General features: G+C 51.2%; 41 protein-coding genes (1 of these 41 cut by a window edge). 19 read left to right on the top strand and 22 right to left on the bottom strand.

Going from position 1 to position 44,187, the window contains the following annotated elements; genetic code table 11:
• Positions 1 to 498 carry the 5' portion of a GlxA family transcriptional regulator gene (locus tag GJJ30_RS21905; protein ID WP_154177320.1) on the bottom strand. It extends 483 nt beyond the left edge of the window, so the window shows 498 of its 981 coding nt (coding positions 1–498); its start codon is at positions 496 to 498; the stop codon falls past the left edge of the window.
• Positions 499 to 628: 130 nt separating this feature from the next.
• Between GJJ30_RS21905 and GJJ30_RS21910 the strand changes: the two genes are divergently transcribed.
• From GJJ30_RS21910 to GJJ30_RS21935, 6 genes are all read left to right on the top strand, one after another.
• Positions 629 to 1,237, top strand: coding sequence for an alpha/beta fold hydrolase (locus tag GJJ30_RS21910; protein ID WP_154177321.1), 609 nt, complete (start codon positions 629 to 631; stop codon positions 1,235 to 1,237).
• A 69-nt stretch (positions 1,238 to 1,306) separates the two neighbouring features.
• Positions 1,307 to 1,741 carry a VOC family protein gene (locus GJJ30_RS21915; protein WP_154177322.1) on the top strand — a complete coding sequence of 145 codons (435 nt, stop codon included), beginning with the start codon at positions 1,307 to 1,309 and terminating at the stop codon, positions 1,739 to 1,741.
• A gap of 110 nt (positions 1,742 to 1,851) precedes the next feature.
• The gene (locus tag GJJ30_RS21920) at positions 1,852 to 2,436 is read left to right on the top strand and encodes a dihydrofolate reductase family protein (RefSeq protein WP_154177323.1); all 585 of its coding nucleotides are present in this window, start codon (positions 1,852 to 1,854) and stop codon (positions 2,434 to 2,436) included.
• A 38-nt stretch (positions 2,437 to 2,474) separates the two neighbouring features.
• The gene (locus tag GJJ30_RS21925; protein ID WP_154177324.1) at positions 2,475 to 2,711 is read left to right on the top strand and encodes a hypothetical protein; all 237 of its coding nucleotides are present in this window, start codon (positions 2,475 to 2,477) and stop codon (positions 2,709 to 2,711) included.
• Between the two features lie 60 nt (positions 2,712 to 2,771).
• Positions 2,772 to 4,940, top strand: coding sequence for an outer membrane protein assembly factor BamB family protein (locus tag GJJ30_RS21930; protein WP_154177325.1), 2,169 nt, complete (start codon positions 2,772 to 2,774; stop codon positions 4,938 to 4,940).
• Positions 4,941 to 5,071: 131 nt separating this feature from the next.
• Positions 5,072 to 5,401, top strand: a complete 330-nt coding sequence (locus GJJ30_RS21935) for a putative antibiotic biosynthesis monooxygenase (protein WP_154177326.1) — start codon at positions 5,072 to 5,074, stop codon at positions 5,399 to 5,401.
• Positions 5,402 to 5,453: 52 nt separating this feature from the next.
• Here GJJ30_RS21935 and GJJ30_RS21940 read toward each other — a convergent pair whose 3' ends face one another.
• Entirely contained in the window at positions 5,454 to 5,729 is a 276-nt protein-coding gene (locus GJJ30_RS21940; RefSeq protein ID WP_154177327.1) for a hypothetical protein, read from the bottom strand.
• A 130-nt stretch (positions 5,730 to 5,859) separates the two neighbouring features.
• On the opposite strand from GJJ30_RS21940, the gene GJJ30_RS21945 reads away from it, so the two are divergent.
• Positions 5,860 to 6,849, top strand: coding sequence for a sulfite exporter TauE/SafE family protein (locus GJJ30_RS21945; protein WP_154177328.1), 990 nt, complete (start codon positions 5,860 to 5,862; stop codon positions 6,847 to 6,849).
• 59 nt (positions 6,850 to 6,908) lie between these two features.
• Here GJJ30_RS21945 and GJJ30_RS21950 read toward each other — a convergent pair whose 3' ends face one another.
• Positions 6,909 to 8,120, bottom strand: coding sequence for an ABC transporter substrate-binding protein (locus GJJ30_RS21950; RefSeq protein WP_154177329.1), 1,212 nt, complete (start codon positions 8,118 to 8,120; stop codon positions 6,909 to 6,911).
• Between the two features lie 315 nt (positions 8,121 to 8,435).
• Here GJJ30_RS21950 and GJJ30_RS21955 point away from each other — a divergent pair, with 315 nt between their 5' ends.
• The gene (locus GJJ30_RS21955) at positions 8,436 to 9,122 is read left to right on the top strand and encodes an SGNH/GDSL hydrolase family protein (protein WP_154177330.1); all 687 of its coding nucleotides are present in this window, start codon (positions 8,436 to 8,438) and stop codon (positions 9,120 to 9,122) included.
• 202 nt (positions 9,123 to 9,324) lie between these two features.
• Here GJJ30_RS21955 and nspC read toward each other — a convergent pair whose 3' ends face one another.
• Both nspC and GJJ30_RS21965 read right to left on the bottom strand, forming a co-directional pair.
• The gene (gene nspC / locus GJJ30_RS21960) at positions 9,325 to 10,458 is read right to left on the bottom strand and encodes a carboxynorspermidine decarboxylase (RefSeq protein WP_154177331.1); all 1,134 of its coding nucleotides are present in this window, start codon (positions 10,456 to 10,458) and stop codon (positions 9,325 to 9,327) included.
• Between the two features lie 125 nt (positions 10,459 to 10,583).
• On the bottom strand, positions 10,584 to 11,405 hold the full coding sequence (locus tag GJJ30_RS21965) for an energy transducer TonB (protein WP_154177332.1): 822 nt from the start codon (positions 11,403 to 11,405) through the stop codon (positions 10,584 to 10,586).
• A 123-nt stretch (positions 11,406 to 11,528) separates the two neighbouring features.
• On the opposite strand from GJJ30_RS21965, the gene GJJ30_RS21970 reads away from it, so the two are divergent.
• Positions 11,529 to 12,932: a glucoamylase family protein gene (locus GJJ30_RS21970; protein WP_154177333.1), complete on the top strand. Its 1,404-nt coding sequence runs from the start codon at positions 11,529 to 11,531 to the stop codon at positions 12,930 to 12,932.
• A 61-nt stretch (positions 12,933 to 12,993) separates the two neighbouring features.
• Here GJJ30_RS21970 and GJJ30_RS21975 read toward each other — a convergent pair whose 3' ends face one another.
• Positions 12,994 to 14,202 carry a saccharopine dehydrogenase family protein gene (locus tag GJJ30_RS21975; protein ID WP_154177334.1) on the bottom strand — a complete coding sequence of 403 codons (1,209 nt, stop codon included), beginning with the start codon at positions 14,200 to 14,202 and terminating at the stop codon, positions 12,994 to 12,996.
• Between the two features lie 277 nt (positions 14,203 to 14,479).
• On the opposite strand from GJJ30_RS21975, the gene GJJ30_RS21980 reads away from it, so the two are divergent.
• A complete protein-coding gene (locus GJJ30_RS21980) occupies positions 14,480 to 14,911 on the top strand; it encodes a WapI family immunity protein (protein WP_154177335.1) in 432 nt (143 codons plus the stop codon).
• 176 nt (positions 14,912 to 15,087) lie between these two features.
• A complete protein-coding gene (locus GJJ30_RS21985; protein WP_154177336.1) occupies positions 15,088 to 15,687 on the top strand; it encodes a TetR/AcrR family transcriptional regulator in 600 nt (199 codons plus the stop codon).
• A gap of 120 nt (positions 15,688 to 15,807) precedes the next feature.
• On the opposite strand, the gene GJJ30_RS21990 is transcribed toward GJJ30_RS21985, so the two are convergent.
• Positions 15,808 to 17,106 (bottom strand): aminopeptidase P N-terminal domain-containing protein, encoded by a 1,299-nt coding sequence (locus GJJ30_RS21990; protein ID WP_154177337.1) that lies wholly within the window; start codon positions 17,104 to 17,106, stop codon positions 15,808 to 15,810.
• A gap of 117 nt (positions 17,107 to 17,223) precedes the next feature.
• Here GJJ30_RS21990 and GJJ30_RS21995 point away from each other — a divergent pair, with 117 nt between their 5' ends.
• Positions 17,224 to 18,729 carry a S8 family serine peptidase gene (locus tag GJJ30_RS21995; RefSeq protein WP_229313338.1) on the top strand — a complete coding sequence of 502 codons (1,506 nt, stop codon included), beginning with the start codon at positions 17,224 to 17,226 and terminating at the stop codon, positions 18,727 to 18,729.
• Between the two features lie 15 nt (positions 18,730 to 18,744).
• Here the strand turns inward: GJJ30_RS21995 and rfaD are convergent, their stop codons facing one another.
• Positions 18,745 to 19,710, bottom strand: coding sequence for an ADP-glyceromanno-heptose 6-epimerase (rfaD, locus tag GJJ30_RS22000; RefSeq protein ID WP_154177339.1), 966 nt, complete (start codon positions 19,708 to 19,710; stop codon positions 18,745 to 18,747).
• 307 nt (positions 19,711 to 20,017) lie between these two features.
• Between rfaD and GJJ30_RS22005 the strand changes: the two genes are divergently transcribed.
• The gene (locus GJJ30_RS22005) at positions 20,018 to 20,434 is read left to right on the top strand and encodes a 6-pyruvoyl trahydropterin synthase family protein (RefSeq protein ID WP_154177340.1); all 417 of its coding nucleotides are present in this window, start codon (positions 20,018 to 20,020) and stop codon (positions 20,432 to 20,434) included.
• A 3-nt stretch (positions 20,435 to 20,437) separates the two neighbouring features.
• On the top strand, positions 20,438 to 21,562 hold the full coding sequence (lpxB, locus tag GJJ30_RS22010) for a lipid-A-disaccharide synthase (protein ID WP_154177341.1): 1,125 nt from the start codon (positions 20,438 to 20,440) through the stop codon (positions 21,560 to 21,562).
• Here lpxB and GJJ30_RS22015 read toward each other — a convergent pair.
• The 5 genes from GJJ30_RS22015 to GJJ30_RS22035 all read right to left on the bottom strand — a co-directional run bounded on the left by GJJ30_RS22015 (position 21,555) and on the right by GJJ30_RS22035 (position 26,472).
• Positions 21,555 to 22,121, bottom strand: coding sequence for a 1-acyl-sn-glycerol-3-phosphate acyltransferase (locus tag GJJ30_RS22015; RefSeq protein WP_154177342.1), 567 nt, complete (start codon positions 22,119 to 22,121; stop codon positions 21,555 to 21,557). The genes lpxB and GJJ30_RS22015 overlap by 8 nt on opposite strands.
• 36 nt (positions 22,122 to 22,157) lie before the next feature.
• Entirely contained in the window at positions 22,158 to 23,303 is a 1,146-nt protein-coding gene (locus GJJ30_RS22020; protein WP_154177343.1) for a site-2 protease family protein, read from the bottom strand.
• Entirely contained in the window at positions 23,266 to 23,931 is a 666-nt protein-coding gene (locus GJJ30_RS22025) for an HAD family hydrolase (protein ID WP_154177344.1), read from the bottom strand. The genes GJJ30_RS22020 and GJJ30_RS22025 overlap by 38 nt, the downstream gene beginning before the upstream one ends.
• An 11-nt stretch (positions 23,932 to 23,942) precedes the next feature.
• Positions 23,943 to 24,896: an acetyl-CoA carboxylase carboxyltransferase subunit alpha gene (locus tag GJJ30_RS22030; protein ID WP_154177345.1), complete on the bottom strand. Its 954-nt coding sequence runs from the start codon at positions 24,894 to 24,896 to the stop codon at positions 23,943 to 23,945.
• Positions 24,897 to 25,035: 139 nt separating this feature from the next.
• Positions 25,036 to 26,472: an MBL fold metallo-hydrolase RNA specificity domain-containing protein gene (locus GJJ30_RS22035; RefSeq protein WP_154177346.1), complete on the bottom strand. Its 1,437-nt coding sequence runs from the start codon at positions 26,470 to 26,472 to the stop codon at positions 25,036 to 25,038.
• A gap of 364 nt (positions 26,473 to 26,836) precedes the next feature.
• Here GJJ30_RS22035 and dacB point away from each other — a divergent pair, with 364 nt between their 5' ends.
• Complete coding sequence (gene dacB / locus GJJ30_RS22040; RefSeq protein WP_229313318.1) at positions 26,837 to 28,252, top strand: D-alanyl-D-alanine carboxypeptidase/D-alanyl-D-alanine endopeptidase; 1,416 nt, start codon at positions 26,837 to 26,839, stop codon at positions 28,250 to 28,252.
• A gap of 12 nt (positions 28,253 to 28,264) precedes the next feature.
• Here the strand turns inward: dacB and GJJ30_RS22045 are convergent, their stop codons facing one another.
• The 4 genes from GJJ30_RS22045 to GJJ30_RS22060 all read right to left on the bottom strand — a co-directional run bounded on the left by GJJ30_RS22045 (position 28,265) and on the right by GJJ30_RS22060 (position 32,769).
• The gene (locus GJJ30_RS22045) at positions 28,265 to 28,693 is read right to left on the bottom strand and encodes a response regulator (RefSeq protein WP_310588358.1); all 429 of its coding nucleotides are present in this window, start codon (positions 28,691 to 28,693) and stop codon (positions 28,265 to 28,267) included.
• On the bottom strand, positions 28,674 to 30,164 hold the full coding sequence (locus GJJ30_RS22050) for a sensor histidine kinase (protein ID WP_154177349.1): 1,491 nt from the start codon (positions 30,162 to 30,164) through the stop codon (positions 28,674 to 28,676). The genes GJJ30_RS22045 and GJJ30_RS22050 overlap by 20 nt, the downstream gene beginning before the upstream one ends.
• 135 nt (positions 30,165 to 30,299) lie before the next feature.
• Entirely contained in the window at positions 30,300 to 30,839 is a 540-nt protein-coding gene (gene hslV / locus GJJ30_RS22055; RefSeq protein WP_154177350.1) for an ATP-dependent protease subunit HslV, read from the bottom strand.
• A gap of 235 nt (positions 30,840 to 31,074) precedes the next feature.
• Positions 31,075 to 32,769, bottom strand: coding sequence for a pyruvate dehydrogenase complex dihydrolipoamide acetyltransferase (locus GJJ30_RS22060; RefSeq protein ID WP_154177351.1), 1,695 nt, complete (start codon positions 32,767 to 32,769; stop codon positions 31,075 to 31,077).
• 163 nt (positions 32,770 to 32,932) lie between these two features.
• Between GJJ30_RS22060 and GJJ30_RS22065 the strand changes: the two genes are divergently transcribed.
• Positions 32,933 to 34,666, top strand: coding sequence for an FAD-dependent oxidoreductase (locus GJJ30_RS22065; RefSeq protein ID WP_154177352.1), 1,734 nt, complete (start codon positions 32,933 to 32,935; stop codon positions 34,664 to 34,666).
• A 230-nt stretch (positions 34,667 to 34,896) separates the two neighbouring features.
• Here GJJ30_RS22065 and GJJ30_RS22070 read toward each other — a convergent pair whose 3' ends face one another.
• Entirely contained in the window at positions 34,897 to 35,670 is a 774-nt protein-coding gene (locus GJJ30_RS22070) for an oxygenase MpaB family protein (protein WP_154177353.1), read from the bottom strand.
• A 412-nt stretch (positions 35,671 to 36,082) separates the two neighbouring features.
• Between GJJ30_RS22070 and GJJ30_RS22075 the strand changes: the two genes are divergently transcribed.
• Genes GJJ30_RS22075 through GJJ30_RS22085 form a run of 3 tightly spaced genes read left to right on the top strand, consistent with a single transcriptional unit; the run spans position 36,083 to position 39,958 of the window.
• Complete coding sequence (locus tag GJJ30_RS22075) at positions 36,083 to 37,126, top strand: ABC transporter transmembrane domain-containing protein (RefSeq protein WP_154177354.1); 1,044 nt, start codon at positions 36,083 to 36,085, stop codon at positions 37,124 to 37,126.
• Positions 37,127 to 37,169: 43 nt separating this feature from the next.
• Positions 37,170 to 38,531, top strand: a complete 1,362-nt coding sequence (locus GJJ30_RS22080; protein ID WP_154177355.1) for an HlyD family secretion protein — start codon at positions 37,170 to 37,172, stop codon at positions 38,529 to 38,531.
• Entirely contained in the window at positions 38,528 to 39,958 is a 1,431-nt protein-coding gene (locus tag GJJ30_RS22085) for a TolC family protein (protein WP_154177356.1), read from the top strand. Before GJJ30_RS22080 ends, GJJ30_RS22085 begins: the two co-directional genes overlap by 4 nt.
• A 28-nt stretch (positions 39,959 to 39,986) precedes the next feature.
• On the opposite strand, the gene GJJ30_RS32385 is transcribed toward GJJ30_RS22085, so the two are convergent.
• The 4 genes from GJJ30_RS32385 to GJJ30_RS22100 form a co-directional block, all read right to left on the bottom strand.
• Positions 39,987 to 40,460, bottom strand: coding sequence for an OmpA family protein (locus GJJ30_RS32385; RefSeq protein ID WP_229313320.1), 474 nt, complete (start codon positions 40,458 to 40,460; stop codon positions 39,987 to 39,989).
• A gap of 99 nt (positions 40,461 to 40,559) precedes the next feature.
• Entirely contained in the window at positions 40,560 to 40,739 is a 180-nt protein-coding gene (locus GJJ30_RS32390; RefSeq protein WP_229313322.1) for a hypothetical protein, read from the bottom strand.
• Positions 40,740 to 40,831: 92 nt separating this feature from the next.
• The gene (gene lepA / locus GJJ30_RS22095) at positions 40,832 to 42,619 is read right to left on the bottom strand and encodes a translation elongation factor 4 (RefSeq protein ID WP_310588360.1); all 1,788 of its coding nucleotides are present in this window, start codon (positions 42,617 to 42,619) and stop codon (positions 40,832 to 40,834) included.
• Positions 42,620 to 42,736: 117 nt separating this feature from the next.
• Complete coding sequence (locus GJJ30_RS22100) at positions 42,737 to 43,963, bottom strand: DUF819 family protein (protein ID WP_154177358.1); 1,227 nt, start codon at positions 43,961 to 43,963, stop codon at positions 42,737 to 42,739.
• Positions 43,964 to 44,187 lie beyond the last annotated feature (224 nt).

Consider the following 44,187-nt stretch of genomic DNA (forward strand, 5'->3'; position numbering starts at 1 on the left):
CGCCCCTCCACTCGAGTAGATGCCCATTTCGTCCGTAATGATGCGTTCCGTCACCAGATTCACGTCCGGGAACAGCTGCCGGAATTCGTTGGTAGCCATCCAGTGAGTGGCGCACTGCCGGCCTTTCAGCAAACCGGTCGAAGCCAGCAGGAAAGCGCCCAGACACAGACTGGCCACTTCCGATCCGCCTTTATACTGGTCGGTAATCCACGGAATAAAGTCCCGGTTTCGTTCCAGCGAAATCCGCAGATCACCGTCCAGCGCCGGAATAACGATCAGATCGGTTTTTTTAATTTCATCCAAAACCGCATCGGCATTTACCGTAAAAAGGCCCCCGCTCAGCGGAGTTTCTTTCGTCAGTCCAACCAGCTGCACCTTAAAAACCGGTGGTTCGCCTTTCATCACGTAAAACTGATTGACCTGCGTAAACAACTGCCGGGTGCCTTCCAGGCTACCTAAAATAGCCCCTTTGGGGACTAAGATCGATATATGCTTCATAGCGTCAAAAATAAAGAAACGGTTTGTCGTAATCAACCCCTTTTATTGCCGCGTTTACCCCCGCTGTTTGTCCGGTCATTCCCGTAGGTTTGTCGTGTTCATTTACTTATCAACCGGGCAAAGGAATCTGATGAAAAAGCAAGTCCTGTTCATTCACAGCGCGGGTCCGCAGCGGGGACATGCCGGAAGTGGCGACTTAGCGGCCTACCTGAAGAAGAGGCTGGGCCCGCGCTTCCGGGTGATCTGTCCTGAAATGCCGGACCCCGAAAATCCGTCGTACGAATCCTGGAAAGTGCAGCTCGACCACGAACTTCTGGCGGTTGAAAACCAGGTTATTCTGGTTGGCCATTCGCTCGGTGGCTCGGTTCTGCTGAAATATTTATTCGAAGAAAACCTGCAAAAAACGGTTGCCGGACTGTGCATCGTTGCGGCTCCGTTCTGGGGTAAAAAAGGCTGGAAAAGCAAAGAATTCGCCTTGCCGAATAAACCGTCGAAGCGTTCCTCACTCCCGCGGATTTTCCTTTTTCACGGCAGCGACGACGAGGTTGTACCCGTTGATCACCTCTCCTATTACGCCGAAGTGCTGCCGTTTGCTTCGGTCTGGCGGCTCGCTAACGTTGGCCATCTTTTCACCAACGGCAGTCCGGAACTGGTCGCTGCGATAAAAAAATTAGCCAAAACCGGTACCCTCCGGCGAGCCGTTGATTCGGGGAATAAATTACCGTTTCGCCAGGAGTAAAGGCATTATTAAACATCTCATTTTATTAAATAAAAACCACAAATCTTTCAACTTTAAACTACTCAGGCAATGGCAGTCATCAATCCCTACTTAAATTTCAATGGCAATACCGAAGAGGCTTTTAACTTTTACAAATCGGTATTTGGTGGTGAATTTATTATGGTGCAACGTTTTAAAGATACCCCACAAGGTGGGAATGTAGCGGAGGGAGAAGGTGACAAAATCATGCATATTTCGCTGCCGATTGGCAAATCAACCATTCTGATGGCCACGGATGCGCTCGAATCAATGGGGCACAAAGCTGAGCCCGGAACCAATTTCCAGCTCTCCATCGGTACGGAAAGTCAGGTAGAAGCGGACAACTTGTTCAACGGACTTTCGGCGGGAGGACAGGTAGAAGTTCCGATGTCGAAAATGTTCTGGGGCGCTTATTTCGGCATGTTCACGGATAAATTCGGCATTAAATGGATGGTCAGTTACGACGAAAACGCGCTGCCAGCCTGATGTAAACCGCTTCAATAACCAGACAGTAACAACAAATCAGTATCTGTGAAACACAGGCGTCCCGCAGCTTGGCGGGACGCCTGTTCAATGCCAACAACCCCTCAGGCGACATGAGAAAGGTAAAACTACAGGTGCAAATATCGATTGATGGCTTTGTAGCGACCTCAACCGGCGAACAGTACTGGATGGCCTGGAATTGGGACGACATTCTGAAGCAATACGTTTCGGATATCGCCAATTCCGTTGACACCATGCTGATCGGCCGGATCACGTATCAGGGAATGGCCAATTACTGGCCGTCGGCTGCCACAAACCCGGAAGCAACGGCAGACGAGCTGGAATTTGCCAGCAAAATGAACGAACTAACCAAGGTGGTTTTTTCGAATACTTTAACCACCGCCGATTGGTATAATTCACGCATTGCCACGGAACCAATCGAGGCCGAAATTGCTCGGTTGAAACGACAACCCGGAAAAGACATCATTATTTACGGCGGTGCCAGAATTGTTTCCTCCCTGATTAAATCTGGCATCATTGATGAGTATCATCTCTTCGTTAATCCCGTGGTGTTAGGTACCGGAATGCCCATCTGGAACCGCATCAGCGACCGAATGAATCTGAGACTGATCAATACCACCGCCAGCAGCACGGGCATTGTCATTTTATGCTATCAACCGGAGAAAAATATCTCCTGAATTTGAGCCTTTATTTATACCATCATAAAGCAGGTGTCATGGTAGAAGTTTTTAAAACTGACGTGCAAGATCAGCGCCAGGCGAAAAGGCTTATCGATCAGATACAAGAACTATTTTCGGATTACACCGCCAATTTTGATCTGGAAGATTGCGACAACATCCTGCGGGTTAAATCGGCCAGCGGTTTTGTCGAAGCGTGCTACGTCATCACGGTTTTGCGGGATTTTGGCTTTCACGCGGAAGTTTTACCGGACGACGACCTGGCATGTGCGTAATTTCTCGGGGCGATTGGTTATTATTACAACCCAAAGCACCATCCGACTACCATCTCTTTCATGCGTTCCGTTCACCTTCTGTTCCGGCGCTGGCTCAATCCTAAACGGAGCCTCCTCTTCACCACTTCGGCTTTCGTATTGCTAACGGGTTACCAGGCAAATGACGATAAAAACCGCAGCTGGAGCGTTTACAAAGCCGACGCCGAAAGCACCAGCTATTCCGCTCTTGATCAGATTTCCACCGGCAATGTCAGTCAGTTAAAACCGGCCTGGACTTTTCAGTACAACGACGCGCAGCCCGACGCGCGGGCAGGCAGCAGCGAATGCAATCCGATTATTATAGACGGTGTGCTTTACGCCACTTCGGCCCGGCACCGTGTTTACGCCGTCGACGCGTCAACGGGTGAGCAAAAGTGGTCGTTCGATCCCTTCGACGGCGGAACTGGCGGTGGCGTCAGCCGGGGGGTTACCTATTGGGAAGACGGAGCCGACAAACGGATTCTGGTAACCGGCGAAGACATTCTGTTTGCGCTGGACGCCAATACCGGAAAACCGATCCCGGGATTTGGCAAAAACGGGCGGGTTAGTATGAATGTCGGGCTGCGCGACGCCCCCGAAACCATCTCGGTGATTCCGACCTCACCCGGCATTGTTTACCGGGATCTGCTGATCATGGGAGCCGAGGTTTCCGAATTGTACGGCGCACAACCCGGTTACATTCGGGCCTACAACATCCGGAATGGAAAACTGGAGTGGACGTTTCACACCATTCCGCTGCCCGGCGAACCCGGCTACGAAACCTGGCCCAAAGATGCCTATAAATACGCCGGTGGCGTCAACGACTGGGCGGGCATGAGCGTCGACACCAAACGCGGAATGGTTTTTCTGGCGCTCGGTTCGCCCTCCTACGATTTTTATGGTGCCGACCGCAAAGGCTCGAATCTGTACGGAAACTGCGTCGTTGCGCTCGATGCCAAAACCGGTCAATACCGCTGGCATTTTCAAACCGTCCACCACGATTTGTGGGATTATGACCTGCCTGCTCCGCCGAACCTGGTGACGGTTGACCGCGACGGAAAGAAAACGGACGCCGTCGCTCAAGTAACCAAACACGGTTTTGTTTTTGTGTTCAACCGGGAAACCGGGGAGTCGTTATTTCCGATTGAAGAACGCAGCGTGCCGGTTTCTCACATTCCGGGGGAAGCCGCCTGGGCGACGCAGCCGTTTCCGCTGAAACCCAAACCGTTCGCCCGGCAGTTCATGACCGAAGCCGATCTGACTAACTATTCAACGGCGGGGCACGATTCGATTGTAAAGAAATTCCGGTCGATGCGGTATGAGGGTTTGTTTACTCCGCCGGATCTGAAAGGAACGCTAATGCTGCCCGGAACGCGCGGTGGTGCCGAATGGGGTGGTGCCGCTTACGACCCAAACACGAGCATTTTGTACGTCAAATCCAACGACTCGCCGGAAATCCAGTCGATGCAGAAGGTCGATCCCGAAAAAGAAGCCAAAGACAGGACGGTTTTTGCGCAGGGCCGAACGCTATATACAACGTATTGCGCGAGTTGTCACGGCAAAGATAAGAATGGTGATGAACCGAATTATCCCTCGCTGATTGGCCTCCGAAACCGGATGAGCCGGGAAGCGGCTTTGGCTAAAATTAAACAGGGCGGTGGAAAAATGCCGGCGTTTGCCAGCGTGGTCAAAGGTAAGGAAGAGGGCATTATTGCGTTTCTCTTCGATCGGGAAAAGGACTCCAATAAGGTGACGAAACTCGAAACTGGCCAGACCAAGAAAGGCGCGGACAAATACCTCAACCTGACGGCTTACGGCCATTTTCGGGATTCGCAGGGTCATCCGGCCATCAAACCGCCCTGGGGAACGCTGAACGCCATCAATCTGAATACCGGCGATTATGCCTGGCAGATTCCGCTGGGGAACGACCCGGAATTACAGGAAAAAGGCGCGCCCGAAACCGGTCTGGAAGGCTCAGGTGGACCGATTGTGACCGCCGGTGGACTGGTTTTCATCAGCGGCACCAAAGACCGGAAATTGAAAGCTTTCGACAAATCAACCGGAAAACTGCTCTGGGAAACCACGCTGCCCGGTATCGCCAATGCGACCGCCTGTACCTATTGGAGCGGCAACAAACAGTACGTCGCCGTATCGGTTGGGGGCACAAAAGAAAAACCGGCCGGTTCCCTCATGGCGTTTGCGTTGCCCTGACGGACTTGCCTTTTAAGGCATAGAAATTTTCAGTGATAAAAGTTTAAAATTTCAAGAATTAATCTTACTTTACACCGCATTCCATTGTACCTCGAATGCCCTTACATTCACATTTCTCGTACGGCCTGGCAATGAAAACAAATAAATGGAAATTATCCCTGCTGGTTTGGTCAGCCATGTTTCCGTTCAGTACATTAGCCACCTACGGTCTGTCGCAGTTTTCCTTCATGGCGCACTGGCCCCTGGTGGCAAGAACCTTCTGCCTGACCTGTTTGCTGGTACCGTATATGGTTTTCGTCGCCCTGCCATTCCTGAACCGGCGTTTTCGGAAGTGGCTCCAATCAAATCCGAGTGATCAGAACCAACGGATCCTGGCCGATCAGTCGCCAGATCGTTCATCCGAAACCAGTCAGGCCGAACCATCCTACCGGGGTTTAATGACAAACGGGACCGGTATTTGATTAAACACCAGCCCCGTTTAAACTCACCGGCCGAATACGTGGCGTCTTTCGATTATTTCCTCAATAATCCCAGAATAGTTTCCTGATTTGACAGAATGGCGTCCAGCGTTTCCTGGTTTTTGAGAATTGAATCCTGGTTTCCCAGTATTGAATTTTGGTTGCTCAGAATCGAATCCTGGTTTTTAATGATAGTGCTCTGGTTGGCCAGAATCGCATCCAGACTTTGCTGATTTTTGATGATCAACTCCTGATTTTTGAGAATGTTTTCCTGGTTGGACAGGATCGTTGCCTGATTGGCCAGCACCTGATCGTTGTTGTCGGTTGCCATAAGAAGAATCGTTTTATTTTGTATAATTGATGTATGATTGACCACCGGATTTAAGGCATCCGGCGGACAAGTATCAACGGCAAGTATTCCGAATTGTTTTTCTACTGATCAGATTATCAGTTTCCTACTAATGATAACACCACCGCCCACCCGTCGGATTCCGGTTTTATATTTTCTGTTCATGTTCTGCGTTCTGAGCACCTGGCTGTGGTACATCTCCTCGCTGGATGAGATCGGTTTTCTGGCCCGCCGGTGGGCGGCCGCACTGACCATGATTTTTGGCTCATTCATTGCCGGATCGAGTCCGGAAGGCAGCGCGGCCATTTCATACCCGGTTTTCACGCTGCTTCTGAAGATTCCCCCGCCGGTGGCGCGGAATTTCTCGTTCGCCATTCAGAGCATTGGCATGACGTCGGCCTCCCTGCTGATTCTGGGTCTGCGGGTCCGGGTCGACTGGAATTACATACGTTACGTAACCATAGGCGGAGTTTTCGGGTTGATTTTTGGAACATACTACGTGGTTCCCCTGATCTCGCCCGTGCTGGCCAAGCTGTTTTTTGTCTCACTTTGGCTGAGTTTCGGCATTACACTCTGGCGGGAAAACCGGAAACCATCCCGTTTCGTTTTCGACGCCATTCCCGATTTTCAGCGGAGCGATCAGGTACGTCTGGCCTTGTTTGGCGTAGTCGGCGGCATTATTTCGTCGATATTCGGGACTGGAATCAACATTTTCACGTTTTGCCTTGTGACGATTTATTACCGGCTCAACGAAAAAGTAGCCACCCCCTCGTCCGTCATTATCATGACCATTGAAACCCTGCTCGGCTTTTTTTTGCACGCCCAAATCCTGCGGGATTTCAGCCAGGAATCCTTCGAGTTGTGGCTGACCTGCATCCCGGTCGTTGTCTTTTTCGCGCCACTGGGAGCCTTTGTCATTACCAAACTTCCCCGAACCGTAATCGCCCGAATCCTGTACGTCATCCTGTTTGTTCAGTTTATCGGAGCGATGGTCGTTATTCGTCCCACCGCCACGCAGTGGCTGCTCAGTCTGACGACCCTGGGGGCAGGCCTGGGATTGTTTGCCTACATCGCCCGTCTTACCCGCCGACCAGCTGTCTGAAAAATGGAATTAGATTGTCGACCCGCCTTCGGGAGTTGTCGCAACAAGGCATCCGTTTGCTAATTGGATTTTCCGACCAGTTTCCACTGGTAGATTCCTCCGATTTTCTCAATGCCAAAATAGTCGAACGAGCCGGTCGCGCGGTCGCCGAACGTATCCAACGTGGTGGGGCCGGTGGCGCCGGTGTAGGCGTTGGCCTGCGTAGTAAACAAACTCTCCAGATTGTCCAGACTGGCCGGAACGCCGTTTCCGGCTTCCACGGTTTTGGCAATGACCCACATAGCATCGTACACCGCAATTCCGAACGCATCCGGGTCAATGCCGGTTTTTGTTTTAATCCGGGTAATCAATGGCTCCCAGGCGGATTTGTAGGCATCGGACAATCCGAAGGTCGGTGTAAAAAACTGGGTCGCAATCGCAAAGTCGGCGGCAGCGGGATCCGCGATCAAAGCGGCACTCAGGGCGACCCCGTCGGCGCCGTACCAGCGAACCGAACTCAAAACCGGGTCGACCGCAGCCTGTTTGAACAGGTTGACGCATTCGTCAAACGACGCCAGGTACACCGCCACTTTGGCAGCTCCGTAGGTCGTTGTTAAAGCCGTAATCTGAGTCTTGATGGCCGCGATCTGGCTTGAAAAATCTGTAACGGCGGTTCCGTACGGCGTCAGGGCCTGCACTTCGCCCCCGGCGGTGGTAAACGACGCCCCGGTAGCGGTTTGTAAACCTTTGTTACCGGCGTCATCGCGGGCAATCGTAATCAAACCGCGAATGCCCTGCGCGAAGATGGTTTTGGCGATGGCCGCTCCTTCGATTTTATCCGCCGGACAAAACCGGAAAACCGGGTCGTCGGCAATGGCCAGGCTTCCTGCCGTGCTTCCCTGGCTGATGACAAGGGCATTCCGGGATTTGGTCAGAGGCAAAATGGCCGCCAGTTCGGCGCTGGATTGGGGTCCGATAAAAAACCGGTGCCCGGCGTCGGCCGCCGTGGTGAAAAAACCGGTCGCCAGCGTGGCATCCAGCTTCGTATCGTAGGTTGTCATGCTCAGGCGATACGGGCTTCCTTTCTTTTCGAAATAGGCGTTGATGTCTTCTTCCGCAATTTCCATCGCGGCCGCCGTGGTGTTGCCCAGCGACGACCAGTTGCCCGTCAGTGACGATAGCCCGGCGATCTCAATGGTGGAAGGTTGTAAATGATCTTGAAGGGTGCAGCCGGAAAAGGAATAGCCCATAAAAAGGATTCCGGCAAGGCTCAGGTTTCGTAGGAATGTCATCGAATATTTTTTGCGAAAATATACGAATTATCTCATGTGAATGAATGACATTCCAGCAATATATTGTCCGACAAATACAATTTATCCGAATAGTGCCAGCGCGATCAATCTTTTTTATAGTATTACTAATCAGATTATACCAGTTGAACCGGTTCATTTTTGGCTGATATAATAAGAGGATTGAAAAACTGATAATACCTTTACTACTCAAATAAACCGTCGCTTATGAATACAATTTTACATTCAGTCAGCCGTTTTTTAAGCGATCCAAAACACAAAACTCACCGTTCCAGACCAACCCTGCTGAAAATACCTATGGCTTTCGCACAAAAATGCCTCTCCACTCTGGGAGTATTTTTAATCACCTTTACTTTTTCCGGTTGTAGCGTAATCGAGGAAGTATTTCCCAAGAAAGAATCCCATTCAAATTTTATTGCTGGCTGGGGTGATAGCCTTACCGAGGGAATTGGCGGAACCCCCTACCTGGTTGAACTGGAGAAACTTACCGGTTATCAAACCTTTAACGGCGGAAAAGCCGGTGAAACCAGCACGCAGGTTGCCAAGCGAATGCTGGCCGACAAAGAGAAATATTCTTATAACACCATCATCTGGGTGGGTCGAAATAATTACCTGGAGCCGGAGAAAATTAAAGCCGATATCGCGTCGATGGTTGCGGCACTGGGCCATAAACGCTACCTGGTTTTAGGGATTATCAACGGTCATTTCGGCGGCACCAACGAGCAGGTCTTTGGCGCCGGGCACGAAGCCATCACCAAACTGAACGGTGAATTATACGAGATTTACCGCGATCATTACATCAATATTCATACGTATCTGCTTTCCCAATACGATCCGTCTCTTTATACGGATATCGTCGACCATACGGATGATGTCATCCCGGGTTCGCTGCGGTCAGACGAATTGCACCTGAATACGAAAGGTTATCAGAAAGTGGCCGAGCGCATCAACCAGAGTTTCAAGGTTCTGACGAATCAGAAATAAGCGGTTTTTAAAACCGGTTGGTATCGCCAGTATCTGGTTTTTCCAACCGCTTTTTCGTTTTATCCCCTATAGATTGTTTTTAATTTCCCTTCTTTCGCGTTGCCCCCAACCCCTGAAGGGGGCTCAACCGAGTCGTTCAATCCCTCTTCAGGGGGTTGGGGGCAGACCAAAAATAGGGTCATTCTGAATGTTAGACAATCTCCTAGCTCAGCCGGTCTTTGAAGCTTTCGTAACCGTACGTTTTCACCAGTTGAAAGGTTTCATTTTCCTGCCAGATTCCGATGGAAGGCAGGTTTACACCGTTAAACGTGGTGGTTTTCACCATCGTATAATGAATCATGTCATCGAAAATAACCCGGTCACCGATTTGTAAAGGCTCGTCGAAACTGTAGTCACCCATGAAGTCGCCCGCCAGGCAGGTCATGCCGCCCAGACGGAACGTCGGTTTTCCGGCCACCGGTTCGTGATACGAATTCAGAATGCGCGGTTTATACGGCATTTCGAGCGTATCGGGCATATGGGCGGCAAAGGAAGTGTCGAGTATAGCTACCTTAATTCCCTGGCTATCAACAATATCCAGGACGTTCGAAAGGAGGACGCCCGTCTGCCAGCCAATGGCTGATCCTGGTTCCAGAATAACCTCCACATCATATTTCTGACGGAACGTTTGTAGCAGGCCAATCAGGTGTTCGTGATTGTATCCTTCACGCGTCATCAGGTGTCCCCCACCCATATTCACCCATTTGGCCTGATGGAGCAAATCGGCGAACCGGTTTTCCAGCGCTTCCAGCGTGCGTTCGAGCGTGTACGAATCATTTTCGCAAAGCGTATGAAAATGAATGCCTTCAATGCCTTCCGGCAACGAATCACCGATCAGGTCGCGCGTTATGCCCAGCCGCGAACCCGGTACGCAGGGGTTGTACATGTCCGTGGCCACTTCCGAATACTGGGGATTGACCCGAATCCCGCAGGAAACGCCCGAACCAATCGCCCGGTTTTTAAACCGCTCCCACTGGCTCAGCGAATTGAACGTCAGGTGGCTGCTGCGTTCCAGAACTTCGTCGAATTCATCGTCACGAATCGCCGGAATGTAGGTGTGCGCCTTGATGCCCATGTATTCGTTGACCAGTTTGATCTCGTTCAACGAACTGGCCGTAGCGCCCGACAGGTATTGCTTCACCAGCGGAAACGCGCTGTACATCGAGAAACCCTTGAGTGCCAGAATAATCTGAATACCGGCCCGTTGCTGAACGGAATCGATAAGCGTTAAATTGGCGCGAAGTTTGGCCTCTTCCAAAACAAAACAGGGCGAGGGAATATTGGAATAATCGATCATTTGCGAGTGGAAACCGGTTGAGCGGCTTTATTGAAGCCACAAAAATAGGGAAAACGCCGGTTTTGTGCCGCAAAAAAATGCCCGACGCTGGGCATCGGGCAGGTCTCAGGAGTGGTATAACTCCGTTATTCCAATGCAAAAACCACCGGCAGGTTAAACCGCACCCGAACCGGTTTTCCCGATTGCTTGCCCGGCTGCCAGTTCGGCATTTTTTTCACTACCCGAACGGCTTCTTCATCGCACCCAAAACCGATTCCTTTGAGCACATTGACATCGACAATGCTGCCGTCGGTATTCACCACAAATTGCAGATACACCCGGCCGGAAATGGAAGCCCGGGCTGCCGAAGGTGGGTAGTGGAGGTTTTTTTGGATGAATTCGGCCATTCCCTTCAAACCACCGGGAAACTGGGGATCCTGTTCAACTTTCAGGAATACCTCATCCGGTTTTCGTTCCACATCCAGTGCTTTTTCAACCGGCGCCGGGCCTGCGGTTTCCGTCGGGGCCTCAATCACATCCAGTGCATTCGGGTCGCCTTCCTGCGTTTTGTCGCTCGAAACTTTATCCTCCAGATCCTCTACCGTCGGCACGGTAATGTCATCCGGCGCATCCGTAACCACTTCCGGCGGCAGGTTTCGGATCGTTGGCAACTGAACCGGAATCTCCACTTTGGGCGGAATGACGATCGGTGGCTCTTCCTGTGGTAACGTTTGGATGTTTTCCAGCGTGACTTCGTTCATGAACTGATCCGGGGCTTCGTCCGGCTTGAAACGATTGTAGAGCGTCGGCGTTGCGAGAGCCGCTCCAAACAGGGCAATTCCTAACCAGAGTGCGCGACTGGCATTCCGGTTATAAATCTGGCGCAAATCGTACGCCCCGTACGATTTGTTGCGGTTTTCAAACACGATGTCGTCGAGTGTGGCGACGTTAAGCTGTTCGGTTGTCATGGCTAAATCGAAGTTAATGACTGATACAAATATATATAGGAAAATTATATATACAAGTTTTAGATTATCTAATTTGTTTTCTTTCCAGTATCTTTCCCCGGTCATACCGTTGATACCTGTGCCATGATTTTCGAAGGTTCGCAAAACCGGGTCTGCTATTCCCCAGCCAGTTTCGTATTTCTCCGCATTTGCCTGCTCCTGACTATTTTTCTTGCTCATGCTTCTCCCGAGGCCGAAGCCCAGCCCAGAGGAGTTGCCAATTCAAAGCGGTTTCTGGATTCCCTGCAGCGCGATACGTTCCGCTATTTCTGGGACTTGGGCGATAATCCGAACGGTTTAATTCCCGACCGCCATCCAACGCCATCGTTTGCGAGTATTGCCGCTACCGGTTTTGGCCTGACGGCTTACGTGCTGGGCGTTGAACGGGGGTATGTCAGTCGACCGGAAGCCGCCGAACGCACCCTCCGAACCTTGCGGTTTTTCAATTATGCGCCCCAGTTGGCAGACGCAAAAAATGCTACGGGCTACCGCGGTTTTTTCTACCATTTTCTGGATATGAAAACCGGATTGCGATTCAAACAGGTCGAATTGTCAACGATTGATACGGCTTTATTGCTGGCCGGAATGCTGAGCAGTCAAACGTATTTCAACAATAATTCCGGGGTAGAAAAAGAAATCCGGATGCTCGTCGACCGCATTTTCCGCCGGGTCGACTGGAAATGGATGCAGGAACGAAAACCGCTCATCGCAATGGGCTGGCAGCCGGAAAGCGGTTTTATTAAATCCGACTGGAAAGGCTACAATGAAGCCATGCTGCTCTATATTCTGTCGCTGGCTTCGCCAACGTACCCGGTCGAGCCCAATGCCTGGACCGCGTGGACGTCGACGTATGAATGGAAGGAATTCAAAGGGTATTCCCACGTAAACTTCGATCCGCTGTTCGGCCATCAGTATTCGCACATCTGGATCGATTTCCGGAGCATCCGGGACGCGTACATGCGGGAGAAAGGAATCGATTATTTCGAAAACAGTCGCCGAGCAACGCTCGCCAACCGCGCCTATTGCGTTGAAAATCCGGGCGGCTTCCCGGGTTACGGGGCTGATCTTTGGGGCTTGACGGCCAGCGATGGTCCAAAAGATACGCTGATCAACGGGAGGCAATTCTTTTCATACCGGGCACGGGGAGCGGCAGCTACGCAAATTGTCGACGACGGAACTATTGCGCCCACCGCAGCCGGTGGTTCCATTCCGTTTACGCCCGAAGAAAGCCTTCGGGCCCTTCAGGTCATGAAATACCGGTTTGACAAAAAAATCTACGGTTCCTACGGTTTCAAAGACGCCTTCAACCTCTCCTATCCGGGCCATTGGTTCGACCCCGACTACCTGGGAATTGACAGCGGGCCGATTCTGCTGATGGCCGAAAATTATCGTACCAACCTGATCTGGAACCTGATGATGCGCAACCCCACCATCCGCCGGGGCCTCCTGCGCGCCGGTTTCCGGGGAGGATGGTTAAAAGGAGGATGAATGATGAACGATGAATGGTTGCTTTGAAACCCATTCATCGTTCATCATTCATCATTAAAAACTATTCTTCCACGCTCAATGTCTGATTAACCTGATCCTGAACGGGTAAGCCTTGCTGGTTCATTTGCTCGATGAACGGGTCTGGGTCGAGTTCCTCGCAATTCCAGACACCCGGTTTCATCCAGATTCCTTTCAGCATCAGCATGGCACCGATCATGGCAGGTACGCCAGTCGTATAGCTAACTGCCTGACCACGAACCTCTTTGTAGGTTTCGGCATGGTCGCAGTTGTTCCAGATAAAATACGTTTTTTCCTGACCGTCTTTAACGCCCCGAATCTGACAGCCAATGGAAGTTTGGCCGGTATAATTTTCGCCAAGGGTATCGGGGGCGGGTAAAACCGCTTTCAGAAATTCCAGCGGAACAACATCCATGCCCTGAAACTGAATGGGTTTGATGCTGGTCATGCCAACGTTTTCCAGGACCTGCAGGTGGGTGATGTAAGCTTGTCCAAAGGTCATCCAGAACCGCGCGCGTTTCAGCGTCGGGAAGTTTTTCACCAGCGATTCCAGCTCTTCGTGGTACAGCACGTACGACTCTTTCGGGCCGATAGCGGGGTACGAAATGGGCTTGTGAATCGACATGGCCGGAATTTCGACCCATTCGCCGTTTTCCCAGTAACGGCCCGGCTGGGTAATTTCCCGAATATTGATTTCCGGATTGAAATTGGTGGCAAATGCCTTCCCGTGATTCCCCGCGTTGCAGTCGATGATGTCTAGGTAATGCATTTCGTCGAACTGGTGCTTGGCCGCATAGGCAGTAAAGACCTGCGTGGCGCCCGGATCAAAACCGCACCCGAGCAGGGCCATGATTCCGGCTTCTTTAAACCGTTCCTGATAGGCCCACTGCCAGCTGTATTCAAATTTGGCGACGTCTTTCGGCTCATAATTGGCCGTGTCCAGGTAATGAACCCGCGTTTCCAGACAGGCATCCATGATAGGCAAATCCTGGTACGGCAGGGCGACATTGATCACCAGTACGGGTTGGAACTGCTTGATGAGCATGACCATTTCGGCCACAATGTCGGCATCCACCCTAGCGGTTTTGATTGCCACACCGTGCATTTCCTTGATCTCAGCCGCGATTTTATCGCATTTGGAAACCGTCCGGCTGGCCAGCATAATTTCTGTGAAAACATCGGCATTCATCGCACACTTGTGAGCGACTACGCTACCGACTCCTCCGGCACCTATAATCAGCACTTTAGCCATTATTCGTCGTAGATCAGTTTATAGTTTAAAAAATGCTGTCACCATACAGTTGCCAACCTTCCCCGTTTGGAATGATAGTGATAAGAATGACAAAAACAGATACAAATTCGCGCAAAGATAGACAGACCAACCGCGTCGCCGACAGAAAATTCAGAAAAAGATTCAGCCGGTTCATTTAAAAAGATTCCGGTTTTTCATTTGGACCAGAATGCCCGGTATAGTATATTTGGTTTATAGGCAAATGTCTATTTGTTACAACAAAGCCCTCCCCAACGCTATGAAACTTAAAAGCTCTACCGGTTCTTTTGAACTACTGATAAAAGGATACGGTGTAAAAGGCACCAACTGGCGGGAACGCAACAGCTTGCTGTGTGAAGTCTCGACGGAATGGCAGAAAGAATTCTACAAACAATCGGCGCCCCTCCAGACCTGGGAAATCAAGCGGCTGATCAACGGCCTGAAACTGCTCTGGAACCGCGCCATCAACCACGTTACGGTGACGTTTTCCGAACCCGGCCTGAACGTTGAAGCGTCGTCCCTGCCCAACGAGCATTACCATCTGCAAATTCAACTGGATCGTACCTTAACGCCCTCCTGGCATCCTTACCCGGATTTTCCGTTGCTGCTGGACGTTACCCTGACGCGGTTTCAGCTTCGCGAAGCCATCAAAGATTTAGTGGGTCAACTGGCTCTTTTTCCGGAGCGTTAACTTCCACTATAGATACCGTTTTCTACCATTTTATGATTTTTTGTCTGACAATTTCGGAAAGGGACAGTCCTTTTGGGTTAAATACCCTACCTTTGCATCAATTAGCTTTTACTTTTTAGATTTTACAGGCAAATCAGAAACCGGCGCACACCCGGTTTCGGTTTGAGAATAATTGAATGATAGAAGTTCGGAAGAGGAGTCGTACGCAAACAAAGGCACGCATCCTTCAGGCAGTCGGTGACGTGATTTCTGAACGTGGCGTCAACCGGGTTGGAATCAATGCAGTAGCCGAGAAAGCCGGCGTCAACAAAGTTCTCATTTATCGGTATTTTGGCGGTTGGGAAGGACTACTGGAGCAATTCCTGAAGGAAGGTCATTTCCTGAGCGAATACAACCAGGAATTCCTGAAAAACAATTCGGAGCCTGACCAGATCAGCAAAAGCCAGACCCGGGTCAACTACCTGATCGGATTGCTTCGTGAGCTCAAAGTTCGGACATCGGCCCAGGAAATGCTTAAGTGGGAAATCAGCAATCCCGGTTCCTACCTGAGTCAGCAATTGGTCGGCAAACGGAATGAATCGTTTCGAAAAATCCTTGAAACCTTCTTTTCTGACGAGAAAGAGGATCAGCATGCCCTGACGGCCATACTGGTTTCCGGCATCTCGATGTTGCTTTTAATGGCGCCCGGGCAGCAAAAATTCATGGATATTGATCTGCAATCGGACGAAGGCTGGCAACGAATTGAGCATGCCATCCACCGGTTTTATAATCCGTAACATCCTGTTCGGATCGGGTAAGCCAACCGATGTAAGCCTATACATCGGTTGGTTTGCTTGCTTCTGCATTATCGTTCAAAAAGCCGCTGAGGGGAGCACTAGCCCGACGCTCCGGCACCTTTATTTCCGGTTCATCAGGTCCTCGATTTCTTCCACTTCCACCGGAATGGAATCCATCAGGTCGATGTTGCCGGTTTCGGTAATCAGGATGTTATTTTCCAGCCGAATGCCCAATCCTTCTTCGCGTATATAGATGCCCGGTTCGCAGGTAAAAACCATTCCGGCTTCGAATTTCCGGTATTTATTGCCGACATCGTGAACATCCAGACCCAAGAAGTGGGAAGTTCCGTGCATGAAATATTTCCGGTACAACGGCGCATCCGGGTCCTGTTTTTCCACATCATGGCGGTCCAGCAAACCAAGCCCGATCAATTGCGACTCCATGATGCTCCCCACTTCCTTGTGGTAATCATCCCAGACATTGCCCGGCACCAGCAACTTTTTAGCTTCTTTCATGACGTGCAAAACGGCTTGATACACGGCTTTCTGGCGTTCGGTAAACCGCCCGTTTACCGGCAAACTGCGCGTCAGATCGGCGTTGTAGTTTCCGTATTCGGCCGCTACATCGAGCAAAATCACGTCCCCGTCGCGGCATTGGCGGTTATTCTCAATGTAATGTAGCACGCAGGCATTGGCTCCCGAAGCAATAATGGGCTGGTAGGCGAACCCCCGCGACCGCTGCCGAACGAACTCATGCAACAGCTCCGCTTCGATCTCGTACTCCCAGACGCCCGGTTTGATAAATTTCAATAACCGCCGAAAACCGTCTTCCGTAATCCGAACGGCTTCGCTCAGTAAAGTAACTTCTTCAGGTTGTTTGATGGCCCGGAGGTAATGCATCAACGGCGCAAGTCGTTCGTACTGATGGAGCGGATATTTCTCCCGGAACTGCCGGACGCCCCGGCTCTCCCGCGTTTCCACTTCCGACGAATTCCGCGTGTGTTCGTTGGTATTCAGATAGATACGTTCGGCTTCAAACACCATCTGAATAAAGATTTTCTCAAACTCATGCGTCCAGAAAACCGACTTCCGGGAAATGCCCGAGGTTTGTTCGGCTTCTTCTTTCGTTAATTTATGGCCTTCCCAGATTTCAATCAGCTCACTGGTTTCGCGCAGAAACAGCACTTCCCGAAACTTTTCGTCGGGATGATCGGGAAACAAAACCAGGATGGTTTCTTCCTGATCGACTCCGGAAAGGTAAAAAAGGTCGTTGTTCTGGCGAAAGCTCATGGTACCATCGGCGTTGGTCGGCATGATATCATTGGCGTTCAACACCACGACGGATTTGGGTTTCAATAATTCGGTCAGACGACGGCGGTTTCGGGAGAATAACTCGTTGCTGATGGCTGTGTACTTCATGCGGGGTAAGGTTTCAAATGACTGTATTCGGTAATGTCAATATCCTTTTGTACATTAATGCCTAAAATTGATGCTTTCGTTTCAATGAAAAAAATAGTTACGCTTCTTTTTGGGATAATGGTCTTCGGGACCGGTATTTCAAACGCCCAGTCCAAATACTGGATCACCCTGAAGGACAAGCCTTCTACCGAAAAACCATCCCTTTCTCCGCTAACTATTTCCACCCGCCAGGCGATCGGACTTTCCGTCGACGAGACCGACTTGCCGCTCAATCCGGCTTATTTGCATTCCTTATCTCATCAGGGCGTTCGCCCCATGTTTCAGTCGCGCTGGCTCAATGCGGTTTCGGCCGAACTGACCCCGGAACAGCTGCGGCAGGTGAAGGCTCTGTCTTTCGTTAAAGAAATTGTCCCGATCGACAAACACATCGTCATCAACAGCCTCGATCCTACCATTACCAAAGTGCAAATGGCGCCGGTTATGTCGCAGATTCAGGCGGATGTTTTTGGCCGGGCGGGTTTGACCGCCAAAAATGTTACCATCGGCGTGATCGATGCCGGTTTTTTCGGAGCGGATTCGGCCAGTGCGCTGAAGCAGATTTTTCATCGCAACGGCATTAAAGACGTTCGGGATTACGTAAACACCAACCGCCCCCGCAATTCCTTTTTCGGGTCCCTGGAAACGCTTTCCGATTTTCACGGTACGGAGGTAATGGCCGCCATTTCGGGTCATGATCCCAACGAAAATATTCAGTACGGTCTGGCAACAGATGCCACGTTTTACCTGGCCCGCACCGACCACGGCGCCCGCGAATTCCGGGGGGAAGAAGACAACTGGATTGCCGCTATGGAGTGGATGGACAGCCTGGGCGTCCGCATTATCAACACCTCGCTCGGCTACGCCAAAGGATTTACCAATCCGAAGGAAAATTACCAGCCCGACCAGATGGATGGCCACACCAGCCTGATCAGCAAGGCGGCTCAACTGGCGGCAGACAAGAAAGGAATCCTGGTGATTGTCTCGGCGGGGAATGAAGGCGATGACCGCTCCTGGCGAATTATTTCCACTCCGGCGGATGCGCAGGGGGTCCTGGCCGTTGGCGCGACCAACAACAAAGTCTGGAACCGCATTGGCTATAGCAGCATCGGCCCGGAATTTTTGTCGTATTTAAAGCCGAACGTTGCCTGTTTTTCGTTGTATGGCACTTCCCTTTCGGCACCGGTTATTACCGGTTTTGCAGCCTGCCTGATGCAGGCAAATCCGAAGCTGACGAACAAGGAGCTGATCAGCATTATTGAAAAATCTTCCCACCTCTATCCCTACGGGAACAATTATATCGGCTACGGCGTCCCGCAGGCATCCCGCGCCTTGGCACTCGCCAAAAACCAGAGCCTGCCAGCCTCAGCCCGCTCCATTAAGGTGACCAGCAAAACGTATTCGCTGCCCCTGCCCGACTACACGGACACCTCCGTATCGGTTTTCCACAAAAAAGATGAAACGCACGTGAGCCAGCAGGAGTCCATGCGCGTTCAGAACGGGGCCGTCGTCCTGCGCCGGAGTCACGATGAAAAGCGAACTACCGTTGATTTAAAGAAAGAAGTGGTTGAGATAATCTGGCAATAACGGGCCGTCGGTACGTTAGAGATATTTTCCCGGCGTCAGGTAGTTCTTTACGTAATCTTCAATGCCTTCTTCCAGCGACTTAAAATGTTGGGAATAACCGATTGAGCGGAGTTTGCTCATGGTTGCCTGGGTGTAATACTGGTATTTGTCGCGGATATCTTCGGGCGTATCGACAAACTCGATCTGGGAGGTAATATCCATTGCCCGAAACGTATTGTTCGCCAGATCCAGGAACGTTCGGGCTTTGCCGCTACCGAGGTTGTAAATACCGGAATTCCGGCGGTGGTGCATCAGAAATACGAAGACATCAACCACGTCTTTCACGTAAATAAAATCACGCATCTGTTCGCCATCGGCAAAATTGGGGTTGTGCGACCGGAACAACTTCATCGAGCCTTTCTGCTGGATTTGGCAGAAAGCGTGATAAATCACGGATGCCATCCGACTTTTGTGGTACTCGTTCGGCCCGTATACGTTGAAGAATTTCAGCCCGGCCCAGAAAAAAGGATGGCGCTCCTGCTCCAACACCCAGTTGTCGAATTCATTTTTCGATTCGCCGTAGGGATTCAGCGGTTTTAGCTGCGGAATCAGCGATTCGTTGTCGTCGTAGCCCAGCTCGCCCAGTCCGTAGGTTGCGGCCGACGACGCATAGACCAGCGGGATTTGATACTCAATGCATTTTTGCCAGATCTTCTTGGAATACTCGACATTGAGGTGCTCGAAAATACTGCGATCAAACTCCGTGGTGTCAGTACGGGCGCCAATGTGAAACAGGAACTCGATTTCGTGGTAATTTCCATCCAGCCAATCGAAAAACTCTTCCCGATCGACCCGCTCAAGAATCCGTTTTCCTTCTAAATTCGCCAGCTTGTCCTCCCGCGAAAAATCATCGACGGCAATAATGGCATTGAAATTTTCCTGATTCAACCGCGAAATCAGACAGCTCCCGATAAAGCCTGTTGCGCCCGTAACAATTATCATACTCCGTAGAAATTGAGCAACGATTGTTTTAGGTTAGATTAAAATTCCGTATTCTCTCTATTAAATAGGGTGTAAAGTTAGGATAAATCACCACACCAACCTATCCACGTTTTAATGAATAAATAGAATTATTCCAATATTCACTTTACAAAACGCACCTAACAATCCAAGTGGTTGTTCACCTGAAAGTAAGAGTTGCCAAACGCAATTCGGATTTTTATTAACGCTGGGAAGACTGTAATTTTGCAACTGCAAGTCGGGTGCCCGGTTTGTCGAAAATGATGGATCGCTCCGGCGATGGTGACTAATGGTATATATTAGCAGAAAAGAACATTTTAATGCGGCCCACCGGTTATTTAACCCGGCCTGGTCGGACGAAAAAAATAAGGAGGTTTTTGGCCCCTGCGCCAACATAAACGGGCATGGCCATAATTTTGAGCTAATTGTAACCGTCAAAGGAGAACCCAATCCCGACACCGGTTTTGTCATTGATCTGAAAGTGCTGGCCGATCTGGTGAAAGAACACATTATCGATAAAGTCGATCACAAGAACCTGAACCTGGATGTCGATTTCATGCAGGGAAAAATGGCTAGTTGTGAAATTTTTATTGTCGAAATCTGGAAAATTCTGGATCGGGCGCTGGCGCAGATTACCGAGGCCCGGCTTCACCGAATCCGGTTATACGAAACCCCGAAAAATTACGTGGATTATTACGGGGAATAACCTATGAACTACTACCTGATTGCCGGGGAGCGTTCTGGTGACCTGCACGGCGGAAACCTGATCAAAGCCATCCGACAGCACGATCCGAAGGCCCGTTTTCGGGCCTGGGGCGGTGAACAAATGGAGGAAGCCGGTGCCGTTCTGGTGCGCCATTACCGCTCGATGGCTTTCATGGGTTTCCTGGAAGTCGTGCAGAATTTGGGAACGATTCGCAAAAATCTGCGGGACTGCCAGGAAGATTTGCTCAAAACCCGCCCGGATGTTTTGATTCTGATCGATTATGCCGGTTTTAATCTGCGCATGGCCCGGTTTGCTAACAAGCATGGTATTCGGGTGTTCTATTACATCTCGCCCAAAGTCTGGGCCTGGAATCAGAAACGAGCGCTGAAAATCAAGGCGGTTGTCGACCAGTTGTTTGTCATCTTTCCGTTCGAAGTCGATTTCTTCAAAAAATACGACTATCGGGTCGATTTCGTCGGGAATCCGCTGATGGACGCAATTGGCGGTTTTCAGCCTGATCCCGATTTTCGGAAAAAGAATGCCTTAAGCGATAAACCGGTTATTGCGCTGCTGCCCGGCAGCCGGCATCAGGAAGTTTCCATGATGCTGCCCATGATGATGGCTGTCATTCCGCACTTTCCCAACCACCAGTTTGTCGTTTCCGGCGTCAGCAACCTGCCCCAAGCCTTGTATCAGGAAATGATGCAGCGATTTCCGACTACCCCGATTGTGGTCGATGATGCGTACAACCTGTTGTCGATTGCCGATGCCGCTCTGGTAACTTCAGGTACCGCAACGCTGGAAACCGCCCTGCTGAATGTGCCGGAAGTAGTTTGTTACAAAATGTCGTGGGTGTCGTACCAGGTCGCCAGCCGGTTGGTTGCCGTCCCTTTTATCTCGCTGGTCAATCTGATTCTAGAGCGGGAGGCCGTTAAAGAATTGAAACAATACCAGCTGACGATTGAAAACCTGGTTGAGGAATTAACCCGAATTCTTCCCGGCGGATCGGAGTATGAACGGCAATTAGCAGACTATGAAGAGCTACGAAAAAAAGTCGGTGGGCCGGGCGCTTCGGACCGCGCGGGCGAACTGATGGTGAAGTACCTGCGTACGAAAGGTATTAACTGATCTTACCGGTTTTTTCGTACTCCTTCAGCCAGGTTTTATGTTTTCCCTGAATTTTGGTAAAAAACTCAAAAACCGGTCGCATGTCTTTGTCAAAATCGCCGGTCATATACATTGGCTCGCTCAGCACGACGGCTTTTCGGGGGTAATCAACACCGGCCAGAATCAACGGAACATCCGCCTTCAGGGAAATATAATAAAAACCGGTTTTTAGTCGGGGAACATCGCTGCGCGTCCCTTCGGCCGGAATGCAAATGTGCAGGTAATCGTTCTGGATAAAAATATCGACAATGGCATCCACCAGGTTGTTGGCCCGGCTCCGGTCGACGGGCTTACCGCCCAAAATCCGAAAAAACCAACCGGCGTACCAGGTAAACAGCTCTTTTTTAGCCAGATACTGAATCCAGACCCGCGTGGTTGCCCGTGCCCCAACGCCCACCGGGAAGTCCCAGTTCGTATTGTGCGGAGCGAGTACCCAAATTGCTTTCGGCAAATCAGGAACTTCGCCAAGGAGTTTCCAACCCGCGATTTTGTAAAGCCACCTCGCAAATGCGCTAAACATATTCTTCGGAAACAGTCCAGGCTGTTGGCAACAAGGTTAAGAAAAAATAAACGGTTTCGGGCTAAAGCACAGAACAAAAATGAGCAAAGCCAGCCAGCCAAGAATGACCCGACCGGTTCCCAAAGGTTCATCATCCTCCGTATCCGGATGGTAAACACCCAAAAACCGCCCCAGAATCAGGATAAATAGCAGAAAACCGGGATACCCGTTGACCGCCGGAAACAGGAACGAAATCAGAAATTGACCGACTACCACACTCAACGCCAGCAATAAGGCGGTCGTCTGGTTTTCGCTGATGCTTCGAAAACTAAGGAATAATCCCGCGACGTACAGGGCCAATTTCCCCAATTGGTCCCAGAACTTGGCATCGTTCCCGATGATAAAATCGCTTGGTTTGAAAAATCCCAACCCAGCGTAAAACGCAAAACCGATCAGCAGAATTGGCGCAATGGTTCGGAAAGCGCGACGACCAATCAGGCTGTACAAAACGTGGCCCCCGTCGAGTTGCCCGATCGGAATCAGGTTGAGCGACGTAAAAAACAAGGCAAAATAACCCGCCATCAGGTACGGATAATGGACCATTTCGTAAGGATGCGGCAAGCGGGCCGGATCGGCGACGTAGGTTTTAAAGAACCAGAACAACAGGTTGTCGCCCAACTGAATGACGCTTTCGGGCGGCAGATTTTTGTAAACGTGATCGCCAAACGCCAACCCGTACTGCTTGTATTCCGGGTGAATGGTAAAAATGAATTCGGGGGGCGGTAAATGCGTGAATCCATACATCAGCACACCGAGTGCGACCACAAAACCGGCCAGAGGGCCCGCAATACCGATGTCGAAGAACTTTTTACGGCTGTTGATAAAATCCTGAATCCGGATAAAAGCGCCTAGCGTACCGAGCGTTTGCCCCAAACCGAACCAGAGAGGAATGTAATAAGGTAGCGTAACCCGAACGTGGTGGTACCGGGCGACGAAAAAATGCCCAAATTCGTGAACCGTCAGAATGGCCAGAAACGGGATCGAATAATGCAGTCCATCCCAGAATTCGGGCCAGCCAATGCCGTGCTCCAGATCCAGAAAAAACCGGCCATACATCCATTCCGCACCAGCCGCGGTTGTTGAAATCAGGGTAAGTACAAAAAGGCTAGCTTGAATGAGGTATGTCCTCGTTTGTGGATTCATCGCGAAGATAATCAAGAATCGTCAGGGGCGGTTGCACCTGCACAGCGTGTATACCTAACTGAGCCGCTGAATGAATGTTTCGCGGATTATCGTCCAGAAACAGGGTTTCTTCGGCTTTCAGGCCGGAAGTTGCCAGCACATGTTCGTAAATTTCCGGCGACGGCTTGGCCATTTTCACCTCGTACGAATAGTACACCCGTTCAAACAGCTCTTCGAGCGGAGGTTGCCCCAACTCGACCAGAATGTTACGAACTTTTTCAATATGGATCGCGCTGGTGTTGCTTAATAAAAATAACCGATATTGCCCTTTTAACTCCCGAATGCGCTCAACACGCTCGATGGGCAGGCTCAGTAAAACCGTGTTCCAGGCGGTGTCGATCACTTCGTCGGCCCAGCTTTCATTCTTGAGCAGGGTGCGAATATGCTGCCGAAAACCGGCATCATCGATCAACCCGGTTTCGTATTGCAAAATCAGGCCATGTTCCCGCCAGAGCGATTCCACCTCCGTTTCGTTCAGCCCGGAAAGGACCGCAAAATTTCGGATCGGAGCCCGCAGGTCAATCGGAATAATGACGTCGCCAAGGTCAAAAATAATATGCTTAATTCCGGGTTTCAGCACACCTGCCATTGTTTCCAGCGTTATTCAACCACAACCCCCATCGCGCAGAACTTCTCGATCCGCTGATCGATGCGTTCCTCGGGCGTCAACTGGTTTAATTCTTCAATTGTGTCGAGAATGGTTTTTTTGATCCGGCGGGCCATTTCGGCGTGGTCGGTATGCGCACCCCCTTCCGGTTCTTCGATAATCCCGTCCACGAGTTTGTTCTTCTCCATATCGCGGGCCGAGAGTTTCATGGCTTCAGCCGCCTGCTCCTTATAATCCCAGCTGCGCCAGAGAATCGTCGAGCAGTTTTCGGGAGAAATCACGGAGTACCAGGTATTTTCAAGCATCAAAACGCGGTCGCCGATGCCAATGCCCAGCGCCCCGCCCGATGCTCCTTCGCCAATCACGATACAGATCACCGGCACTTCCAGCATGAACATTTCTTTCAGGTTACGCGCAATGGCTTCGCCCTGTCCGCGTTCCTCGGCTTCCAGGCCCGGGTAAGCGCCCGGCGTGTCGATCATCGTCACGATGGGTTTATTGAATTTCTCGGCCAGCTTCATCAGCCGCAGGGCCTTGCGATAGCCTTCCGGATTCGCCATGCCGAAATTGCGCTGCTGGCGCTGCTTGGTATTCCGGCCTTTCTGCTGGCCGATTAGCATGACCGTCTGGCCGTCGATATCCACAAAACCGCCCACCATCGCAGGATCGTCGCGGACGGTACGGTCGCCGTGCAGTTCGACAAACTGCCCGCCCATCAGGGAAATATAGTCAAGCGTGTAGGGCCGGTCGGGATGGCGGGAAAGCTGAACCCGTTGCCAGCGGGTGAGGTTTTCGAAGATTTCACTGCGCAGCTTCTCGATACTGACTTCCAGCGACGCAACCGCTTCCGTAACATCAACGTTACTCGTCTCGGCCAGTTTCTTCATTTCAACCAGTCGTACTTCCAAATCGGCTATGGGTTTCTCGAAGTCCAAATACGTCCTCATTCAAAATTAGTTCTCGGTCGCCAGTTGAAGGTTGTCAGTTACAGGATTTTACCCAAAACAAAGGCAACTGGCAACCCGTGATGGCTTTTTTTTCGAATCGCAAAGTTAGCGGAAATTCCGGTTCAGCAACCTGCAATTATTATAACTCATATTGCTGGCCCCGGGTTGGGATCTCGACATTCGGGAAACCTTCCTCAACCAGCGTTTGCTGAAATGCCGACATGCTGGCCACTTCGCCGTGAACCAGGAAAACTTTTTTCAGCCTTTCCGGCGACTGGTGTTTGACAAACCGCACCAGATCGTCGCGATCTCCGTGTCCGCTAAATACGTCCGTGCGTTCCACTTTTGCCAAAACCGGTTCTTCCTTGTCCTTGATCGAAATGGTGGGCTGTCCGTTCAATAACCGCCAGCCCAGCGTCCCCTCGGCGCAGTAGCCGATGATCAGAATGGTGCAATACGGATTGCTGATGTTGGCCGCTACGTGCTGTTCAACGCGGCCGCCCTGCACCATTCCCGAAGAAGAAATGATGATACAGGGCTGGTTGTAATTCGACACTTCGCGACTGGCTTTCGAGCTTTCCAGGTACTCGAAATTGACAAAATCAAACAGGGATTCGTTTTCTTCGTAATAATTCCGGGCCTCTTTGTTCAGCAAACGCAGGTTTTTCTGGTAGACCTTCGTGCTTTCCAATGCCAGCGGACTATCGGAGAATACTTTAATCGGCGGAAAACCCTGTTCAGTATACAGCCGGTTCAGGGTGTATAACAATGCCTGGGTCCGCCCGACGGAAAACGACGGAATGATCAGCCGCCCCGGAATATCGATGCAGGTGCGCTTGATAACATCCGCCAGCGTAGCTTCCGGTGTTTCCGTATTTATGTGCAGGCGGTTTCCGTAAGTTGATTCACAAACCAGGTAATCGACCGGCGGAATCGGTTCGGGATCGCCCAGAAGCGGATAATTTCGCCGTCCGATATCTCCCGAAAAACAGATGCTCTTTTTCTCGCCGTTTTCGTACACATTGATGACAATGTGGGCGGCACCGAGCAAATGCCCGGCCGGAATAAACGTCACATCGACGTCATCGCCGAGCCGGAATTTCCGGTTGTACTGAATCGGCACCACGTTATCCATCGATTCCCGCACCTGTTTTTCCAGAAACAGATCTTTCTTCAGACCGGCTATCTTTTTCCGGACTTTCTGCTTTTTGCTCTTCCCCATTTCCACCAGCCGACGCTGGTTGAGCGAAGCCGCATCCTGAAGCAGCAGATTGGTTAATGAATACGTTGGGTCCGTACACAAAATCTGGCCTTCGTAGCCTTCCCGGTACAAATTCGGCAGGTTGCCGCTGTGATCAATATGGGCGTGGGTTAGCAGAACGACATTGATGCTGGATGCCTCAAACGGGAAAAAGCCGGCAGGGGAAATTGCAGATTCATCATCCTGGCCGTTCAAGGCGGCTTTCTTATCCATATCGGCCCCGCAATCGATCAGAATTCGGTAGTTATCGTTCGTTTCCAACAGAAACATGCTACCGGTTACCTGACGGGCCGCCCCCCAAAATGTTAACTTCATTCGATTCGTTTAATACCTTTGATTGCCGACTCTCGTTGCCACGCAGTTTCAAAGGAAGCTACAAAAGATTTCTTATTTTCGTAGAACAACAGAAAAGGGCTTAGGATTCTGACCTTATATTTGCAATATTACTTAAATCCGCTTTCATAAACTATCAGTACCCGCACACCGTTTGACTGGATGAACGGATAAACTTACTGCCGTTTTATTGATTCAACTACTACTCCTTCCGCTTTTTTCTACGGTCATGCATCGGCACTTTGTGTTACTCTTACATTATTTTTTTGTAATCATTCCGTTTTGTCGGGCTAATCCAGCCGCCGACTCGGTGGCTTTGCAACGGTTACATGCAACAGTTAACCAATTGCAAACCAGTTCATTCGTCCGAAACGGCACGGTTGCATTGTCCGTTCGTCGGGTGCGCGATGGAGCAACGCTGCTCGATTATAACGCGCAACTGAGTCTGCCCTCGGCTTCTACGCTCAAGCTGGTTACCACGGCCACGGCGCTGGCGGTTTTGGGCGATAATTACACCTTCCGAACAGTCCTGGAACACGACGGAACAATTAAGGACAGCGTGCTGAACGGAAATCTTTATCTGCGGGGTTCCGGCGATCCCTCGCTGGGCAGTAACCGGTTTGCCGAATTCGCCGACGCGCCTACCCTGCTTCGCACCTGGACCGAAATCGTGAAAAGTGCGGGAATTAAACACATTCGGGGCTCGGTGATTGGCGACGCAACGGCCATTCAGTCGCTGCCCGTGCCGGACACCTGGGTTTGGGGCGACATGGGCAATTATTACGGCGCCGGTGCATCCGGCCTGAACTTCAACGAAAATTTGTACCGGGCGGTTTTTAAACCGGCTAAAACCGTGGGAATCCCCGCTGTTCTGCTCCGTACGGAACCCGCAGCTCCGTTTCTGAAATTACAAAATAACGTCAAAACCGGTCCGGTCGGGTCCGGCGATGAAGTAATCATTTACAATGCCCCGTTTACACCCCTGGTTTTTCTGGAAGGCACCGTTCCGGCGGGCGTCGCGGAATTTGGGGTGAAAGGATCACTGCCAGACCCAGCTTATTACACGGCTTTTGCCTTACAGGAGCAGCTAACGAAAACCGGTGTGGTAATTACTAACCAACCCCTGGCGATCGGCCCCGGAAGGGTTTTAGAACCAACCGGTTCCTCAACTCCCGCGATTGTTCCGGAAGCCAAGCGAACGCAACTACACCTGCACACCTCGGTGCCGCTTGCCGAACTGGCCCGGCTGACGAATCACCAAAGCATCAATCTGTACGCCGAATCCATGCTGATCGTGACGGGAAATGCGCTGGCGAAAGCGCCGGTAACTACCGAAAAAGCCGTTCAGCAACTGACCCGGTTCTGGCAGAGCAAGGGCATCGATCTGAGCGGTTTCCGACCCAAAGATGGCAGTGGACTTTCAACGGTTGGTGCGCTGACGGCGGCTAATTTGACCGGTATTTTATCCGCCATGACGAAAGAAAAAAGTTTCCTTCCGTTCTACGACAGCATTCCGGTGGTCGGCGAATCCGGAACTGTCAAAAATCTGGCGCGTGGCACCTCCGCCGTCGGGAATATCCGGGCCAAGAGCGGCACCATTGAAGGAGTTCGGGCGTACGCCGGTTATGCCACCTCAGCCGATGGCGAACTGATGAGTTTTACGATTTTGGTCAACAAATACCAGCCGGGTTCACTGAAAGGCGTGATGGGTTTACTGGAGCAGATCATGGCGCAACTGACAACCTTAACAATCAATGAATAAAAAATCGATTTCTTAATTTCGTCCGCTCATTTTAACCACTTTAAACCAGTATTCCCCAATCGTCTGGGTAAAGTCCATTAGTTTTTTAAATGATGCAGGCTTGGTAATGAAGCTGTTAGCGCCCCACAAATACGAATTGTCAATGTCGATGGTGGCATCGGAAGTCGTCAGAATCACGACCGGAATGTGACGCAAATCCCGATCCGCCTTGATTTCCTGCAGAGCCTCCCGGCCATCCTTCCGTGGCATATTCAAATCCAGTAGAATCAACTCCGGCAATGAATGCGTCGAACTTGCGTAGCGGCCCGTCCGACGCAGAAATTCCATCAGTTCTTCGCCGTCTTCAACCACATTCATTTCGGTAACCGGAAAGTGCTGGCGGAAAGCCTCGCGGGTTAAAAACCGGTCGTCTTCGTCGTCGTCAGCCAATAGTATATGCACTGGTTTCGTGAGTTGTTGCATTGTCATGAACAGACTGGGTCTGCTTTTCGGGTAATAAAATGATAAAGGTTGTTCCAACGCCGGGCTCGCTGTGGGCGGTAATCAAACCTTTATGGTTGTTAACGATGCGCTTGCAGATCGCCAGCCCAATACCGGTTCCCTCATAAGCGCTTTTGCCATGCAGTCGCTGAAAAATTTTAAAAATGTGGTCGATGTACTTTTCGTTAAATCCGATACCGTTGTCAGCGACGCTTATCTTATAATATTTTTTTCCGGGAATGAGTTCTTCGTAGGCATCGCCGTCGATTGAAACACCCTTGATTGTAATAATCGGGGGCTGGTCCGGCTTGGTAAACTTCAGCGCATTCGAAATCAGGTTGGAAAAAAGATGGTCCATCTGACTCTGTACGGCTTCAATGGTGGCCAGATTATCGATATGAAAATGAGCCCCGGCCGCCTTTATTTTCAATTCCTGATCCGACAGGATGCCCTGCACAACCTCCGAAAGCCGTACCGTTCGGAAAGGTTCTTTTTTGCTGGATATGCGGGAAAAATTCAGCAGATCCTTAATCATTTTGGACATCCGTTCCGCCGATTGCAGAATCTTGTTCAAATACATGATGCCTTCCGGAGAAAGCCCGGTTTCGTACCGGTCGCGCAACAGGTAACCGAACGACTGAATTTTTCGCAACGGTTCCTGCATATCGTGTGAGGCCACGAAGGCAAACCGCTCCAGCTCTTCGTTCGAGATTTCCAGCAGTTGAATCTTGTCCTGCAGTTCGTCCTCGTACGCCCGCAGTTGATCCTCCGTTTTTTGCCTCGTATTTAATTCATTTTCAAGCAGGTTATACGAAACGATCAGCGTGACAAATGTCAGTAAGGATAAGGTAAAAATGATAATCAGCGTATTCCGGAACGAATGTTCAGCGGCTGCGGAATAGGTATCAAACCGGTTTTGCTCGATTTCATTCATTTTCTTTAACAACTCACGCACGCGATCCATCCGGGCTTTTCCCAAAAGCATATATGTTCGGGCAATGGAGATTGGCAGTTTTTTGCGGACGGCATCAACCTGTTGCTGCGCGGTTGCGATCTTCGTATCAATCAAGGTCGATAGTGAATCGAGATTCCGGAGCTGCGTCGGATTGTCGGCTACCAGTTCGCGAATCTGATCAAGTTCTTTCGGGAATTGCGGCAAAGCGTAATTAAACGCTTCCAGATAAATACCGTCCCCCGACGACGCCAGGTAGCCCCGTTCACCGGTTTCAACATCCGTAATGAGCGACAGGATTCGCCCCAGCCGGTTGGTCACCTGCTGGCTGTGTTCAATCCGGTCGCTGGCTTTTCGGTATTGATTATAACTGTACAGAGTCAGGCCAAACCCTAATGCAATCAGCAATAGCGCCGTCCCAAATCCGAATGTAATCCGCTTTCTGACTGCTTTTGGCAAAACTGCACGCAACCCTCTCATGTCAAATGGAACGTAGTTTGTCAGTCTTAGAATAGTTTATGGTTTTGGGTTTATGGTTTCGAGTTGGCGATATTCGAAGTTCGATATTATCGAACATTCTCATCAACTGGAAACCATAAACCAAAAAACCGTAACCTATTTAATCGTCTCAACCACCAGATTGTGGTTGGTATAGATGCAAATATCGGCGGCAATATGCAAACTTTCCCGAACCATTTCTTCGGCGGTTAACTGAGGAGCGTGTTTTTTCAACGCAATGGCTGCCGACTGGGCGTACATGCTGCCGGAACCGATGGCGGCAATCTGGTTATCAGGTTCAAGCACGTCGCCCGTACCGGAAATCACCAGCATATCCTCTTTCGAAGCCACAATCAGCATGGCCTCCAGCTTCCGTAAATACCGGTCGGTGCGCCAGTCTTTAGCCAGCTCGATTGCGGCACGTTTCAAATTTCCCCCGTAGGCATTGAGTTTTTCTTCAAACCGCTCGATCAGCGTAAACGCATCGGCGGTCGATCCGGCAAAACCCGCCAGCACTTTGCCATTCATCAGCGTTCTTACTTTCCGAACGTTACTTTTGGCAATTGTATTGCCCATCGTTGCCTGGCCGTCGGCCCCGAGCGCAATTTCACCGTTGTGCAGAATGCCAACAACGGTTGTAGCGTGAATTTTCTGCATTCGATTTTACTAAAGCTAAGGAGTAAATTCGCTTAATGTTTATAATTTCCAGCAAAAAACAAGCGTAACTGACTTTACAACCAGAAAGTTAGGCTGAAAAATGAAGGATTATAAACGCTTAGCGGTTTTTAACTGGTTACTTGTCATTTAATGTTTAAAGGTTTAACGCGTAACGGCGGGAAACCGTGCCAGTTCCTCAACCGCTAAACGTTAAACCTTAAACGTTAACCCAATTTTATACCAGCATTCCGAACGGATTTTCCAGCAGGCCCTTGAAGGTTTGCAGGAACGAAGCGCCCGTTGCGCCATCAACGGAGCGGTGATCACACGACAGCGTAACTTTCATCACATTGGTCGGTTTAGCCACCTCGCCCTCAAATTTGACGGTTTGTTTGATGGAACCAATCGCCAGAATACAGGAATCCGGCGGATTGATGATGGCCGTAAATTCGTCGATGCCGAACATGCCAAGGTTGGAAATCGAGAACGTGCTGCCTTCCCAATCCTTCGGCTGCAGCTTTTTATCCTTGGCTTTGCCCGCCAGATCTTTCACCTCGGCCGCGATAGTCGATAATGTTTTCTGATCGGCATTACGCACCACCGGAACCAGCAAGCCTTCGTCCACCGCAACGGCTACGCCGATGTTGACGTACGAATACCGCCGGATTTTGTCGCCCAGCCAGGATGAATTGACGGCCGGATGCTTCTTTAGCGCCAGAGCCGCGGCCTTCAGAACGAAATCGTTGAACGATACCTTGACCGAACTGACTTCGTTGACCTTGCCGCGCAGTTCCATCGCCTTGTCCATATTGATTTCCATCGTCAGATAGAAATGCGGAGCCGTAAACAGGCTTTCCGACAGACGGCGGGCAATGGTTTTCCGCATCTGGCTCACCGGAATATCCTCGTAAGCACCCTGCGGAGTCGGGGCGGTTTGGGCCACCGGAGCCGGTTGCGGAGCTGCGGGTTTGGCGGGTTGAGCCGCCGGAGCTGCCGGTTGAACGGCGGGTGCAGCCGCGGGCTGGAACGTTTCCACATCGCGTTTCACAATGCGTCCATCCGGACCGGAACCCTGAACCTGCGCCAGATTGACGCCTTTTTCTTTGGCAATCTGTTTGGCCAGCGGAGAGGCAAAAATCCGGCTGTCGTGGCCGTTGGCACCAGCGGTTTCGGCCGGAGCAGTAGCGGGAGCGGCTTCTGTTTGAGGAGCTTCGGCCGCCGGAGCAGCTGCCGCGGGCTGACCTCCACCCTGCAACAGGGCCTGGAAATCCGCACCTTTTTCCCCAACAACGGCAATCACGTCATCGACTGCCACCGCGCTGCCTTCTTTTACGCCAATGTATAAGAGCGTGCCTTCTTCGTAGGCTTCCAGGTCCATCGTCGCCTTGTCGGTTTCGACTTCGGCCAGCACATCGCCCGATTTCACCGTGTCGCCTTCTTTTTTATGCCAGGCCACAATGGTTCCTTCGGTCATCGTATCGCTCATTTTCGGCATCCTGATGATCGACGCGTTGATGTTGGCTGCCGGAGCCGCCGGAGCGGGCGCTTTTGGAGCGGGTTGTTCCGCACCATTGGAAGCGGGCGCGGGACGGTCGGCCGCTGCCGCCGGTTTTTCGGCCGGAGCTTCCGCTTTCGGTTCGCTGGCACCATTTGAGGAACCAGAACCGTCCAGCAATCCCTTGAAATCTTCACCGGCTTTTCCAACCACGGCGAGTATCCCATCGATCGGAACGGCTTGTCCTTTTTCAACACCGATGTATAACAAGGTCCCTTCATCGTAGGCTTCCAGGTCCATTGTGGCCTTATCGGTTTCGACTTCAGCCAGCACGTCGCCCGACTTGACGGTGTCGCCTACTTTCTTATGCCATTCAGCGATGACACCCTCGGTCATGGTGTCGCTCATCTTGGGCATTCGGATTAATTCTGCCATATGCGGTTTTGTGCAAGTATATCAGTAGTTCTGCTTCGAGTGTCCAAAATTAGAATAAAGCGGGGAAAGTTGGTTAACCTGATGCGAAGTTTCCACTTATCCGCTTTGATTTGCAAATTGCCTTCCAATATTCGATCCGTCTTTCTTTTCCCGTAATGCCTTTATGAATCGCAGGAATTTTCTTGAAACCGCTGCCGTTGGCTGTCTTTCCGCCCCACTTATTTCAACTTTTTCTACTTCAGCGCAGGCTGAACCCCGAAGGTTGGCCCCTGCCCAATCCAGTAACGAATTTTCTGCCGATGTAGTTGTCGCCGGTGGCGGATTAGGAGGTTGCGCGGCTGCTTTGGCGGCTTTGCGCGCTAATTTACGGGTTATTCTGACGGAAGAAACCGACTGGATCGGCGGGCAGATTGCCCAGCAGGGCGTGCCTCCCGACGAGCACCAATGGATTGAAACCCACGGCGCTACGCAGCTTTACCGTTCATTTCGCTCGGCGGTTCGGGACTATTACCGCCGACATTACCCGCTGACGGATGAGGCAAAAAGCCGCAAAAATTTAAATCCCGGCGACGGGGCGGTTTCCCGGTTGTGTCACGAACCCCGGGTTGCCCTGGCGGTTTTGCTGGACATGCTGGTTCCCTACCTCAGTTCGCAACAATTAATTTTGCTGCTGGAGCACAAAGTCGTTGGGGCAGATGTTTCCGGCGACCGGGTTCGGGCATTAAAGGCGGTTAGCTATCGCAGTCAAAAACAAGTCGAGCTGACCGCACCTTATTTTGTGGATGCGACAGAATTGGGCGATTTGCTGCCCCTGACAAATACGGAATTTGTGACCGGAACCGAATCCCGTAAGGAAACCGGCGAATTACACGCTCCTGAAAAAGCCGATCCGACGAATCAGCAGTCGTTCACGGTTTGTTTCGCGATGGATTACGTTCCGGAAATCAACGGGCAGAAAGTAAGTCACCTCATTGAAAAACCGAAAGAATACGATTTCTGGAAAAATTACATTCCGAAATTATCGCCGGCCTGGTCGGGAAAACTGCTGGATCTCTCCTACTCGAATCCATCCACGCTGGAACCCAAGCAATTGGGTTTTCACCCCGAAGGCATCCAGACCGGTTCCATGCTGAACCTTTGGAATTACCGCCGATTGATCAGCAAGGCGAATTTCAAACCAGGGGCGTATCAAAGCGATATTACGGTCGTGAACTGGCCGCAGAATGACTATTTTCTGGGCAACCTGGTGGGCGTGAGCGACAAGGAGTTCAAAAAGCACGTCGACCGGGCCAAACAACTGAGCCTCTCCCTGTTTTACTGGTTACAAACCGAAGCTCCGCGCCCCGACGGCGGTTTGGGCTGGCCCGGCCTGCGCCTGCGACCCGATATTATGGGCACGGAAGATGGCATGGCCAAATATCCGTACGTCCGGGAATCGCGCCGGATTAAGGCGGTATTTACGGTTTTGGAAGAACACGTTGGCACGGCCAATCGGGCGATGATCACCGGTCAGAAAACCGGAAATACGGCGGCCGATTTTTACGACAGTGTTGGCGTGGGATATTACCACATTGATTTACACCCAAGTAGCCAGGGAAACAATTACATCGATTTTGCGTCTTTGCCGTTTCAAATACCGCTGGGAGCGCTGTTGCCGAAACGAGTGGAGAATTTACTTCCTGCCAATAAAAACATCGGAACGACGCACCTGACCAACGGTTGTTACCGCCTGCATCCGGTGGAGTGGAGCATCGGCGAAGCAGTCGGGCAACTGGTCGTATTTGCGCTCACCAAAAAGGTAATACCCCGCGCGGTCAGGGAGCAAAAACCGCTCCTGGAAGAGTTTCAAAACCGGATTCGCAGTCAGGGTATTGAGACCCACTGGCCAAAGCCGTGATTTCAACCTAATGGATGCCCACATGTTCGTTATTCGGTGTTCGCTATTCACTATTCATTTTACTTCTTACTTTCAAAATTTTCCACATTCGAATTCGCCCCCAACCCCCTGAAGGGGGCTTTAGCACGCCGATTTAAGCTCCCTTCAGGGGGTCGGGGGCGGACCTTTATGGTAGAAGATGAGATTTATAAAGAGCTCATCGATAACAAATAGCGAACATTTTTATTATGCTAATTTACCGATTGCAATTTTCGGTCAAGTTCCTGCACCTGCTTGAGATACGCCGTCGGCATCAAAATCCGCTGGGTGATGGCGCGCAACTGCAACTTTTCCAGCACTTTATACAGCCACATCATCGATGCCAGAACCGGACGTTCAGGTAACGGTAATAGGTTTTTGACCTGGTCCGGCACCAACAGCGACTGCGCCTGAAGGAGCAAACCGTACCGCCAGTTTCCCAATTCTTCGCGGTACCGCTCGAACAGTTTATCGGTAAACGAGCTGTGAACCAGATCCCGCGATAAATGAAGTCGGCGGTCGATCTGCCAATCGCCGTAGGTTTGCGGTATTTCCGGAACGCCCATTCCCTCGCCCACTCGCCGGAACACATCGAATAGTTCTTCGCGCTCGGGATTGGTCAGCGGACGATGCAGGAGTTCAAAAGCGCGTTCGGAATAATCGATCAGCATGTACAACACGTCGCGATAGGCCCAATCCGGAATCTGGTAACCCCGGCTTTTTTCCACACCCCCGTGAATGGCCCGCATCCGGTTGATGGCGGCAACGGCTTTTTCGTGCGGCATAAATACAATTTCCTGGGCGTATTTGACTGTTGAGAACAAACGGCCAATCGGATCGGCGGGCAGTTTTCCGGTATAAAAGAGCCAATCGACAGCCCGGTTTAATGCAAATTCAGCCGCTCCACCCGCAAAAATGAGCAGGATCACATCGCCATCACCCCAGATTTTTCGCACAATCGAATCTTCCTGAACAAAGTAGCGCATCCCTAAAATCAAATGGTGTTTAAGTCGTAACGCTATTTTTCCCAAAAAAATGCACCCGTCTGATGAGCGGTTTTATTCGACATTCCGATCGACGTTGACGAGCTCGTTGAAGTTTCGGAAAAATTGCATTTATTATATTATTCTGGGATGACTTCTAACCGTCCTCTAATTTTGCCTGCCTTCCAATGCAGTATCTTTGTCGTTGTAAATGCCTGCAATGGCCTTTGTACCATAATATGTACGTATTTCAATTTTTTAAACGGTTTTGTAATCATCCAATCTGAAGGTTAACGAAACCCGGTTTTTTTAACCACAGATGGGTCCGTGGAAAGCACGACGCCAGACGTTAATTTTTATGAATTACCAGTCAAAAAATGGCTGGCAAGTACGATCCACCTTTATTTTAATTCGTATGGAATCAACGATAAAATCTTCAATTACACCCCTCCAACGTCTCATTCGGCTGTTAGGCACCGAAAAACGGGACATCTGGTACGTCTGTCTTTACGCCCTGGTGGCGGGTTTGATCAGCATGTCGTTACCGCTTGGCGTTCAGGCGGTTTTCAACCTTGTTTCGGGCGGTATGGTTTTCAGCTCAGTTTACGTGTTGATCGGTCTAGTAGTCGTGGGCGTCGTTATCACCGGTCTGATCCAGATTGGTCAGCAGGCCTTAGTCGAAGTTCTGGAACAGCGGCTGTTCGCCAAAGCCGCCCTCGAATTTACGTACCGACTGCCCCGCATCCGGCCTTCGGCCCTGCAGGGACAGCAGGCGCCGGAGTTGATGAACCGCTTTTTTGACGTGCTAACCATTCAGAAAGGCATGCCCAAGCTATTGATCGATCTGATGGCAGCCGCCATTCAGATTCTGTTCGGCATCATGCTGCTCTCCTTTTACCACCCGGTTTTTCTGGTATTTGGCCTTTTCACGTTGCTCGCGGTCATCGCCATTATCTGGCTACTGGGCCCCAGCGGTTTGCGCACCAGCCTGAGCGAGTCGAAATACAAATACAAAATGGCGGCCTGGCTGGAAGAAATTGCTAATCGCCTGAGCGACTACCGGAATCCACAGCGCGTCAACGAGCCCTTGATGCGGACCGACGAATACGTCGGGCATTACCTCGAATACCGTAACCAGCATTTTCAGGTGCTAAAGCGGTTTTACTACAATGCACTGGCATTCAAGACCCTGGTAACCGGCGGTCTGCTGATTCTGGGAACTGCGCTGGTGGTCGAACGGCAAATGACCCTCGGCCAGTTCGTGGCGGCTGAACTGGTCATCGTCCTCATCACGGGTTCGGTTGAAAAACTGATCATGGGCATCGATACGGTTTTCGATATGCTGACCGCCGTCGAAAAAATGGGCAACGTAACCGATCTCCCGCTGGACGACATCGACCCCGATTTCCGGGAAAACCAACCCACCCAATCACCGGTTTTAACTCCCACCATTTTCTAAATGCCAGGTTAAAGCTGGTTTATCTAAAATCGATAAACTACGTATGCTGAATATATCAAATCAAAGGATTGACAAAAAGCAGATCGACACGCTTCCGCTCAAGAATCTGCGGGAGTTGCCCACGTTACGCGCGGGTCGGCGGCTGGGCCGCTGGATGCTGATCGTACTGGCCGTCGGTATCTGTACCCTGTTTTTACCCTGGCGGCAAAATATCAACGGCGAAGGCACCGTGACCGCTCTTACCCCGCAGGACCGCCCGCAAACGCTGCAAAATGCCATTGCGGGGCGAATCGAACAGTGGAAAGTTCGCGAGGGGCAGTTTGTTCAACGCAACGATACGCTGCTGGTTATTTCTGAAATCAAGGATGAATATTTTGACCCGAAACTCCCGCTTCGGCTGAAAGAACAGTTGCAGGCCAAGCAGGGAAGTCTGGTGGCCACCGATGCCAAAATCACCGCCCTCGACGGCCAGAAAACCGCCCTTGAAAACGGTTTGGCGGTTAAATTGTCGGCGGCTCGAAACAAGGTTCGTCAGGCCCGTTTTAAGGTGGTCAGCGACAGTACCGACCTGATCGCCATCCAGAACACCTACAAAATCGCGCAGGATCGGCTTCAGCGGTACGAAAAAGGTCATCAGAGCGGCTTATTTTCGCTGACGGATCTGGAATCGCGCCGGTTGAAAGTCCAGGAAGACTACGCCAAAGTGATTGCGCAGGAGAATAAGCTGAACGTCACACGGCAGGAACTGCTGAATGCGCAACTGGACCTCGGCACCATTCAGGCTGACTACCAGGAAAAACTCGCGAAAACCCAGTCGGACCGCAGTTCAGCGGTTTCGTACCGCACTGAAATCGATGGCGAAATTTCCAAGATCGTCAACAAAATCAGCAGTGTGGAAGTCCGCCGGGGCCTCTACGTCATCCGCGCCCCGCAAAGTGGTTACGTGGTTCGGGCGCTCAAGGCCGGGATTGGCGAAACCATCAAAGAAGGCGAGTCGATTGCGACCCTGCAACCCGACAAACCGCTGGTGGCTGTTGAACTCTACGTTCGGCCCAACGACGTTCCGCTCATTCAGCCCGGTCGGCACGTGCGACTCGAATTCGACGGCTGGCCCGCCGTGCAGTTTTCGGGTTGGCCCAACGTAGCCGTTGGTACTTTTGGGGGGCAAGTTTCCGTCATCGACGCGGTCAGCAGCACCAACGGCAAATACCGTCTGCTGGTCGAACCGAAGGTGAGCGACAAAGACCCGAACTGGCCCCGCCAGCTGCGGGTCGGGTCGGGTGTGTACGGCTGGGTAATGCTCGACAACGTTCCCATCTGGTACGAAATCTGGCGAAAACTCAACGGTTTTCCGCCCAGCCTGAAAGCCGAGCCAGGCAGTTCCGGGGAGGGGGCAAAAAAATGAAAACCGTTGCCGGTATTTTAAAGATTGTTCTGCTGATCGTTGTTCTGGACCAAAAACCGGTCCGTGCCCAACCAGCGGACACTGTGACGTTTACGGCGGCTGAGTTCTTCAACGCCGTCACGCAGTACCACCCCATCGTCCGGTTGTCGTCATTGCTGAGTCAGGAAGCCCAGCAGGAAGTGCTACAAGCCCGGGGTGCGTTCGATCCGAAGCTGTTTTCCAGTTACGACAAAAAACAGTTCGGGAATACGTTGTATTACGATAAATGGCAATCGGGGCTGGCGGTGCCCATTTTGCCCGGCGGGGTCGATCTGAAAATCACCCACGACCGGTTTGGGGGAAAACTCGTTAACCCGGAAGAGCGCCTGGCGACACCTGGGCTGACCAGCGTTGGCTTATCTGTGCCGGTAGGTCAGGGGCTTCTCATCGATGCCCGGCGGAACGCGCTGCGGCAGGCCCAACTCGCCATCAACCTGGCGGAAGCGGATCGGCTTAAGCTGATTAACAAAACACTGTTCGATGCCGCTAAAACGTATTGGGACTGGTTTTTTGCTTACCAGCAATTCCGGTTGCTGGATGATGGGTTACGGCTGGCTGACACCCGGTTTCGGGCCACTCGCGACCGCGCTTTGCTGGGGGATGTGGCCGCCATCGACACGACGGAAGCCTTAATTACTGCCCAGGATCGCCAGGTGCAACGGGAGCAGTCCGTGGTCGCTTTGCAAAACACCCGGCTTCGGCTCATGGCATTTCTCTGGAATGCCGACCGGCAACCGGTTGAGCTGCCGGAGCGCGTCATTCCGCAGTTGGCGTTGGTGGGCTATCTGGACGAGCCTGTGGTGCAAAATCTCCTTGACCGCGCGGCCGAACTGCATCCGGAGTTGACCAAACTTCAGACCAAGGAACGCCAGTTGGCGGTGGAAGAGCGGTTTCGGCGGTCGCTGTTGATGCCACAGCTCAACGTGAGTGCCAGTTTGTTGAGCGGATTACCGGTTTTTGGCGAGATCAATGGCCTGCCTGCTTACTACGGTTTTCGCAGTTCAAATTACAAAGTCGGGCTTGATTTCACTTTTCCGCTTTTCCTGCGCAAAGAGCGGGGCAAGCTGCAACAGGTGCAGATCAAGGCGCAGCAAATCAATCTGGAACGCCAGCAGGTCAACCGCGACATTGCCAACGACATCCGGACCGCCTGGAATGACCTAAAAGCCTTGGAGCGGCAGATTCAGGTGCAGCAGCAAACCGTTCGGAATCAGCAACGGCTGGTCGAAGCGGAGCAGCAGAAATTTGACATGGGCGAAAGTTCCCTTTTTCTGATCAACACCCGCGAAACCAAGCTGATCGACCTGCAAATCAAGTGGGAGGAAATGAAATCGAAATACCAGAAGGCCATTGCCGACCTGTATTATCGGGCCGGAACGACGCCGTAAACTGCCGCGAATGGAGTGTTGACGGATTTTACAATTTCAGCACGGTAAACTCAACGCGCCGGTTTAGCTTTTTGTTGGCTTCGTTGTCGTTCGGAGCGGCCGGGCGCGTGTCGCCGTACCCCTGAAATTGCAGGCGGTTCTCAACAATTCCGCGTTGAAGGAGGTAATTAGCAATGACGCGGGCCCGATTTTCGGACAGCGATTGGTTCAGTCGCCGATCGCCCACGTTATCGGTATGTCCCGCAATTTCAATGACCAGTTTGGGGTAGCGGTTGAGCGTATTCAGCAGTTTGTCGAGTTGCGGATACGATTCTTTCCGCAGCACGTAGCTACTTTGGTCGAAATAGACGTTGTCGAGCCGGATTTTGTCGTTGACTTTCAAATTCCGAAAAACACTGTCCGGTTTTTCAGCGGGCGGTTTGGCTCCTACGGCTTTTTCCATCCATGCCAGGTGTTCGTAATTGGCACAGGTGTCGCAGGGCACCAGCAAGACTTCCTCCATCGCATAATACCCCTTCGCGCTGGTGTTGATAATAACGGTATCGGTTTTCCCAAGCGTAAACGCAAAGGCCCGACCCGGACTGCTTTGCCCCGTAAACGATTACTTTGAAAGAACCGCCTTCACCCGATACGTTGCCGGAATTTCGGCTTTGGTTTGTTCATCCAGCGCCTTGATGGCAAAATCAGTCGGATGCGTAGCAATTCGTTTTGCCGCCGGTTGGGCCAGCGCAATTGCATTCGAAACAATGATTAGCCAAGCAACTAAAAAACCGTATCGCATCGTGTTTTCAAAAAAATTATGGTTTTTAGTTTAGATTGGGAAGACACGAATGCGTCATCCAATCATCCACTAAAAACCATAAAAGCATTCGATTAGTTGATTTTCAATACTGCCATGAAGGCTTCCTGCGGAATTTCAACATTTCCGACCTGGCGCATCCGCTTCTTCCCTTTCTTCTGCTTTTCGAGCAGTTTCCGTTTCCGGCTGATGTCACCACCGTAACATTTCGCCAAAACGTCTTTGCGCAGGGCTTTCACGGTTTCGCGGGCGATAATTTTCTGCCCAATAGCTGCCTGAATCGCGATTTCAAATTGTTGACGGGGCAGCAATTCACGCAATTTTTCGCACAATTTCTTGCCCCATTCGTAAGCTTTATCCCGGTGAACAATGGCTGATAGCGCATCCACGCCTTCGCCGTTCAGCATGATGTCGAGCTTCACCATAGTCGACTCGCGGTTGCCCAGGAACTCGTAATCGAGTGAGGCATACCCGCGCGAAATGGTTTTCAGTTTATCGAAAAAGTCGAAAACGACTTCCGCCAGCGGCATTTCAAACTGCAGTTCAACGCGATCGGCGGTCAGGTAAACCTGGTTTTTGAACAAACTCCGCTTATCCATACACAGCCCGATGATGGCTCCGACGTATTCAGCTTTGCTGATAATTTGCGCTTTAATGAACGGCTCTTCGATCCAGTCGATGCTGCTTGGATCAGGCATTTCGGCCGGAGCGCTCACCTGTAGCGTTTCTCCTTTTGTTGTGATCACCTCAAACCGCACGGAGGGAACGGTCGTAATCACGGTCATGTCAAACTCGCGCTCCAGACGTTCCTGCACAATTTCCATGTGCAACATACCCAAAAAACCGCAGCGGAAACCGAAGCCCAAAGCCGCTGAGGTTTCGGGCTCCCAAACGAGCGAAGCATCGTTCAACTGCAGTTTTTCCATCGCTTCCCGAAGTTCTTCGAACTCGCTGGTGTCGACCGGATAAATCCCGGCAAAAACCATCGGTTTTACTTCCTCAAACCCCTGAATAGCACCTGACGCGGGATTGGCCAGGTGGGTGATCGTATCCCCTACTTTTACTTCTTTTGCCACTTTAATTCCCGAAATCAGGTAACCTACATCACCGCATTCGATGACATCTTTCGGAACCTGACTCAGTTTCAACGTACCAATTTCGTCGGCAATATATTCCTTTCCGGTCGCCATGAACTTAACTTTGTCACCCTTGCGGATGCGACCGTTCTTGACCCGGAAAATAACCTCGATTCCGCGGTAGGAATTGAATTGGGAGTCGAAAATCAGGGCCTGCAACTCTCCGTCCGGATCGCCGGTTGGTGGTGGCACACGGTCGATGATGGCGTTCAGAATGGCTTCGATGCCGATGCCTTCCTTCCCACTGGCCGGAATAATATCTTCCCGCTCACAACCGATCAGGTCCACCATCTCGTCCTTTACTTCCTCCGGCATCGCACCCGGCAAGTCGATTTTATTCAATACCGGAATGATAACCAGATCGTTATTCATCGCCAGGTACAGGTTGGAAATCGTTTGGGCTTCCGTTCCCTGCGACGCATCCACGAGCAGCAAAGCTCCTTCGCAGGCGGCAATGGAGCGCGAAACTTCGTACGAAAAGTCGACATGGCCCGGCGTATCGATGAGATTGAGCGTGTATTTTTCCCCTTTGTAAAGGTATTCCATCTGGATGGCGTGGCTCTTGATGGTGATCCCGCGTTCCCGCTCCAGATCCATGTCATCCAGAAACTGCGCCTGCATGTCGCGCTCCCCAATGGTTTTTGTAAACTCCAGTAATCGGTCGGCTAAGGTGCTTTTGCCGTGGTCGATGTGGGCAATAATGCAAAAATTACGAATATGCTTCACGTTGTGAAAACGGTTGTCTATCTCAGTGTAAATGCAAAAATACTTAAAAAACCGCAGATTGCCTTCACCCAGTCAGCGCCGGGCCGTCGATACGGTTGCAGACCCTGACGGGGTGAGCTAGGGCGAGGCCAGTTGCATCAGGATTCCGCAGAGGTAACCCATATAGGTTCCGACGGCGTACCCCAAAATAGCCATGAGTACGCCAACCGGAGCCAAAACCGGGTGAAACGCAGCCGCTATGATCGGGGCCGTGGCTGGGCCACCGATGCAGGCTTGACTCCCGACCGCCAGAAAAAAATACGGCGCGCGAATCAAACGGCTGAAGCCAATCATCAGCAGCACGTGAAAAAGCATCCAGACCAAACCCACCAGAATTAAACCGGGGTGATCGGCAATGGCTAAAATATTCATTTTTAGGCCAATTGTCGCAATCATCAGGTACAAAAAAACCGTGGCGACTTTCGACGCGCCCACCCCTTCGAGATTCCGCAATCGGGTAAACGACAGCGCAATTCCAATGGCAGTTGCCAGACCGACGATCCAAAAAAACGGCGCATTCAAACTAAACCGGCTTAGCATTGGCGAATGCGTATCGATAAACGGTGCAATCCGATCGGCCAGGGCGTGGGCGACTGCCGTGGCCCCAAAACCGACAGCCAGAATGACTACCAAATCGGTAGCCGACGGCATTTTCCGAATCGCATCGACCTGTTGCTGAATCCGTTGCTTCACTTCCGCCACCGCGCTGGCATCAGCCCGCAACCAGCGGTCAATAGCAGCAGAATGGCCTGCGCCGTACAACAACACACCTAGCCAGAGATTGGAAATGAAGACATCGACGGTAACAATGGCGGAAAATAAATTGCTGCTGGGCTGAAAAACCTCCTTGAGTGCCGTTTGATTTGCCCCGCCCCCAATCCAGGTTCCGGCCAGGGTGGCCAGTCCCCGCCAGACCGCATCCGGTCCTTGCCCACCCACCAGATCCGGAGCCAGTTTGGCAATGACAAAAACCGCCAGTGGACCGCCAAGCATGATGCTGATGGCCGAAGCCGCAAACATCAGGACGGATTTACGGCCCAACCGCCGAAAGGCCCGAAAGTCAACGCTGAGCGTGAAGAGAACCAGAGAAGCAGGTAACAGAATCCGTGAAACCACCGGATACAAAGCGGTATTCTCGGCATCAACCCAGCCAAATGTATTCAGGAGAGAAGGTAAAAAATAACAGAGGAGCGTGGGCGGAACGTAATAGTAAAACTTTTGCCAGATCGGCCGCGGACTGTCGGCAGTGGTAAGAACCGCTGCCAAAATCAGGAAGATGACACCCAGTGTAATGGTATCCGTCATTAGACTATGATTACGGTGATGTTGAAGATTACAATGATGAAAAGATAATGATATTAGTTAATGATGGACAAAATCCTGAAACATTCCTCAATTCATCCGGATCAAGTTCAAAAGTTGTGGATCATCTTGGATTAAGCATATAGCTGCGTTAATCGGTAAAGGAAAAAGTCCACATTTCTTACCCCTCTGAACTGGGCCCGGAAGGCTTTGATCTTGGCATTGAA

Source organism: Larkinella terrae (assembly GCF_009668025.1).
Taxonomy (GTDB): Bacteria; Bacteroidota; Bacteroidia; order Cytophagales; family Spirosomataceae; genus Larkinella; species Larkinella terrae.

Coding starts and splice junctions, on each gene's coding strand:
- GJJ30_RS21910 (WP_154177321.1), top strand. CDS start 629: ATGAAAAAGCAAGTCCTGTTCATTCACAGCGCGGGTCCGCAGCGGGGA.
- GJJ30_RS21915 (WP_154177322.1), top strand. CDS start 1,307: ATGGCAGTCATCAATCCCTACTTAAATTTCAATGGCAATACCGAAGAG.
- GJJ30_RS21920 (WP_154177323.1), top strand. CDS start 1,852: ATGAGAAAGGTAAAACTACAGGTGCAAATATCGATTGATGGCTTTGTA.
- GJJ30_RS21925 (WP_154177324.1), top strand. CDS start 2,475: ATGGTAGAAGTTTTTAAAACTGACGTGCAAGATCAGCGCCAGGCGAAA.
- GJJ30_RS21930 (WP_154177325.1), top strand. CDS start 2,772: ATGCGTTCCGTTCACCTTCTGTTCCGGCGCTGGCTCAATCCTAAACGG.
- GJJ30_RS21935 (WP_154177326.1), top strand. CDS start 5,072: ATGAAAACAAATAAATGGAAATTATCCCTGCTGGTTTGGTCAGCCATG.
- GJJ30_RS21940 (WP_154177327.1), bottom strand. CDS start 5,729: ATGGCAACCGACAACAACGATCAGGTGCTGGCCAATCAGGCAACGATC.
- GJJ30_RS21945 (WP_154177328.1), top strand. CDS start 5,860: ATGATAACACCACCGCCCACCCGTCGGATTCCGGTTTTATATTTTCTG.
- GJJ30_RS21950 (WP_154177329.1), bottom strand. CDS start 8,120: ATGACATTCCTACGAAACCTGAGCCTTGCCGGAATCCTTTTTATGGGC.
- GJJ30_RS21955 (WP_154177330.1), top strand. CDS start 8,436: ATGGCTTTCGCACAAAAATGCCTCTCCACTCTGGGAGTATTTTTAATC.
- nspC (WP_154177331.1), bottom strand. CDS start 10,458: ATGATCGATTATTCCAATATTCCCTCGCCCTGTTTTGTTTTGGAAGAG.
- GJJ30_RS21965 (WP_154177332.1), bottom strand. CDS start 11,405: ATGACAACCGAACAGCTTAACGTCGCCACACTCGACGACATCGTGTTT.
- GJJ30_RS21970 (WP_154177333.1), top strand. CDS start 11,529: ATGATTTTCGAAGGTTCGCAAAACCGGGTCTGCTATTCCCCAGCCAGT.
- GJJ30_RS21975 (WP_154177334.1), bottom strand. CDS start 14,202: ATGGCTAAAGTGCTGATTATAGGTGCCGGAGGAGTCGGTAGCGTAGTC.
- GJJ30_RS21980 (WP_154177335.1), top strand. CDS start 14,480: ATGAAACTTAAAAGCTCTACCGGTTCTTTTGAACTACTGATAAAAGGA.
- GJJ30_RS21985 (WP_154177336.1), top strand. CDS start 15,088: ATGATAGAAGTTCGGAAGAGGAGTCGTACGCAAACAAAGGCACGCATC.
- GJJ30_RS21990 (WP_154177337.1), bottom strand. CDS start 17,106: ATGAAGTACACAGCCATCAGCAACGAGTTATTCTCCCGAAACCGCCGT.
- GJJ30_RS21995 (WP_229313338.1), top strand. CDS start 17,224: ATGGTCTTCGGGACCGGTATTTCAAACGCCCAGTCCAAATACTGGATC.
- rfaD (WP_154177339.1), bottom strand. CDS start 19,710: ATGATAATTGTTACGGGCGCAACAGGCTTTATCGGGAGCTGTCTGATT.
- GJJ30_RS22005 (WP_154177340.1), top strand. CDS start 20,018: ATGGTATATATTAGCAGAAAAGAACATTTTAATGCGGCCCACCGGTTA.
- lpxB (WP_154177341.1), top strand. CDS start 20,438: ATGAACTACTACCTGATTGCCGGGGAGCGTTCTGGTGACCTGCACGGC.
- GJJ30_RS22015 (WP_154177342.1), bottom strand. CDS start 22,121: ATGTTTAGCGCATTTGCGAGGTGGCTTTACAAAATCGCGGGTTGGAAA.
- GJJ30_RS22020 (WP_154177343.1), bottom strand. CDS start 23,303: ATGAATCCACAAACGAGGACATACCTCATTCAAGCTAGCCTTTTTGTA.
- GJJ30_RS22025 (WP_154177344.1), bottom strand. CDS start 23,931: ATGGCAGGTGTGCTGAAACCCGGAATTAAGCATATTATTTTTGACCTT.
- GJJ30_RS22030 (WP_154177345.1), bottom strand. CDS start 24,896: ATGAGGACGTATTTGGACTTCGAGAAACCCATAGCCGATTTGGAAGTA.
- GJJ30_RS22035 (WP_154177346.1), bottom strand. CDS start 26,472: ATGAAGTTAACATTTTGGGGGGCGGCCCGTCAGGTAACCGGTAGCATG.
- GJJ30_RS22050 (WP_154177349.1), bottom strand. CDS start 30,164: ATGAGAGGGTTGCGTGCAGTTTTGCCAAAAGCAGTCAGAAAGCGGATT.
- hslV (WP_154177350.1), bottom strand. CDS start 30,839: ATGCAGAAAATTCACGCTACAACCGTTGTTGGCATTCTGCACAACGGT.
- GJJ30_RS22060 (WP_154177351.1), bottom strand. CDS start 32,769: ATGGCAGAATTAATCCGAATGCCCAAGATGAGCGACACCATGACCGAG.
- GJJ30_RS22065 (WP_154177352.1), top strand. CDS start 32,933: ATGAATCGCAGGAATTTTCTTGAAACCGCTGCCGTTGGCTGTCTTTCC.
- GJJ30_RS22070 (WP_154177353.1), bottom strand. CDS start 35,670: ATGCGCTACTTTGTTCAGGAAGATTCGATTGTGCGAAAAATCTGGGGT.
- GJJ30_RS22075 (WP_154177354.1), top strand. CDS start 36,083: ATGGAATCAACGATAAAATCTTCAATTACACCCCTCCAACGTCTCATT.
- GJJ30_RS22080 (WP_154177355.1), top strand. CDS start 37,170: ATGCTGAATATATCAAATCAAAGGATTGACAAAAAGCAGATCGACACG.
- GJJ30_RS22085 (WP_154177356.1), top strand. CDS start 38,528: ATGAAAACCGTTGCCGGTATTTTAAAGATTGTTCTGCTGATCGTTGTT.
- GJJ30_RS32385 (WP_229313320.1), bottom strand. CDS start 40,460: ATGGAGGAAGTCTTGCTGGTGCCCTGCGACACCTGTGCCAATTACGAA.
- GJJ30_RS32390 (WP_229313322.1), bottom strand. CDS start 40,739: ATGCGATACGGTTTTTTAGTTGCTTGGCTAATCATTGTTTCGAATGCA.
- GJJ30_RS22100 (WP_154177358.1), bottom strand. CDS start 43,963: ATGACGGATACCATTACACTGGGTGTCATCTTCCTGATTTTGGCAGCG.